Here is a 56,110-nt window from a genome sequence, read left to right on the forward strand (position 1 = left end):
CATTGCGCTGATTCAGGCGCTGATACCCGCCCTGATCAAGTCCCATTTCAGCGACAACGTTTCCGTGTGCATGGGTCTCTACGTGACGTCGATCATGGCCGGCGCGGCAATTGCGGCGTCATTCGCGCCGTTGGTGATGACCCGTACCGGCAGTTGGCGAGTGGGATTGGCGATCTGGGCGGCACTGGCGCTGGCGGCGTTGCTGTTCTGGTGCGTTCAACGCATGGGAATGCCGACATTGGGGGAAAAGTCGTCCCGCAAAGAATCCTTTTTCCGCAATTCCCGAGCCTGGTTACTCGCAATCTTCTTCGGCCTGGGCACGGCGTCCTACACCTGTGTCCTGGCCTGGCTGGCACCGTACTACGTGGAAAAAGGCTGGAGCGAACAACAGGCCGGCTTGTTGCTGGGCTTTTTGACGGCCATGGAAGTGTTGTCGGGGCTGCTGACGCCCGCCATCGCCAATCGCAACCGTGACCGGCGCCTGGTGCTGGTGGTGTTGCTGACGCTGATCATGACCGGTTTCTGCGGGCTGATTCTGAGCCCGCAACACCTGAGCCTGCTGTGGCCGTGCCTGCTGGGACTGGGCATCGGCGGGCTGTTCCCGATGAGCCTGATCGTGTCGCTGGATCATCTGGACAATCCCCAACGCGCGGGCGGGTTGACCGCCTTCGTGCAAGGCATCGGTTACCTGATCGCCGGCCTCTCGCCGCTGATCGCCGGGATGATTCGCGATCAACTGGGCAGTTTCGAATGGGCCTGGTGGTCACTGATGGGCGTCATGGCGCTGATGATCCTGATGGTCCTGCGCTTCGATCCGCGGCATTACGCCAAACACATTCATTAACCCGGAACCCCCATCATGAAACGCACAGGTTTTGCTGCCGCTCACGTCGGCATGTTGCTCTGGGCGCTGTTGATTGCCGTCTCGTTTTCCGCGGCAGCCCAGGTCAGCCAGGCCATCGACCCGATTCTGCTGACCGGGTTGCGCCTGTTGTGTTGCGCCCTGGTGTTTTTGCCCCTGCTGCTGTTCAAGGGCGATACCGCCATGACCGCCCGCGGCCTGCTCGGTCATGCCGTGCTCGGCATGCTGCTGGCGCTGTACTTCGGCTCGTTGTTTGAAGCACTGCGTTACACCTCGGCGGTGAACACCGGGACGATGTTCACTCTGGTGCCGTTGCTGACACTGCTGTTCGAAGCCATCCTGACACCCGACAGCCGCCTGAAACAACGCGTGTTGCCCATGCTGGTTGCCGCGGCCGGCGCCGTGCTGCTGGTATTGAAAGGCGCAGACCCCGGCGAACTGCCGTCGCTGTATGCGGTATTGGTGTATGCGGTCGGTTGCCTGGCAATGGCGCTCTACTCGCCCCTGAGTCAACGGCTCAAGGCCAACAGCCTCAAGGGGCGCGGTCCGGTGGGCATGACCTTCTGGAACATGCTGTTCGGCGCACTGTTTCTATTGGTGTTCTGTGGGTTCAGCGGCGGCTGGCGTTCGGCATTGTTGCTGAGCGCAAGCGATCTCTGGTGGTTGATCTACCTGGCACTGTTCGCCACCCTGGCGACTTTCTGGCTGCTGCATCGAGCCATTGGCGTGATCGCCCCTTCCTCAGTCATTTCCTACATCTACCTGAGCACCCTGTTCATCACACTGTTCCACTGGTTGTGGCTACGCCAGTCGCCACGCGCCCTGGAAATCATCGGTGCGTTGCTGGTGGGCGTCGGCATGTTGGCGCTGTTAATATCCAGCCGCGATGCGATGCCTGCACAGCAATCAGCGCTGAAGGCCTCTGGCCATGTTTCGGGGGATTGAATTCACAGGTCGTGTTCATAACACTATCTGTCCCACAACTGACCATGAAACATCCTACAAGGCATTCTCTTGGTACTATCGTTCCGCTAAGATCATTCGCACACGTTTGCGCACGGTCAGCGCAAGGAGCACAGCGAGACAGAACGGATGCTGAACAGTAACTTGCTTAGAAAGCTCGATATGCAAGACCTCATGGTGTTTGTCGCCGTGTATGAGCAAAGCAGCGTCACCGGTGTGTCGGAGGCACTTTGCGTCAGCCAGTCCACCGTGAGCTACTGCCTGAAAAAACTGCGCACCAGTTTCGAAGACGAGTTATTCATCAATACCCGCACGGGTATGCGCCCCACCTACAAAGCCAGCACCATGTATGCCCATGTGCTGAAGATTCTCGAAAGCATCAACCTGTGTCACGCCGGGACACCGACGTTCGATCCGACCTTGCAACCGGTCACCTTCAATATCTGCGCGCCGGAATACTTCGAGCAACTGGTCCTGCCGCGCCTGTTGAAGAGCTTCGATTTCGCCGACTTGCCAGTGATGGTCAACATGCACAAGTTCGAAACCGACATCCCGGCCGAAGAACTGCGCGACGGCAGCCTCGACCTGGTGATCTGTTTCGGCCCGGACTTTCATCGAAGCCACACCGACTTCAACTCCAGGCGGCTGCTGGAGGACGATCTGGTCTGCGTCTTCGACAAACGCGCCACGCCGCTGGAGCCGCGCTTGAGCCTGCAAGCGTTCACTGAACGTCGGCATGTGTTCCCGACGCCCTGGACGTCCACCACCAACATGGTTGACGGCTGGCTGGCTCAACAGGCCCACAAACGCCAGATTGTCGCGCGCTCCAACAGCTACAGCGCGGCACTGAAGATGATCACCGGCACCGACTTCATCCTGACCTTGCCCCGGCGCATCCAGCAATTGCTGGCCAATGAGGCGATCTTCAATCACTGCGAAGCGCCCAATGGTTTGCCGGGCTTCACCCTGGACATGCAGTGGAGTCAAAGCGTCGACCAGGACAGCGCCAACACCTGGCTGCGTGAGCAAGTGATCAAGGCCTGCGCCGAGCAGGAAATAGCCTGAAATTCAGAGGCCGATAGCAGTCTTGGTGTAGGACTCTCGATCGATGTCGATGATTTCCACACATAGCTGGACCTCAACACCGACCGGCCATTCGCACACATCCTGCACCACCGCCAGCAGGCTGTCTGATAACTGCTTCTTGATCTGCGGCGAGCGACCGCTCAACAACGACAGTTTTACATGCATGAACGCCCGCTCGCCCGGTGCGGTACCCACCCTGAAAGTCTCGACCTTCACCGCACGGGTCTTGATGTCGAACTCTTCAAACTGCCCCGAAGCGACCAGCGCGTTATTGAGTCGCATCAATGCCACATCGGCATTCAGTTCGGGCAGGTTGGCGGTGTATTCCATGTGCAGGTGGGGCATGACGGGGTTCCTGAGGATTGGCAGAAAGGTCGTAGATATAACATAGAGCCGCCCTACTCACTGGACAGCGGAAGGATAGGACGCTCACTCATGAACGCCTCCAGACGCGAGCGCAGCCAGCGTTCGGCCGGATCGCTGTCGACATGGCTGAGCCAGACCATGGACAGGTCCAGGGTCGGCGTCTTGAACGGAAATGGCTCCTTGAACAGTTGGCCTGACGCGGCCATCGCCTCCGCCGTGTAATCCGGCAGGCTGGCGATCAAATCGGTGCCGGCGAGCAACGCTGGCAATGAGCTGTATTGCGGAACGGACAGCACTACGTGGCGCGTACGGCCGATCTCTGCCAGCCATTCATCGGCGTATCCACTGACATTGGCGGTGTGGGACACCAGCACGTGCGGCCGCGCGCAATATTCATCGAGGGTCAACGGAGTGTCCGATGCGTCTGCACGCAAAATACTGGGCTGGATATGTCGCAACAATTTGCGCTTGGCGTTGGCCGGCAAGCCACGGGTCTGGCTGATACCAACGGTGATATCGCCAGACGCCAGCAAGTCGGGAATGCGCCAGTAGTCGACATGCTGGACCACGAACACCACCTTCGGCGCTTCCTGGCGCAAAGAACGCAGCAGTGGCGGTAACAGACCGAACTCGACATCGTCCGACAGACCGATGCGAAACGTCATGGTGCTGCTGAGCGGATCGAAATCGTGGGTCAGGCTCAAGGCCACCGACAGCGAATCCAGTGCCGGCGACAGGTGCTGAATGATCTCCTCGGCCCGCGCTGTTGGCTCCATGCGATGGCCGACCCGAATGAACAGCGGATCGTTGAACATCGTCCGCAAGCGGTTCAGCGCCGCACTGATGGTCGGCTGACCGAGGAACAGCTTCTCCGCCACCCGTGTGACGTTGCGTTCGAGCATCAATGTCTCGAACACCACCATCAGGTTGATGTCGGCCTTGCGTAGTTCGTTGCGATTCATCCGTTGCACCCCGGTCCCCAAGACTGGCTGACAGTTTAGGGAGGTGTCGCGATCGGCGTCTATGCAGGTTGGCAAACGACCCGATCCATAAAAACCGAGGGCGCTCACAACTCAAGAGCGCCCGGCTAAAACGAAGCTGCCCTGGCTGAGCAGCTTCACCGCCTGGAACCTATATCTCCTTGACCGGTGTCTGCTCTTGAGTCCCTTTGATCAAACCGATGGCATGCACGCAATCAGACTTGTTGACGTAAGCCTCCCCACTGGCAATCGTTTCATGATTCCCCGCCCGCAAACGCCAGCGCCATTGGCCCTTGCCGGTCTGTGAGGTGCCACGGGTTTGCCTGTAAATCTCAAAGTACATTGATCGCTCCTTGCGATGGCTGATTACGACAGATCAGAGACCTGCGAAACCAGAGTAGATGAGGAATTTTTGCGGCAACGTCTTTCAATGTCAGGGGATATTTCGAAGGAAAAACCTTGATTGCCGAAACGATCAATGAATACAGGGGACGGTAATTAGAACGACTTGGTGGAGTTACTTTTCCTGTGGACGGACATATCTTTCTTACGCTGTTGTGCTGATTTTTTCGACACCAAAAACCCGGGGGAAAGCGGGACGAATGCCTAAATGGCCCGACGGAAAAAGTGGCGCAAACAAAAAAGCCCCGTAGATTTTCATCTACGGGGCTTTTCTATGTATGGCGGAGAGATAGGGATTCGAACCCTAGGTACCGGTGAAGGTACAACGGATTTCGAATCCGTCCCATTCGGCCACTCTGGCATCTCTCCAACGGCGCGCATCATAACAGCACAATCGCCGGAAGCGAACCCCCTTTAGCGATTTTTTTCCGTGCTATCAGATGCTTGCGTCGATTAAAGCGGTACGCCCAGACGGTTGGCGACTTCTTCGTAGGCTTCGATGACGTCACCGAGGCCCTGACGGAAGCGGTCCTTGTCCATTTTCTTCTTGGTGGCCTTGTCCCACAGACGGCAGCCGTCCGGGCTGAACTCGTCACCCAGAACGATGGAGCCATCGGAGAACACGCCAAATTCGAGTTTGAAGTCGACCAGCAGCAGGCCGGCGTCGTCGAACAGTTTGCTCAGTACTTCGTTGACCTTGAGCGACAGTTCTTTCATGCGAACCAGTTGCTCGGCGGTGCCCCAACCGAATGCCACGACGTGGGATTCGTTGATGAACGGGTCGCCCTTGGCGTCGTCCTTCAGGAACAGTTCGAAGGTGTAAGGGTTGAGCTTCATGCCCTCTTCAACGCCCAGGCGCTTGACCAGGCTGCCGGCGGCGTAGTTACGTACGACGCACTCGACCGGGATCATGTCGAGTTTTTTCACCAGGCATTCGTTGTCGCCCAGCAGTTTGTCGAATTGAGTCGGCACGCCGGCTGCTTCGAGTTTCTGCATGATGAAGGCGTTGAACTTGTTGTTCACCATGCCTTTGCGGTCGAGCTGCTCGATACGCTTGCCGTCGAACGCCGAGGTGTCGTTGCGAAACAGCAGGATCAAGCGGTCAGCGTCGTCGGTCTTGTAAACCGATTTGGCTTTGCCGCGGTAGAGTTCTTCACGTTTTTCCATGATGGGCTCCGCTTGCTAAGTAGGTGGGCTAGGCGATGTGTCGCCAGTCGAGCCCTGAATCTTGATCGGCCAGTTGCAGCCAGTCCGGGTCGCACCCGAGGGTGTCGACAAAACATTGCCGGGCCAGCTGCGGCAGGTTGTTCTTGCTGCTCAGATGGGCCAGGACCAGGTGTTGCAGGCCTTGCCAGCCCAACTCGGCCACCAGGAATGCCGCCTGATGGTTGTTCAAATGTCCCAATTCACCGCCCACCCGCTGCTTGAGAAAGTACGGGTAGTGACCGCGAGCCAGCATGTCACGGCAATGGTTGGCCTCGATCATTAACGCATCGAGGTCCCGATAGCCGTCCAGCACCTTGTTGCAGTATGAGCCCAGGTCGGTCAGCAGGCCGAAACGCCGCTGACCGTCGCTGAAGACATACTGCGTCGGCTCCTGTGCATCATGGGCCACGGCAATGACGCCGATGCTCAGAGGGCCGATTTGCAGTTGCTCGCCGCCAGCCAGAAAGCCCGCGGGTTCAATCGGTTTGCGCATCCCGCGCAGGGTCCCGCGACTGAGGTAGACAGGCAGATTGTATCGCCGAGACAGCAAACCCACGCCATGCACGTGATCGGCATGTTCGTGGGTCACAAGTATCGCGCTCAACTGCGCAGGGTTTACCCCAAGGCGCAGCAGGCGTTTTTCGGTTTCCCGCAAGGAGAAACCACAATCCACCAGCACATACGTGTCATCGCTGGCTACCAGCGTGCCGTTCCCTTGGCTACCGCTGCCGAGAACGGCAAAACGCATGTGATCAGCCCAGGTTGTCCTGAATCACGGTCAACACTTTGCGCGCCACGTCTGCTGGCGCCACGGTGTTGATGTTTTTCTCGACGGTAACTTGTACGTTCTCGCCGACCTTGCTCAGGCGAACCTGATAACGCTCGGCGCGGGCTTCAACTTCTTCCTTGTTCGGCTTGCTGCCGAACAGGCTGCCGAAGAAACCTGGCTGCTCATCCTTCTTCTCGGCCTTTTCGGCGAGGTTGATGTAGTACAGGCCCAGGCTGCGGTTGATGTCTTCAACACGCCATTCGCCCTGTTCCAGCGCACGACCGACGCTCGACCAGGCACGATCCAGGTCGGTACCGACGTTGAGCACCGGGTTGCCACTGCCATCCTCGGTCAGGCTGACACGGCTTGGCGTGTCGAAATCACGCGAGGCCAGCATGGAGACCGAACCGCCCTTCTCCGAAGTGCGGCTCATGCTCGCGAGCATGTCGTCGACCAATGCTGCGTCCAGGCCGGTGTTGACCGAACGATTGGTGAAATCGACGTTGGCGGTGCTGCCGGCAGGACGCTCGGCGCTGACCACGTAGACTTCACTGGTGTTGCGCTGCACACCTGGCTCGATACGCACCCGCACGCGGGTTTCGCTGTCGGCGCCGACACCGGCCGCGCTCAGGCGCTTGGCCATGGCTGCGGACAGTTCGTCGGAATGCTGCCAGGTGGTAGTGAACTCACCGGTTTGCGGGCGCTGTTCGTCCAGACGGAAACCGTTGTCCTGGAAGAACTGCACGGCCACTGGCCAGACTTCGGCCGGTGGGTTCTGAGCCATGATCCAACGCGAATCGCCGCTCTTCTGCAAGGAGTAGGCGCTGATATCAGCCGCCGCCGACAGCGGCTGCGGACGAGGCACGACATATTCGCCCTTGGCTGTATCGTCAGCCACATTGCGCGGGATCGGCAACAGTGGATCCAGACGCTTGGAGGTGCTGACGTTTGGTGGCAGTTGCATCGGTGCAGTCTGTTGCGCTTCCAGGTAATCGCTACCACGGTCACGGAAGTAACCTTCCGGGCCCCAGATCCATCCGCAGCCACTGGTGCTGGAGATAATCAAGGCAAGTGCGGAAAGTCCGGCCATTCGCTTCATGCGTAGTACTTCCTCAATTAAACCAGGACGCCGGACTGGCGCATGGCCTGCCGCAGCGGTTCGTGACAGGCAGCACTGAGCCAGGTGAGCGGCAGACGGATACCGTCCGGCATCAGGCCCATTTCATGCAGCGCCCATTTCACGGGGATAGGGTTGGATTCGATAAACAAGGTTTTATTGAGCGGCATCAGCTTTTCGTGGATCGCCCGGGCTTTGACGGCATCACCGGCCATCGCAGCGGCGCACAGCTCGCTCATGGCGCGCGGCGCAACGTTGGCGGTCACCGAAATGTTGCCCTTGCCACCGAGCAGCATCAGCTCGACCGCGGTCGCATCGTCACCGGAGTAGACCAGGAAGTCGCTGCTCACGCCGGCCAGGATGTCCTTGGCGCGCTGCAGGTCGCCCGTGGCTTCCTTGATGCCGATGATGTTCTTCACGGTCGACAGGCGGATTACCGTCTCGGCCTGCATGTCGCACGCTGTACGACCCGGCACATTGTAAAGAATCTGCGGGATATCGACCGCTTCGGCGATGGCGCGGAAGTGCAGGTACAGGCCTTCTTGCGTCGGCTTGTTGTAATAAGGGGTTACCAGCAGGCACGCGTCGGCGCCAGCGTTCTTCGCGTTGGTCGTTAGTTCGATCGCTTCACGCGTCGAATTGGCGCCCGTACCGGCGATCACCGGAATACGCCCTGCAACCTGGGCAACCACGCGACGAATCACTTCGATGTGCTCGTTCACGTCAAGCGTGGCCGACTCACCCGTAGTGCCGACCGCCACGATGGCGTTGGTGCCCTCTTGCAGGTGGAAGTCCACCAGTTTGCTCAGGCTGTCCCAGTCGAGACGACCCTGTGCATCCATGGGTGTGACCAGTGCCACCATACTGCCCGCAATCATGCAACCGCTCCTGCCGGAAAAAGAGAGCGGTAATGGTACTGGCGCCAAGATGCTTGTACAAGCGAAGTACTGCGCTGCCGCCATTCCCCTTGGCGCTGCTTTTCGCTACCCTTCAGACTTTGATCGGTACTGATAAGCTCGTACGCCGGGTTCCAGCCTCCATTTTCGGCATCACAAGCCCCGATCCAGCGTTGCCACCCCTCGCTCTTGCCATACTGGAGCACGTTGCAACCTTCGGCTGGGGGTTTGTGAATTCGCATCCGCAGGCTCGTCCCCGGTAAAAATGCCCATAAACAGTATCGACCGCTCATCGCTTTAGGAATGCTGCATGTCCACCCCCACAGTTCGCGAACAATTCCTTGTCATCAGTGCCCTCGGCGCCAACCCCATGGAGCTGACTAACGTCCTGTGCCGCGCCAGCCATGAAAACCGCTGCGCCGTGGTCACCTCTCGCCTGACGCGTCATGGCGAATGCAGCGCGCTGATCCTCGAGATCTCCGGCAGCTGGGACGCCCTGGCGCGCCTCGAAGGCAGCCTGCCAGTGCTGGCCAAACGGCACGCCTTCACCGTCAACGTGGTGCGCAGCGCAGCCCTGGAGAACCGTCCCCAGGCCTTGCCGTACGTCGCCTACGTCAGCTCGGCCTACCGCCCGGACATCATCAACGAGCTGTGCCAATTCTTCATGGACCACAACGTCGAGCTGGAGAATCTGACATGCGACACCTATCAGGCTCCGCAGACCGGCGGCACCATGCTCAACGCCACGTTCACCGTGACCTTGCCGGCCGGCACCCAGATCAGCTGGCTGCGTGACCAGTTCCTGGATTTCGCCGACGCCATGAACCTGGACGCACTGATTGAACCGTGGCGCCCACAAAACCCAATGTAAGGAAGCTTTCATGGCCGTAGCCATCGACCAACCGGTTGCCGACTTCGAAGCACCCGCCACCAGCGGGCAGACCGTCAGCCTCGCGGCCCTCAAAGGCAAGCAAGTGGTGATTTACTTCTACCCGAAGGACAGCACGCCGGGTTGCACCACCGAAGGCCAGGGTTTTCGCGACCAGTATGCGGCGTTCAAGGCGGCCAACACCGAGGTGTTCGGCCTATCTCGCGACAGCCTGAAGTCTCACGAAAACTTCAAGTGCAAGCAGGAGTTCCCCTTCGAGCTGATCAGCGACAAGGACGAAGCCATCTGTCAGCTGTTCGACGTGATCAAGCTTAAAAAGCTCTACGGCAAGGAATATATGGGGGTTGATCGCAGCACGTTCCTGATCGACAAGGATGGCGTGCTGCGTCAGGAATGGCGCGGCGTGAAGGTGCCGGGGCACGTGGATGCGGTTTTGTCGGCTGCTCAGGCGCTGAACAAGGCCTGATTTTTTGGGCGTCTATTCGGACGCCTTCGCGGGAAAGCCCGCTTCCACTGGGATGGTATGAACCCTGTGGGAGCGGGGCTTGCCCGCGAAGAGACCCTCAAGTCGACGATCAAAGCAGCGGCGACACCTCCGGCTCCTTGCGAGGCCAGGCATCCAGCACGGCTTTGAACAACGTCGCCAGGGGAATCGCAAAGAACACGCCCCAGAAGCCCCACAACCCGCCAAACAGCAGCACCGCGCAGATGATCGCTACCGGGTGCAGGTTGACCGCTTCCGAGAACAGCAGCGGCACCAGCACGTTACCGTCCAGCGTCTGAATAATCCCGTAGACCGCCATCAAATAGATGAACTGATCGCTCCAGCCCCATTGGAACAGTGCAATCAGCAGCACCGGCACGGTCACCACCACCGCCCCGACATAGGGCACCACTACCGACACACCCACCAACAACGCCAGCAGCGCCGCATAGTTGAGCCCCAGCGCCACGAAAGCGATGTAGGTCACGCCCCCACAAATGAAGATTTCGATGACCTTGCCACGAATGTAATTGGCAATCTGCCGGTTCATTTCCTGGGCGACCCGAGTGATCAGCGCTCGCTCCCGCGGCAGGTAACCGCGCACCCACTGGCCGATCATTTCCCGGTCCTTGAGGAAGAAGAACACCAGGATCGGAACCAGTACCAGGTAGATCATGATGTTCACCAGCAGCGGCAAGCTCGACAACGAGAACGTCAGCGCCCACTGGCCGAATTTACCGATCTCGCCCCGCGCCACTTCGATGGCCTGTAGTACTTGCTCGTCCGACACCAGATGCGGATAACGCTCGGGCAGCAGCAATAGCAGTGATTGCCACTTGGCGAGCATGCCGGGCAATTCGTTGAACAGCGTGATCAACTGATGCCAGAGCAGTGGCACCACGACGATGATGAATACCAGCAGCCCCCCCATGAACAACGCGAAGACCAGCCCCACCGCCGCGGCACCCGGCAGACGCAGGCGCTCGAGGATCACCACCAACCCCTGCATCAGATACGCCAGCACCATCCCGGCCAGCACTGGCGCAAGCATTCCACCCAGGGTGAGTACGGCGGTAAATGCCAGAAACAGCAGCACCGCCAGCACCACAGCCTCTTCATCCGAGAAGTAGCGCTGAATCCAGTCGCGTAACACTTTGAACATCAATAATCCTTAAGAACGAACACAGCAGGTTTCAGGCTTTTTTCAACCAATAGCGGTAAACGCCCGCTTCATCTTCTTCACGAAGCAGCGTATGACCGGCCAATCGGGCAAAGGTGCGAAAATCGCGCTGAGAGCCCGCATCCGTGGCAATCACCTTGAGCACCGCTCCGCTGGCCAGTCGGTTGAGTTCCATCTTGGCCTTGAGCAACGGCAGCGGACAATTCAGACCGCTGGCGTCCAGCTCGGCGTCGTGGGTTACAGCGTCAGTCATCGAATCACTCCGGGGCTGGGGGTTTAGCCGTCTAGAATATCTGGTCCCAAGCGTAGTGTCCGGCTACAGTAACGTCTTTGTCGACTAAGGCTTTGTGCATGACTTTTTTGCGCCCTACCCTGCTGACGCTCGCTTGCCTGCTCGCCTCACCGGGCTTCGCCGACGACTTGCCGTCACTCGGTGACGCCAGTTCTGCCATCGTCTCGCCGCAACAGGAATACCAACTGGGCCGTGCGTGGCTGGCGATGCTGCGCAGCCAGGTGTCGCAACTCAACGATCCGCAACTCAAGGATTACGTCGAGTCCAGCGTCTATCGGCTGGTGGAAACCAGCCAGGTCAATGACCGGCGCCTGGAGTTCATCCTGATCAACAGCCCACAGCTCAACGCTTTCGCCGCGCCGGGCGGGATCGTCGGCGTCAACGGCGGCTTGTTCCTCAACGCCCAGACCGAAGGCGAATATGCCTCGGTCCTGGCCCACGAACTGGCCCACTTGTCGCAGCGTCACTTCGCCCGTGGTGTCGAAGCCTCGCAACGCATGCAAGTGCCTATGATGGCTGCATTGCTGGCCGGGATCGTGATTGCCGCTGCCGGCGCAGGCGATGCCGGGATCGCAACCATTGCCGGCACCCAGGCGGCGGCGATGCAGGAACAACGACGGTTCTCGCGCCAGAACGAACAGGAAGCCGACCGTATCGGCATCATGAATCTGGAGAAGGCCGGTTACGATCCGCGCTCGATGCCGACCATGTTCGAACGGCTGATGCGCCAGTACCGCTACGATGCCAAGCCGCCGGAATTCCTGCTGACTCACCCGGTGACCGAATCGCGTATCGCCGACACCCGCAACCGTGCCGAACAGGCCAAACCGGGCGGTATCGAAGACAGCATGCGTTATCAGCTGATTCGTGCACGCGTGCAGCTGATCTATGAAGAAACCCCAGGCTTGGGTGCCAAGCGCTTCCGCGCCCAACTCGATGAAAACCCGAAAAACGACGTCGCGCGCTATGGCCTGGCAATCGCCCAGATCAAGGGCGGCCAGCTGAATGAAGCTCGCGAGAACCTCAAGCAGCTGCTGACCAAGTCGCCGAACGAGATCATCTACAACCTGGCGCAGGTCGATCTGGACATCACCAATAATCGTCTGCCCGATGCTCAGTCACGGGTTGACCGGATGCTGACTCAGTATCCGGGCAACTACCCACTGAATCAGGTGCGTGTCGATCTGCTGCTCAAGCAGAATCGAGCAGCCGATGCGGAAAAAGCGCTGGAGAACCTGCTCAAGACCCGCCCCGAAGATCCGGACGTCTGGTACCTGGTGGCCGAGACTCGCGGCCTGTCGGGCAACATCATCGGCCTGCATCAGGCTCGTGCAGAGTACTTCGCACTGATCGGCGATTATCGCCAGGCAATCCAGCAACTGGACTTCGCCAAGCGCAAGGCGGGCAGCAACTTCCCGCTGTCATCGCGGATAGACGCACGGCAACGCGAGCTGATGGAGCAGGAACGCATGGTCAAGGACATGATGGGCTGACTGCTTCGAGGTCAAAATTCAGGCACAAAAAAACCGCCTCTTTCGAGGCGGTTTTTTATTCAGCCAACAACCGGTTTATTCAGCCAGTTTGAAGGTAATGAAGCTGGCGCGACCCTGGCGCAGAACCCGCATCGACACCGAGCGGTTCTTCGGCAACGCCTTGGCAATCTCGGTGAACTCCTTCGTGGAGCCGATCGCCTGGTTATTCAGGTGAGTGATCACATCACCAGGCTGCAAGCCGATCAGGGCAGCAGGACCGTCCTGCACGTCCTTGATTACCACACCACCTTTAAGGTCGTAGGCTTTCTTCTGCTCATCAGTCAATTCGGCCACGGAAACACCCAGGCGATTGCTGCTGCGCTCTGCGCCAGATTTAGGCTGGGCGTCCAGCTCTTTGCCTTCTTCAGGGATAGCGCCGACGGTCAGCTCGACATTCTTGCGTTTGCCTTCGCGGATCACCTCAAGATTGGCTTTCGAGCCGGCTTTCAGCGCACCCACCAAGTGCGGCAGATCGGCGGACATGACGATCGGTTGACCGTTCATGCTCAGGATCACGTCGCCCACTTGCAGGCCACCCTTGGCTGCCGGACCATCATCCTGGATCTGAGCCACCAACGCACCGGCCGGTTTCTCAAGACCGAACGACTCGGCCAGATCCTTGCTCACTTCCTGGATCACCACACCCAACCAGCCACGACTGACTTTACCGCCGCTTTTCAATTGATTGGATACGTCCATCGCCACATCGATAGGGATCGCGAACGACACGCCCATGAAGCCGCCGGAGCGGGTGTAGATCTGCGAGTTGATGCCGACCACTTCACCGGCCAGGTTGAACAGCGGACCACCGGAGTTACCCGGGTTGATCGGCACGTCGGTCTGGATGAACGGAACATAGTTTTCGTTCGGCAGGCTGCGACCGATGGCACTGACGATGCCTTGGGTCACAGTGTGATCAAAGCCGAACGGCGAGCCGATGGCCACGACCCACTGACCGGCTTTCAGATCCTGCGATTTGCCGAGCTTCAGAACCGGCAGGTTCTTGCCTTCGATTTTCAGCAAGGCGACGTCGGAACGCGGATCGGTACCGATCAACTTGGCTTTCAACTCACTGCGATCGGCGAGGCGCACGAGAATCTCGTCGGCATCGGCGATCACATGGTTGTTTGTCAGGATGTAGCCGTCAGGCGAAATGATGAAACCTGACCCCAGGGACTGCGCTTCACGCTGGCGATCGCCACGAGGTGAGCGTGGCTGCTGCGGCATACCACGCTCAAAGAACTCGCGCAGCATCGGCGGCAAGCCTTCAAGGTCCGGCATTTGCTCGCTGGACACTTTGCGTTCCGGCAACTTCTGGGTAGTACTGATATTCACCACCGCGGGCGAGGCCTGCTCGACCAGTTGCGTGAAGTCAGGCAAGTCGGCCGCTTGCGCAGTGACCGCCTGACCGAGCACCAGCACGGTGGCAAAAATGGAGAGATAAGACTTCAAGCGTGGTATCGACATACGGCTCCCGTTACGACGAGCATGGTTAAGCGATATGGAGCAAGGAACACCGGAAAAGATACGCCGGTATTTTTGTTCCGGGAACAACAAACAAGGCCAGAGCCGAGGGGCTCTGACCTATAAAAAATTTTCGGGATATTTGCAAATGAAAATGCTCGGCAAAACATTTCGAGGCCTCAACGACGGGGCAGCATTGCGACCTTGCGCACCATCCGGCCCCGATTGATGAGCATGGCTGATCAGCTCACTGCTTGCTGGTAGCCGCGGCATCGTTGCGCATGGACAGCGCAATCCGTTCGGCGGTGCCAATCGGTATTTCACCGACCACGGTCACCATTATTTCGCCTTGCGGAGTGGTCAAGCGACGGGACACAGCGACTGTTGGCCCCAGCTGAGTACGGGTGTCGGTGACTGTTGCCCCATTCAATGGCTCAAGGAACACCGAGAATCGGGCCAGACCGTCGTCGAACATCAGACTGCTGACCTGGACTTTGGTATCCGGATCCTTGTGAGAGGTACTGCTGGTCAGTTCGAAACCTGGCGGCAACCAGTCCGAATGCCAGACCTGCGCAGTCTTGACGGCGGACGCCTTGTCACTGTCCAGGTTAATGGGCTTGCACTCGGAACCTGCCTGCAAATCGCTGTCGGAAGGCACCTCGGCAGTATCCAGCCGGGTGAACTGGAACCGTTCCAGCAGTTGCCCTTTGTCATTGAGCAACAATGACTTCAACGGCAAGCCGGTTTCCTTGTCCAGATGCAGCTCAAAACCATAGCGGTGCTGATCGCGAGGCGTCAACGAGACGATCACCGCCGAACGCCCGGCCACACGCGACTTGCCGATGACGGCAAGGTCGTACCAATTCTTTAGCTTTTGTGGATCGAGTGCACGAGCGGCGGAGTTGGGTGAGTCCCCCAGCCCTGCTATCAGGGTGCCGCTGACGCATTGAGTATGCCCATCAATGCGCACGACTTCCTGCGCCGAACCGTCGAGCTGAAGTAAACGCTCTTGGACTTTGCCATCCTGGACGCGATGCCAGATGTTATGGGTAGAAAAACTACCGTTACGCTCGTAGACGAAAGTACCGTGAAAGCTCTGCGTTTGCTCCGCCTGTCCCAGACGCTTCAGCCAGTCCTGGGCTTCATCGGCGTGGGCTGGAACAATAAACCAGCCACTGAGCAGAAGCGTAAGTAGAGGTATGGCGCGCATGATCCTCCTTAACGGTTTTCCAAGCTTGCTGCACGAGCGTAAGGCAGAGCGCTCTCAGTACCTTTCAGTGCAGCCTGTTGAGCATGTTGGCGCAAGTAACCTGGCAGACGCTGATCGTGCCAGCCTGGCTGACCTTGCAATACGCCGTTGGCCATTGGGCCAGTGGCGTCCGAACTCTCATTGTAGCCTGCCAATACAGCGGGGCCCTTGACCTGAGGAGTGGTCAGACCTGGCTGATTCGAATGCTGAGCCAGTTCGACACCTGCGATCTCGTCCTGGTTGTACAGACGTACACCTGCCAGCACGGCAATGGTCACCGAAGCAGCGACTGCCAGACGACCCAGGCTGCGCCATGGACCACGAGAGGCTTTTGCCGGTACGGCTTCGTCAGCCAGCGCAGCAGAGACTGCCGCGGCGATGTCCAGACGAGGAAGCAGCAGGTCCTTGTGCATGACCGCTCGAGCGATCTGGTAACGAGCCCAGGTATCGCGGGTTTCAACATCGTCAAAGGCATTCAATACCCGACGTAATTCCAGTTCGTCCGCTTCGTTATCCATCACTGCGGACAGCGATTCCTGCAGGGCTTCACGACTCATGGCGTTCCTCTCTTGGCTGTCGCCGCTGTCTCAGTTTTCCTGCAACAACGGCTGCAGGGCTTTATCGATGGCCTCCCGGGCGCGGAAAATCCGGGAGCGCACGGTACCCACCGGACACTGCATGACACTGGCAATGTCCTCGTAACTCAGACCATCGAATTCACGTAAAGTTAAAGCCGTACGCAAATCTTCTGGCAGTTGCTGAATGGTTCGATGGACGGTGCCTTCGATCTCATCCCGCAGCAATGCACGTTCTGGCGACTCGAGATCCTTGAGGCCATGATCGCCATCGTAGAACTCTGCATCCTCGGAACTGACATCGCTATCCGGCGGCCGACGGCCGCGTGAAACCAGATAGTTTTTCGCCGTGTTGATGGCGATACGGTAAAGCCACGTATAAAACGCGCTGTCTCCGCGAAAATTACCAAGTGCACGGTATGCCTTGATAAAGGCTTCCTGTGCGACATCCTGGGCTTCATGGGTGTCGTGCACGAAACGCACGATCAACCCGAGAATTTTGTGCTGGTATTTCAGCACTAGCAGATCGAAAGCTCGCTTGTCGCCGCGTTGAACGCGCTCGACCAGCTGCTGATCCTCTTCCTGGGTTAGCATGAACACTCCTCGATAAGCTCGAAGGAGGCTTGCATTACTGAACGACCAGACTTGCAAACATAGACTCGGGCTTTTCGCAAAAGTTCTCCCCCTTCAAGCAAGTTTCCTGCGGGCTCTGATTTGGCACGCACGAAAAACGCAGCGCGGGAAACCCAGGCTGCGCGAATAATCTTGTCATCGGATTCGTCAGCAAGGACCTAACCGCAAGTCCCGCACCGAAACCGACACTGTTCCTTGTTTCAGGCAACCTTCTATTGATCTTGAGCCTTTGGCAAAAGTTCCATATTTATAGCCGCCTGACACCGACATTGTGCAACCGTGAAGCGAAAAAGACTGTTAAATCCACGATACAGTCGCCTTGTCGCCAAAGCATGCAAAAAAACTTCCGACGAAGCGTCCAGTCTTTTCCGTCACAGTAGTTTCACAATGCCATGTGGGCTCGACTATTGTGCCGCTCCCCCCCTCTATATACTAGAGGGCTGTGCGGTTGTCTGACCTCGCCTGTCCAGATGTCCAGCGCCACCCCGACCCGGGTCGCTTTGAGCGGAATCCTGAAATGAGCCAACAGTTTCAACACGATGTTCTGGTAATTGGCAGCGGCGCTGCCGGCTTGAGTCTTGCGCTGACCTTGCCCGGTCATTTGCGTATCGCCGTATTGAGCAAAGGCGACCTCGCCAATGGCTCGACCTTCTGGGCCCAGGGCGGTGTCGCCGCCGTTCTGGATGACACCGATACTGTCGAGTCCCACGTCGACGATACCCTCAACGCCGGGGGTGGCCTGTGCCATAAAGACGCCGTGCGCTTTACCGTCGAGCACAGCAGAGAAGCGATTCAATGGCTGATCGACCAAGGCGTACCCTTTACCCGCGACGAACAGTCCGGCACCGAAGACGGCGGTTTCGAGTTTCACCTGACCCGCGAAGGCGGTCACAGCCATCGACGCATCATCCACGCCGCCGATGCGACGGGCGCGGCGATCTTCAGAACCCTGCTCGACCAAGCCATACAGCGACCCAACATCGAACTGCTGGAGCAGCGGGTCGCGATCGATCTGATCACCGAAAAGCGCCTGGGCCTTGAAGGCGACCGCTGCCTTGGCGCCTATGTCCTCAACCGCAGCACTGGTGAAGTCGACACTTACGGCGCGCGCTTCGTGATCCTTGCATCGGGCGGCGCGGCGAAGGTCTACCTCTATACCAGCAACCCTGATGGCGCCTGCGGTGATGGCATCGCCATGGCCTGGCGTTCCGGCTGCCGGGTGGCGAACCTGGAGTTCAACCAGTTCCACCCGACCTGCCTTTATCACCCGCAAGCCAAGAGCTTCCTGATCACCGAAGCCCTGCGCGGCGAAGGCGGACACCTGAAGCTGCCCAACGGCGAACGCTTCATGCAGCGCTTCGATCCACGGGCCGAACTGGCACCACGGGACATCGTCGCCCGCGCCATCGACCATGAGATGAAGCGCCTGGGTATCGACTGCGTTTACCTGGACATCAGCCACAAGCCCGAAGACTTCATCAAGACGCACTTCCCGACGGTCTATGAACGCTGCCTGGAATTCTCCATCGACATCACTAAACAACCGATTCCGGTGGTGCCGGCGGCGCACTACACCTGCGGCGGCGTGATGGTCGATCAGCGGGGCCGCACCGACGTGCCGGGCCTGTATGCGATTGGTGAAACCAGCTTCACCGGCCTGCATGGCGCCAACCGCATGGCCAGCAACTCGCTGCTGGAATGTTTCGTTTATGCCCGTTCGGCGGCGGCGGACATTCTTGAGCAGTTGCCAGAAGTGTCGGTTCCGACCGCCCTGCCCGTCTGGGATGCCAGCCAGGTCACCGACTCCGACGAAGACGTGATCATCGCGCACAACTGGGACGAACTGCGGCGATTCATGTGGGACTACGTGGGCATCGTACGCACCAACAAGCGCCTGCAACGAGCCCAGCACCGAGTGCAGTTGTTGCTGGATGAAATCGACGAGTTCTATAGCAACTATAAAGTGAGCCGAGACCTGATCGAGCTGAGGAACCTGGCTCAGGTAGCCGACCTGATGATCCGGTCGGCCATGGAGCGCAAGGAAAGCCGCGGCCTGCATTACACCCTCGACTACCCGAATCTGCTGCCGGTCGCCCTGGACACTATTCTGGTGCCGCCCACCTACGCCGACTGAACTTGAGCCGAACCCGCAGGCGTCGGTGCACATCCGCCGCCTGCGAATCCCGCGGCACGCATATCGCCCTGATACGTCGCTCGCCCCGCAGACGAAAGCGCAGCACCACAACCAACGGCAGCGCCAGGCTGTCCGGCCGTAGCTGTACGGGTTGCCAACCTTGCGCCTGGCTCCACAACTGCCAGCCATCGGCATCGCGACGCAAGCCGCGAAAGGCCTGTGGGTGTGTCAGCAGAATCTGTCGCGGCAATGCCCACATGCTGTGAGCCACGCACAACGCTACGCCGAACAGGTTGGCCCAGAGCGGTATCGAGAGAAGAAACAGCGAACCCAACGCGAACAGCTGGGCGAGAAGATAAGCCGCCAGCAACTGCCGTGAGGCATGCCAGCGGCATTCGAACGCGTTACTTGGGCTGGACACGATCCAGGATCATGCGAACCATGCGCTGCAGCTCCGGATCTTCCGATTCGGCGCGTTCCATGAACCAGCCGAACATGTCCTGATCCTCACACTCCAGCAGGCGGACATACAGCGCGCGATCTACCTCGTTCAGATTCGCGTAAACCTCTTTCACGAACGGCACCAGAAGCACGTCAAGTTCCAGCATGCCGCGACGGCTGTGCCAAAAGAGGCGGTTCAGTTCAACGTTATCGACCATGGAGCGCTCCTCAAATAGGCCGCAAGTATACAGCCCCGAGGCGAGCCGAACAGTCGGCTTTGGTCGGCACTGACGATCCTTTGTGAACTACCCATTTCAAGGGCGTCCCCTTATGATGTCCCTCAGACTCTTTACCCTGCGATGACCCATGGCCGATTCTGCTTTTTTCTGCACACTGTCTCACGAAGGCGTTCTCGCGGTACGCGGCTCGGATGCCAGCAAATTCCTGCAAGGCCAATTGACTTGCAACCTCAATTACCTGAGCGACACACAGGCCAGCCTTGGTGCGCGCTGCACGCAGAAAGGCCGGATGCAATCGAGCTTCCGCATTCTGCTGGAAGGCGACGGTGTGCTCATGGCGATGGCCAGCGAACTGCTGGAGCCGCAACTGGCGGACCTGAAAAAGTACGCAGTGTTCTCCAAATCGAAACTGACCGACGAAAGTGCCGGCTGGGTTCGTTTTGGCCTTGAGCATGGCGATGCGGCACTGGCCAGCCTGGGCCTGGCGCTACCGGTCGACACCGACAGCGTTGTGCGTAATGACGGCCTGATCGCCCTTCGCGTCTCGCCTGAGCGCGCTGAACTCTGGGTGAACGCCGATCAAGCCGACACCATCAAGGGCAAGCTGTCCGCCCTGCTGGCCGAAGGCGAACTGAATCAATGGCTGCTGGGCCAGATCCGCGCAGGGATCGGCCAGGTCATGCCGAGCACCCGCGAGCTGTTCATCCCGCAGATGCTCAATCTGCAAGCCGTCGGCGGCGTGAGCTTCAAAAAGGGTTGCTACACCGGTCAGGAAATCGTTGCGCGCATGCAATACCTGGGCAAACTCAAGCGTCGCCTGTATCGCTTGCAACTGGAAGGTAGTGAACTGCCTGAACCCGGCACACCACTGTTCTCCCCGACTCACGGCAGTTCGATTGGTGAAGTGGTGATCGCGGCTCGCACCGAGCAAAACATTGAACTCCTGGCCGTGCTGCAAGCCGAAGCTGCAGAAGATGGCAACCTGCACCTTGGCGCACTCGAAGGTCCGGGCCTGCATCTGCTCGACCTGCCTTACCAACTGGATCGTGATCGCGAAATCCAGCGTTAACAGCAGCACTTGTCGCAATACCCTAGAGAAAAGAAATGAGTGAGCTGGCGGATAAGGTCCAACAGGATTTGGTTGAGGCCATCGATAATGATGACCTGGTTCTGCCAACATTACCGGAAGTGGCCCTGCAGATTCGCAAGGCCGCCGAAGACCCGGAAATCAGTGTCAGCACCCTGAGCAAAGTGATCGGCCGCGATACCGCGCTGTCGGCGCGCCTGATCAAAGTGGTCAATAGCCCGTTGCTGCGCGCGACCCAGGAAGTGACTGACTTGCACACGGCCATCACCCGGCTGGGCGTCAATTACAGCAGCAACCTGGCCATCGGCCTGGTGATGGAACAGATTTTCAATGCCCGTTCCGAAGTGGTGGAACAGAAAATGCGCGAGGTCTGGCGCAAAAGCCTGGAAATCGCCGGCGTCAGCTATGCGTTGTGCCGCAGCTACACACAACTCAAGCCTGATCAAGCGGCGCTCGGCGGGCTGGTGCATCAGATTGGCGTGCTGCCGATCCTGACCTACGCCGAAGATCACTATGAATTGCTGTCAGACCCGGTCAGCCTCAACCATGTGATCGAACGCATCCATCCGCTGCTCGGCGATAAATTGCTCAGGGTCTGGGATTTTCCGGAAATGCTGGTGCAATTGCCGGGGCTGTATCTGGATTTCAAGCGGCAATCGGCGCGGGTCGACTATGTCGATCTGGTGCAAGTGGCCAGCCTGTATTGCCACAAGGACACCGATCATCCCCTGGCCCGTATCGACCCGTTCAGTGTGCCAGCCTTCAAGAAGCTGGGAATCGATCCGGAGAACGAGGCGATGTGCAAGGATCTGGAAGAGTCGCGGTCGATGTTTTACTGATTTCTGTGGCGAGGGGGCTTGCCCCCGTTGGACTGCGCAGCAGTCCCTTCTTGGGGCCGCTTCGCAGCCCAACGGGAGCAAGCTCCCTCGCCACAACAAGCCTCTCTCCACAGGTGTGAGTGTGTTCACTCCCCCGCAATAAAACTCACCCGCACTTTCAGTCCCGCCAACTCGCCATCGTGCAGGCTGATCTGCGCCAGGTGGGCGCGGCAGATCTCGCCGACAATCGCCAGCCCCAATCCCGATCCCGCCACCTGCTGGTTACGCCGGTAAAAACGCTCGAACACCCGCTCCCGCTCCTCAAGGGGAATTCCCGGACCATCGTCCTCGACCTCCAGCACCGCCGGCGCCGTGACCCGCAGAATCACATTGCCGCCCGGTGGCGTGTGGGCCAGTGCGTTGTCCACCAGATTGCTCAACAGCTCGTTCAGCAGCGTCGGCTCACCACGCATCCACACCGGCTCGTCAGCCTCCAACGCCAGTGCCACGCCACGTGCATGGGCCAGCGGCGCCATGGCCATGCCCAGTTCACGGGCCAACTGACTGAGGTCGAGCAACTGCGCACCGCCCTCGGCGATGGCCCGGGCGCCGTTCTCGACCCGTGCCAGCGAGAGCAATTGATTGGCCAGATGAGTCAGGCGATCCGTACCCTGGGCGGCGGTTTCCAGGGTGCTGCGCCAGGTTTCGGGCTCATTTGAGCGCAAGCCCAGTTCGAGTCGTGCCTTGAGCGCCGCCAACGGTGTGCGCAGTTCATGGGCGGCATCGGCGATGAATTGCGCCTGGCGCTCGAACTGCCCACGCAACCGCTCGGTAAAGTGATTAAGCGCGCGCACCAGCGGCCCCAGTTCGTGCTGCACTTCCACCAGCGGCAAGGGCCGCAAGTCGTCGGGCTGACGCTCTTCCACCGCGTTGCGCAAGCGCTCCAGCGGACGCAGCGCCGCACTGACCGCAAACCACACCAGCAACAACGCACCGATCGCCAGCATGCCCAACCGCAACAACGTGTCGGCCATCAGGCTGCGCGCCATGCGGACCCGCGCCTCATCGGTTTCCGCCACGCGGATCTCCGCCATGCCGTTCATGTTCGGTTCGCTGACCGCTTTGAGCAGGCTGACCACCCGCACGTTCTGCCCTTGGTAAGTGGCGTTGTAGAACCGCGCCAGCGCCGGATAATCATCGGTGCGCGGCGTTCCCGGCGGCGGTGCCGGCAGGTTTTCGTAGCCCGAAATCAGCTTCTGATTGATGTCGTTGACCAGGTAAAAAATCCGCCCGGCGCTGTCGTAGGCGAATGTGTCGAGGGCCACGTAGGGCACGTTGGCGCTGAGGCTGCCGTCGCGCTGGGACAGGCCGGCGGCGATGGTCCGCGCCGAGGCCAGCAAGGTCCGGTCATACGCGGTGTCGGCGGCTTCGCGACCGTTCCAGTACGCACTCAAACCACTGGCGATCATCAACACCACCAGCAGCAGCGCGAGGTTCCACAGCAACCGCCAACGCAGGCTGCTGAGCTTATGCATCGCGGCTTTCCAGCAAATAGCCAAGGCCACGGAAGGTCACGATGGCCACCGGTTGGCCGTCGAGTTTTTTGCGCAAGCGGTGGACGTAGATCTCGATGGCATCGGGACTGGCCTCCTCGTCCAGGCCGAAGACCTGAGCCGCCAATTGCTCCTTGCTCATCACCCGGCCGGGACGGGCGATCAGTGCTTCGAGCACTGCCTGCTCGCGGGAGGTCAGGGTCAGCAATTCTTCGCCGAGGGTGAAGCGCCGGGTGTCCAGATCATAGGCCAGCACGCCACAGCGCTGCTGGCGTTCACCGCCGAGCACACTGCGGCGCAGCAAGGCTTTGACCCGGGCTTCGAGTTCGGTCAGTTCGAAAGGTTTGGCCAGGTAATCGTCAGCCCCCAGGTTCAGGCCATGGACCCGGTCCTTGACGTCGCTGCGGGCGGTCAGCATCAGCACCGGCAGGTTCTTGCCCCGGGCCCGCAAGCGCGCCAGCACTTCGAAACCGTCCATGCGCGGCAGGCCGACATCGAGGATCGCCATGGCGTATTCCTCGCTGCTCAAGGCCAGGTCGGCCGCCACGCCGTCATGCAGCACATCCACGGTCAGCCCGGTGCTTTTGAGCGCCTGGGCGACACTTTCGGCAAGCTGCAGATGGTCTTCGACGAGCAGAACACGCATGGATCTTTACCTCATTCAGGGATGGTCGACGCCATTCTTTGGCGCGGAGTTTACAGCCGCATCCGTCGCTGTGAAGCCCGAAAACCGTGAAAGTCAGCTGAAAGGTTAGCGAAAGGTAAGCCGGTTAGAGTCCAGCCACGGACAGTTTCGACTGCCGTCGCTACCGCACATAGCGTACGAAAAACGCCTCGAAGCGTTTTCGCCAAATAAGAACAATAAACGGAGTATGTCACCATGCTGTCCATGCAGCTTCAGGCTCGCCCGCCTGTTCGTTTTTCCCGCCTCAGCCAGACCGCCCTTGTCAGTGCCGCCGCCCTCGCCGGCTTTTCGCCGTTGAGCCAGGCTGCCTTCTTCGAAGACAGTAAGGCAACCTTCGAAACCCGCAACATGTATTTCAATCGCGACTTTCGCGACGGCACCAGCGCCCAGCAATCCAAGCGGGACGAATGGGCCCAGGGGTTCATGCTCAATCTGCAATCGGGTTACACCGACGGCACCGTGGGGTTCGGTGTCGATGCGCTGGGCATGCTGGGGGTAAAACTCGATTCGAGTCCGGACCGCACCGGTACCGGCCTGCTGCCAACCCATGACGACGGGCGCGCGGCGAACGAGTATTCCAAGCTCGGCCTGACCGGCAAAGTGAAGATCTCCGCCACGGAACTGAAAATCGGCAGCCTGATTCCGGAACTGCCGATCCTCAAGCCCAACGACGGCCGCATTCTGCCGCAGACCTTTGAAGGCGGGATGCTGACCTCCAAAGAGATCAAGAACCTGACCTTCACCGGCGGGCGTCTGGAGAAAGCCAAGGACCGCGACAGCACCGACTTCGAGGACATCGCCCTCAACAACAAGAACAGCCGCTTCGCCGGCACCGTGGCAGGCAAGCATTTTGATTTTGGCGGCGTGGACTACAAGTTCACCGACAAGATCACCGGCAGCTACCACTTCGCTCAACTCGATGAAGTCTACAACCAGCACTTCCTCGGTGTTGTCGCTTCGCAACCGTTCGGCCCCGGTACTTTCGGTACCGATCTGCGATTTGCCATCAGCGACGACGAGGGCGCGGCCCGTGGCGGCAAAATCGACAACAAATCCCTGAACGGGCTGGTGAGCTACGCCTTGAACGGGCATAAACTCAGCGCCGGCTATCAGCACATGTCCGGCGACAGTGCCTTCCCCTACGTCGATGGCAGCGATCCGTACCTGGTCAACTTCGTGCAGATCAACGACTTTGCCGGCGCCGAAGAACACTCCTGGCAGGCACGTTACGATTACGACTTCGCCAAACTTGGCATTCCCGGCCTGAGCTTCATGAGCCGTTACGTGAGCGGCGACAACATCAAGCTCAAAAACGGTGACGAAGGCAAAGAGTGGGAACGCAACACCGAAATCAAATACGTCGTACAAAGCGGCGCCCTCAAGGACGTTGCCGTACGCCTGCGTAATGCCACCTACCGTTCCAACTACTCCGCTCGCGATGCCGATGAAGTGCGTCTGCTGGTGAGCTATAGCGTTGCACTTTGGTAATTCAGTACGTCCATAACAAAAACTTAAGGAGACTTGAATGAACCTGTCACTGCGTAAAGTTGCTCTGGCCACCGGCATCATGCTGTTCGCCGGCCAATTGCTGGCCGAACCCAAACGCCCGGAATGCATCGCCCCGGCCTCGCCGGGCGGCGGTTTCGACCTCACCTGCAAACTGGCGCAAAGCGCGCTGGTCAACGAAAAACTGCTGACCAAACCGATGCGCGTGACCTACATGCCCGGCGGTGTCGGCGCGGTGGCGTACAACGCGGTGGTCGCACAGCGCCCGGCCGATGCCGGCACGCTGGTGGCCTGGTCCAGCGGTTCGCTGCTGAACCTGGCGCAAGGTAAATTCGGACGTTTTGATGAAAGCGCGGTGCGCTGGCTGGCGGCCGTTGGCACCAGCTATGGCGCGATCGCGGTGAAAAGCGATTCGCCTTACAAGACCCTGGACGATCTGGTCAAAGCCCTGAAGAAAGACCCTAGCTCCGTAGTGATCGGCTCCGGCGGCACCGTCGGCAGCCAGGACTGGATGCAAACAGCCCTGATCGCCAAGGCAGCAGGGATCAACCCGCGCGACCTGCGTTACGTCGCCCTCGAAGGCGGCGGTGAAATCGCCACCGCCCTGCTCGGCGGCCACATCCAGGTCGGCAGCACCGACATCTCCGACTCCATGCCACACATCCTGAGCGGTGACATGCGTCTGCTGGCGGTGTTCTCCGAGAAGCGTCTGGACGAGCCGGAAATGAAAGACATTCCGACCGCTAAAGAGCAAGGCTACAACATCGTCTGGCCGGTGGTTCGCGGTTTCTACCTCGGGCCAAAAGTCAGCGACGAGGACTACGCCTGGTGGAAAAACGCCTTCGACAAACTGCTGGCCTCCGAGGATTTCGCCAAGTTGCGCGATCAGCGTGAACTGTTCCCGTTCGCCATGACCGGCCCGGAGCTGGACACCTACGTGAAGAAGCAGGTCGCGGACTACAAAGTGCTGGCCAAAGAGTTCGGCCTGATCCAGTGATCGCCTCTGTCTAGCGGCTGCGGCCCCGGTTCTCGGGGTCGTGGCCCAGGAGTTCCCCATGCTCATACAACGCATTTTTGCTTCGGTGCTGTTGCTGGCCTGTGTCGGCCTGGCGCTGATGGCGTGGCCGTATCAAGCGGCTTTTTCCTACGAACCGGTCGGGCCTCGCGCCTTCCCCCTGCTGATGCTCGGCCTGATGGGCCTGGCTTTGCTGTACATGGTGTTTCGGCCGGCGCCGATCGTGCACAGCGATGACGACCCGAAACTGGACCGCGAAACCCTGATCAAGATCGGCATCTGCGTGCTGCTGTTGCTGGTGTTCGCCGGGGCCTTCGAACCCCTTGGTTTCATCGTCGCCAGCATTCTGATCGGGGTCCCGATGGCACGCCTGTATGGCGGCCGCTGGCTGCCCAGCGCGGTGATCATCAGCCTGATGGCTATCGGTCTTTATCTGCTGTTCGACAAGTTGATGGACGTGCCACTGCCGTTGGGCGTGCTCGACGTTCTGGAGAACTGATATGGATACTCTTGGCTATTTGGGTCAGGGCTTCGGCGTTGCGCTGAGCCCGTACAACCTGGTGACCGCACTGTGCGGCACCTTGATCGGCACCGTCGTCGGCCTGCTGCCGGGGCTGGGTCCGATCAACGGCGTGGCGTTGCTGATTCCGATTGCGTTCGCCCTCGGCCTGCCACCGGAGTCGGCGTTGATCCTGCTGGCGGCGGTGTACCTGGGTTGCGAATACGGCGGCCGGATCAGCTCGATCCTGCTGAACATTCCGGGTGAAGCCTCCACCGTCATGACCACCCTCGACGGTTACCCGATGGCCCGCAAGGGTCTGGCCGGTGTAGCGCTGTCGCTGTCGGCGTGGAGTTCGTTCATCGGTGCCTTCATCGCGACTTGCGGCATGGTGCTGTTCGCCCCGCTGCTGGCGAAATGGGCGATTGCCTTCGGACCGGCGGAATATTTCGTACTGATGGTGTTTGCGATTGTCTGTCTCGGCGGCATGGCCGGCGACCGACCGCTCAAGACCTTCATTGCAGCGCTGATCGGTCTGTTTCTGTCGAGCGTCGGGATCGATGCCAACAGCGGCGTATACCGTTTCACCGGGGACAACATTCATCTGACGGACGGCATTCAGTTCGTCGTGCTGGTATTGGGCCTGTTCTCCATCAGCGAAATCCTGTTGCTGCTGGAAAAAACCCACCGTGGCCAGGAAGCGGTGAAAGCCACCGGGCGCATGATGTTCAACTTCAAGGAAGCCTCGGCGGTGTTCGTGGTGAACATCCGTTGCGGTTTGCTGGGCTTCATCATGGGCGTGTTGCCGGGTGCCGGCGCGACGCTGGCCAGCGCGGTGGCCTACATGACCGAGAAACGTATCGCCGGTGCCAAGGGCACTTTCGGCCAAGGCGACATGCGTGGCCTCGCGGCTCCGGAAACCGCCATCGGTGGCGCGGCCTGCGGTGCCCTGGTGCCGATGCTGACCCTCGGTGTTCCGGGCTCGGGTACCACGGCAGTGATGATCGGCGCACTGTCGCTGTACAACATCACCCCGGGTCCACTGTTGTTCCAGCAGCAGCCAGACATCGTCTGGGGCCTGATTGCGTCGTTGTTCATCGCCAACGTGATGTTGGTGATCCTCAACATCCCGATGATCCGCGTCTTCACCCGCATCCTCGCCGTGCCGAACTGGGCACTGGTGCCGGTGATCGCGATCATCACCGGGATCGGCGTCTACGCCGTACACGCCACCACCTTCGACCTGTTTCTGATGATCGGCATCGGCATCTTCGGCTACATCCTGCGCAAGCTGGACTTCCCGTTGTCGCCAATATTGCTGGGCTTCATCCTCGGTGGTCTGATGGAGCAGAACCTGCGTCGCGCGCTGTCGATTTCCAACGGAGCACTGGAAATCCTCTGGTCGAGCCCGATCACGTTCGGTTGCTGGGTGCTGACTGCAATCATGTTGCTGATGCCACTGCTGCGCATCTGGCGCAAACGTTCGGTCGCCCGGCGCGCTATCGCCGATGTCTGATCGAACACCTTTCAAAGCCTGGTGGGGAACACCGCTGGTCGGTCTGCTGGGCGGTTATCTCGCCAGCCAGATCGGCTGGCCTCTACCGTGGATGGTCGGCTCGTTACTGGCGATTATCCTCGTGCGCTGCCTGACCCCCTGGCAATTGGCGGAAATCCCTGGCGGGCGCAAGTGCGGCCAGTGGGTTGTCGGCATCGGCATCGGCCTGCACTTCACCCCGGTGGTGATGGAGCAGGTGCTGAGCCACTTTGGTCTGATCTTCTTCGGTGCGTTAGTCACCAGCCTGTCCGCGGTGGTCGGGGTCTGGTTGATGCGGCGTACCGGCGAAGATCGCGCCACAGCGTTCTTTTCCAGCATGCCCGGTGGCTCCGGGGAGATGGTCAACCTCGGCGCCCGCAACGGCGCGGTGCTCAGCCGTGTTGCCGCGGGGCAAAGCTTGCGGGTGCTGGTGGTGGTGCTGTGTGTGCCGGCGGCGTTCAAGTATCTGTTGGGCGACGGTGCGCCGGTCTTGCATGCTGCGACCGTCAACTGGTGGTGGCTGGCCATTCTGTTCCCGGCGGGCGCCCTGGCCGCCTGGATCTGGGAGCGCATGCGGCAACCCAACCCCTGGCTGTTCGGGCCGTTGCTGGTGAGTGCGGCAGTGAGCATTGGTTGGGACCTGCACATCGGCCTGCCCAACGGCGGCAGTCAGATCGGCCAGTGGCTGATCGGCAGCGGGTTGGGCTGCCACTTCAATCGACAGTTCTTCCGACGGGCGCCGTCCTTCATGGGCCGGACCCTGATCGGCACGGTCTTGACCATGTTGATCGCCACGCTGGCGGCGCTGGGTTTGAGTGCATTGACCCATCTGGATCTGCGTTCGCTGACGCTGGGCATGATGCCCGGCGGGATTGCCGAGATGAGTTTGACGGCTGAGACCCTGCAATTGTCGGTGCCGCTGGTGACGGCGATGCAGGTGATGCGGCTGTTGTTCGTGTTGTTTTTGGCGGAGCCGTTGTTCAGGTATTGGAATCGGGAGCCAGATTCCGTTTGATGATCGTTCCCACGCTCTGCGTGGGAACGATCATTCAGCGCATCAAACCGGCGGCAACCGCCACTCGATCGGCGTCTCGCCATTCTGTTCCAGAAACTTGTTCGCCCGACTGAAATGCCCGCAGCCGAGGAAGCCGCGATAAGCGGACAGCGGCGACGGGTGTACCGAGGTCAGCACCAGGTGTTTGGTGGCATCGATGAGTTTCTGCTTGCTCTGGGCATGCGCGCCCCACAGCAGGAACACCAGATGTGGCTGGTGTTCGCTGACCACTTCGATAATCCGGTCGGTAAAATACTGCCAGCCCTTGCCCGCATGGGCGTTGGCATTCGCTCGTTCCACGGTCATGGTGGTGTTGAGCATCAACACGCCCTGCTCCGCCCAACTCTGCAGGTAGCCGTGGTTGGGGATGTCGATGTTCAGGTCGCGTTTCAACTCTTTATAGATGTTCACCAGCGACGGCGGCGCCGGTACGCCCGGTTGCACCGAGAAGCACAACCCATGGGCCTGACCGGGGCCGTGGTATGGATCCTGCCCGAGGATGACCACCTTGACCTTGTCCAGCGGCGTGGAATTGAGCGCGTTGAAAATCAACGGTCCCGGCGGATAGATCTCCTTGCCCGCCGCGCGCTCCTGTTGCAGGAATGTGCGCAACTCTGCCATGTAAGGCTGGTCGAATTCGGCACGCAGGGCCTCCTTCCAGCTCGGTTCGAGTTTGATACGGTCGTCAGCAGTCATGGTTACATCCGGCAAAAACAATGGGGCGAACCCTAGGAAAGCCCATCACGCTTGTCAATTGATCTGACACAGATCCGGCATTTTCCTATAGAGCGATCATACTGAACGCTCAAATTCCCGATCGAGGTCACGATGAATCTGCACTTCGAAGAACTCACCGGCACCGACGGCGCACGCATCGGTATCGCCAGCCTGGATGCCGAAAAGTCCCTCAACGCCCTCTCCTTGCCGATGATCAACGCCTTGCGCGATCAACTGGACGTCTGGGCCAAGGAACCACAGATCGTTTGCGTGCTGCTGCGCGGCAATGGCGCCAAGGCCTTCTGCGCCGGCGGTGAAGTACGCAGTCTGGTGGAGGCGTGTCGCGCCCATCCCGGAGAAGTGCCGCCTTTGGCTGCACACTTCTTTGCGGCAGAATATCGCCTCGACTTCAATCTGCACACCTACCCGAAACCGTTAATCTGCTGGGGGCATGGTTACGTGCTGGGCGGCGGCATGGGGCTGCTGCAAGGGGCAAGCATCCGGATTGTTACACCGAGCAGCCGGTTGGCGATGCCGGAGATTGGCATCGGCTTGTACCCGGACGTCGGCGCCAGCTGGTTTCTGTCGCGGCTGCCCGGCAAGCTCGGGTTGTTTCTCGGCCTGACCGGCGCCCGGATGAACGGTCGCGATGCAATCGATCTGGACCTCGCAGACCGCTTTTTGCTCGATCAACAACAGCAAGAGCTGATCGAAGGTTTGCTGCAATTGAACTGGCAGGAACAGACCGCCATGCAGCTCAACAGCCTGCTCAAGGCCTTGCAACAAGAAGCACTCGTAAAAATGCCGGAAGCGCAGTGGCTGCCACGACGCCAGCAGATCGACGAGTTGCTGGATGTCAGCGACGTTCGTTGTGCCTGGAAGGCCATCAGTGCGCTACGCGTTCATAAAGACCCGCTGCTCAGTCGTGCGGCCTGCACCATGATTGAAGGCTCGCCCCTGACCGCTCATCTGGTGTGGGAACAGATCGCCCGAGCCCGGCACCTGTCGCTGGCTCAAGTCTTTCAGATGGAATACACCATGAGCCTCAATTGCTGCCGTCATCCGGAATTCAGCGAGGGCGTGCGTGCGCGGTTGATCGACAAGGACCAGAAACCTCACTGGCACTGGCCGGATATCAATACGGTGCCGGAAGCTGCGGTGGAAGCGCATTTTCACAAGGTCTGGGAAGGTCGGCATCCGTTGGCGGATCTGTCGGAATACTGATATCCAGGCACAAAAAAGCGGCGCTTCATGCGCCGCTTTCTATTGAGGAGTTAGCGACGGCCGCCTCGGCCATCGTTATCGCCATGATCGCCTCTTCCGCCATGGTGATCCCGTCCACTGTGGCCCCGAGAATCGTCGTTCCAGTTGCCGCGATTACGGCCGTCCCAACCGTCGCGACGACCATCCCAACCACCGCGGTCATGACGGTCCCATCCGCGATTCTGGTTGCCGCGGTAGTCGTAATAGCGCGGTGCCGGTTGATAAACCCGCGGCTGGTAGTAATAACGTGGCGATGGCTGGTAATACCGTGCAGGCGGCGAGTAGTACCTGCGCGGAGCTGTGTAGTAACCACCATCGGAGTAATACGGCGCCGGGGACGTGTAGACATCCGAGCGGTAGTAGCTGTCGCCATCGGAATAGGGCACGCACGCACCAAGAAACAATCCCGATAGAACGATCAGCAGAATATGGCGGAGCTGTTTTCGACAGAGCATGGCGGCCTCCTGGACCGCGAGTGAGCCATACCAGCGACGCTGGCAGGCGACAGTCAATTGTTCGGCGACTGTCGAAAGATCAGACAGTGAAATCGGGATCTGGTGCGTTTCTGCAACACGTAGAAACAAGTAGCCGATGAAAGGTTTTTCATCCTGCGCAAAAGAAAACGGCGCCTGCATAAGCCGGAGGCGCCGATGTATTCATGAGTTGATTAGTGGTGCCAGCGATTGTATCCACCGCCGTAATGACCAGGTCCGTGTCCACCGTAGTAATAATAGCGATAGCCACCGTAAACACGCGGCCCGTAATAGCCGCCGTAATAGTAAGGCGAGTAATAGCCGGGGTAGTAATAAGGTGCCGGATAAGAATCGGCAGGACCTACGTAGTAGTAACACCCGGACAGACCCAAACCAAAAAACACACTGAGCAGTATTTGGCGGAGCTTTTTCTGACAGAACATGGAGGCCTCCTGAAAGACCTGCAACGGCAGTCGAGTCACACCTGTTTTGACTTTAAAACAGGCTCCGAGTGCCTGATCGCATCGACCTTCAGATCAGCGGCTAGCCGTCCTTCTACGGTGCATGCCCATGCGCAGCGCACCATGACAAGGCAAAGCGCCCTGTCCCTTTGATCTCCCCCCACCCTTCCATGCCCCAGCCAGAGCGCTCAAGCCAACTTGGCACGGCTCTCGCTTAACCAAAGGCGTGCAGGAGTCATCACAGGTTCGCGGCACCACAATTTGCAATGGCTGACTAGGGTTCCGGCTCGCAATCGCGAGTGGCTGGTCCGAGAGTTGGCGACCTCCAGTTGAGGTTACACGGCGGGACAAAAGCCCGGGAGACAAGCCACCGTTCGCGGTGCCGCTGCCTTCCTGTCCGCCCTTGATCAACTGGAGAACCATCCCATGTCCCGACTTCGTTTACCCGCCCTGTTCGCCGCTGCTTTTGCAGCTCTTGTAAGTGTCTCGTCCCAGGCCGCACAGAAAGACCATTTCAGCGTCTGCTGGACTATCTACGCCGGCTGGATGCCCTGGGAATATGCCGGCAGCCAGGGCATCGTCGACAAATGGGCGAAAAAGTACGGCATCAAGATTGATGTGGTGCAGCTCAACGACTACGTCGAATCCATCAACCAATACACCGCCGGCCAGTTCGACGGCTGCACCATGACCAACATGGACGCGCTGACCATTCCGGCGGCCGGTGGCGTCGACAGCACGGCGCTGATCGTCAGCGACTTCTCCAACGGCAACGACGGCATCGTGCTTAAAGGCGAAGGCAAGAAAGTCGCTGACCTCAAAGGCATGGACGTCAATCTGGTGGAGCTGTCTGTTTCCCATTACCTGTTGGCCCGTGCTCTGGATTCGGTAGACCTCACCGAGAAAGACCTGAAAGTGGTCAACACCTCCGACGCCGACATCTCCGCCGCCTTCAACACCGAGCAGGTCAACGCTGTCACCACCTGGAACCCGATGCTCTCGGACATCAAGGCCAAGCCTGCGGTGACCGAAGTGTTCAATTCCAGCCAGATCCCCGGCGAAATCATGGACATGATGGTGGTCAACAGCGCCACCCTCAAAGACAACCCGGCTCTGGGCAAAGCCCTGACCGGTGCCTGGTTCGAAGTGGTCGCGTTGATGAACGCGAAAAACGCCACCAGCCAGGCCGCCCTCGAACATATGGCCAAAGCTTCGGGCACCGACCTGGCCGGTTTCCAGGCGCAACTCGACACCACCAAACTGTTCGCCACGCCCAAAGAAGCCCTGGCGTTCTCCACCAGCAAGCAACTGCCCGACACCATGCGCAAGGTCGCCGAGTTCTCGTTCCAGCACGGCTTGCTGGGTGAAGGCGCCAAGGATACCAGCGCCATCGGCATGGCCTTCGCCAATGGCGTGACCAGCGGCGATAAAGGCAACCTCAAGCTGCGCTTCGACCCGACTTACGTGCAGATGGCCGCCGACGCCAAGCTGTAAGACAGGAGGAGCTGGCCATGCGCCTGATCAATCGCCACCCGGATCGCCCGAGTCGCCTGCTGTTGGTGATCCTGCCGTTCGCCCTGGTGCTGTTCGCCTACTTCATGGGCTCGGCCGAACGGCTGATGGACAACCCCAACGACAAACTGCTGCCCAGTGCCGTGCAGATGACCGACGCGGTGAAACGCCTGGCCTTCACCGCCGACACCCGCACCGGTGAATACCTGCTCTGGCAAGACACCGCCTCCAGCCTGCGGCGGTTGGCCATCGGCCTCGGCATCAGTGCGCTGGCCGGGCTTTGCCTGGGCATCGCCGCCGGTACGCTGCCGCTGTTTGGTGCGCCGTTGTCGCCCGTGCTGACGGTGCTGTCGATGGTGCCGCCACTGGCAATTCTGCCGATTCTGTTCATCGTGTTCGGGTTGGGGGAGTTGTCGAAAGTGATGCTGATCGTGATCGGCATCACCCCATGCCTGGCCCGTGATCTGGAACAGCGCGCCCGGGAAATTCCGCTGGAATTGCTGATCAAGGCACAGACCCTCGGTGCTTCAACCTGGACTCTGATGCTGCGTGTGGTGCTGCCGCAATTGCTGCCGCGCCTGCTGATCTCGTTGCGACTGATGCTCGGCTCGGCGTGGTTGTTTTTGATCGCCGCCGAAGCCATCGCCTCCACGGACGGTTTGGGTTACCGGATATTCCTGGTGCGCCGCTACCTGGCGATGGACGTGATTCTGCCCTACGTGGTGTGGATCACCCTACTCGCCTGGCTGATGGACTGGGGCCTCAAGCGCCTGACCCAACGGGCCTTTCCCTGGCACCAAGGTGCCTCCAAATGAGTTATGAAGGGGCGCGGGCATGAGCTTCATCACAGTGAAAAATGTCTGGCAGCAATACGCCGATCAGGTGGTGCTTGAAGGGCTGAACCTGAGCGTCAACGAAGGTGAGTTCTGCACCTTGGTCGGCGCGTCGGGTTGCGGCAAATCGACCTTCCTGCGGCTATTGCTCGGCCAGGAACGCGCCAGTCGCGGCGAGATTCTGTTGGACGGTCAGGCATTGGCTGGCGAACCGGATTCGAGCCGTGGCGTGGTGTTCCAGCGCTACTCGGTGTTCCCGCACCTGACCGTGCTGGACAACGTCGCCCTCGGCCTCGAACTCCCGCGCTCACCATTACTGGGGCGGTTGTTCGGCGGTGCTAAAAAAGATGCACGCGAACATGCCTCAGTGTTGCTGCACAAAGTCGGTCTCGGCCATTCACTGGACAAGTACCCGGCGCAGCTCTCAGGTGGTATGCAGCAACGACTGGCGATTGCCCAGGCGCTGATCATGAAACCCCGCGTGTTGCTCCTCGACGAACCGTTCGGCGCCCTCGATCCGGGCATCCGCAAAGACATGCACAGCCTGCTGCTGGAGCTGTGGCGCGAGACGCAACTGACGGTGTTCATGGTCACCCACGACCTGTCCGAAGGTTTCAGTCTCGGCACCCGTTTGCTGGTGTTCGACAAGGTCCGTGTCGACCCGCACGCCCCCGGCGCCTATGGCGCACGCATCACCTACGACATCCCTTTGAACAGCGACCGCCGCGCCAACCGCGCCGCCGTCGACGCCCTGCCAGCTCAGTTGGCAGGCACGCTTCGTATCGCTTAGAGGAATCTGCATATGACTGATTCGACCCAACTGTTCCCGCCGTTCGCCGAAGAAATGCTCCCCGGCGGCGGCCATCGTTCATTCGTCCTGAAACGCGGCCAATTGCTGCGCCTGACCGACCTGCGCGGCGGTGCCAACGTCAGCCTGACGTTGCTCAACGCCAACGAAAAAACCGAACGCCTGAATCTGCCCGACAGCCTCAAATGCCAACACACCGCCAAGCTCACCAGCGGCCATTGCCTGTACTCGGACATGGGCCGCGTGCTGGCGGCCATCACCGCCGACACCTGTGGCTGGAGCGACAGCCTCGGCGGCGTGCTCTGCGCTGAAGAAGTCGCACAAAAATATGGCCAGGGCCGCTATCAGGAACTGCGCAACGGCTTCTTCCGCAACGGCACCGACAATTTGCTGGTGGAGCTGGGCAAGTGGGGACTGGGCCTGTCCGACCTGCTGATGACGCTCAACCTGTTCAGCCGGGTGAACGTCGATGAGGCTGGCCGCTTCCACTTCGTCGAAGGCAACTCCAAGGCCGGTGATTACATCGAGTTATACGCGCCGATGGACACCCTGGTGGTACTCACCGCGTTACAACACCCGATGGATCCGTCGCCGGAATACTCACCGAAACCGCTGAAGCTTAGCTGGATGAACGCCAACGCCAGTGTCGCCGAACATTGCCGCACCTCGCGCCCGGAAAACGAGCGCGGCTTCATCAACACCGACCGTCTGTTCGCCTGAGGATCGCTGCCATGTCACTCGCTATCTCTACTGCTGCTATTACCACAAGCAGGCAACCAGAAGCTGCGGTCTACCGCGCCACCATCCCGGCCGGCGAACCCTGGCTGATGGAGGTCAAGGCCGGCCAGACCCTGCGTATCCTCGACCTGGAAGGCAATCAGGCGGTCGACACTCTGTTTTACAGCCTTGCCAATCCCAAGGAACGCTATGACGTGCAGCGCACGTTGCGTCGGCAGAACAGCGTCTACCTGAGCACCGGCAGCGTGCTCTATTCCAACCTCGGCAAGCCAATGCTGACCATCGTCGAAGACACCTGCGGGCGTCACGACACCCTGGGCGGTGCCTGCGCGCAAGAGAGCAACACCGTGCGTTACGCCCTGGAAAAACGCTACATGCACAGCTGCCGCGACAACTACCTGCGCGCCTGCGCTCACGACGGGCGCCTGGGCAAGGGCGACATCGGGCCGAACATCAATTTCTTCATGAATGTGCCGGTGACGGCCGATGGCGGGCTGACGTTTGAAGACGGGATTTCAGCGCCCGGCAAATACGTCGACCTGCGCGCCGAGATGGACGTGATCGTGCTGATCTCCAACTGCCCGCAACTGAACAACCCGTGCAACGCCTACAACCCCACGCCTGCGGAGCTTTTGGTATGGAACTGAAACTTGCGCGTTTGCGGCGGTGGTTGTTTGCCCTGTGTCAGGCCCGCTCCGGCCAGTGCCTCAAACAACGCTGATCCCTGTGGCGAGGGAGCTTGCTCCCGCTGGGTCGCGAAGCGGCCCCAAACCCTGCTATCGCGCTATGTCTGACGGACCACAGCAGCAGGTTTTGCGACTGCTGCGCAGCCGAGCGGGACGGTGCGGCGATCCGACAAGCTCCCTCGCCACAAAAAAGCGTGAATTTTGTTCATCCGGGACGGCCCGGGTGCATCTCGAAAAACTGCGGGACGGCCCGCATCCCAGGTCGAGGCTGATGCGCTATCGCCTCCAGGGGTTATGCCATGTTCGAAAAAGTCCTCATCGCCAACCGTGGCGCCATTGCCTGCCGCATTCTGCGGACCCTGCGAAAGTTGCAGGTCAAGGGAGTCGCCGTTTACTCCGAAGCCGACGCCGCCAGCCTGCATATCCTGCACGCCGATGAAGCCCACAGCCTGGGCGAAGGCGCAGCGGCCGGCACTTACCTTGCCGTGGACAAAATCCTCGCCATCGCCAAATCCACCGGCGCTACGGCGATCCATCCCGGCTACGGATTCCTCTCGGAAAACGCCGCGTTCGCCGAGGCCTGCGAAGCAGCCGATATCGCCTTCATCGGCCCCACGCCTGAGCAACTGCGCGTGTTTGGCCTCAAACACACCGCCCGCGCCCTGGCCAAACAACACGGCGTGCCGATGCTCGAAGGCACCGAACTGCTCGACAGCCTTGACGCAGCATTGATCGCTGGCGAACAGGTCGGCTACCCGGTGATGCTCAAAAGCACCGCCGGTGGTGGCGGCATCGGTATGCGCGTGTGCCGCAGCGCCGCCGAATTGGGCGAATCCTTCGAAGCGGTCAAACGCCTCGGGCAGAACAACTTCAGCGACGCCGGTGTGTTCATCGAAAAGTACATCCAGCGCGCGCGACATCTGGAAGTGCAGGTGTTCGGCGACGGCCAGGGCGAGGTGATTGCCCTCGGCGTGCGCGACTGCTCGGTACAACGGCGCAACCAGAAAGTCCTTGAAGAAACCCCGGCACCCAACCTGCCCGACGGCATGGCCGAAGCGCTCTGCCTTGCCGCGATCAAACTCGCCAAGGCAGTGAATTACCGCAGCGCCGGCACCGTGGAGTTCGTCTTCGACAGTGACGCCCAGCGTTTCTATTTTCTTGAAGTGAACACCCGTTTGCAGGTGGAGCACGGTGTCACCGAGCAAGTGTGGGGCGTGGATCTGGTGCGCTGGATGGTGGAACTGGCGGCCGGAGATTTACCGCCATTGAACGCATTGGGCCAAGGCTTGAAAGCCGACGGCCACGCGATCCAGGCAAGGCTCTACGCCGAAGATCCGGGGCGGGATTTTCAACCGAGCCCCGGCCTGCTGACGGCGGTAAGTTTCCCCGTCGCCGATGGCAAACACCTGCGCATCGACACGTGGGTCGAGGCCGGTTGCGAGATCCCGCCGTACTTCGACCCGATGATTGCCAAGGTCATCCGCTGGGCGCCGACTCGCGAAGAGGCCCGCGCTGATCTGCTCCAAACCTTGGGCGACAGCCTGCTGTACGGTGTGGAAACCAACCGCGATTACCTGCGACAGATTCTGCTCGATGTGCCCTTTGCCAGCGGCCAGCCATGGACCCGTTGCCTGGAAGCGCTGGTCTACCAGGCCAACACCTTCGAGGTGATCAGCGCTGGCACCCAGACCAGCGTTCAGGACTATCCGGGGCGTCTCGGTTACTGGGCGGTGGGCGTGCCGCCGTCGGGGCCGATGGACAGTCGTGCATTGCGTTTGGGTAATCTTTTACTGGGTAACGATGAAGGCGCAGCGGCCCTGGAAATCACCATGAGCGGGCCGATGCTGCGCTTCAATTGTGATGCGGTTGTGGCGGTGACCGGTGCGCAGATTCCATTGACGCTGAACGGCGAAGCGGCACCGATGAACACCGCGCTGCTGATTCCGGCCGGGGCCACAGTGCATCTCGGAACAATCGCCGGTGCAGGCGCTCGCAGCTATCTGTGCCTGCGCGGCGGCCTGCAAGTGCCGGATTACCTGGGCAGCAAAAGTACCTTCACCCTCGGTCAATTCGGTGGCCATGGCGGTCGTGCGTTGCGTGCCGGGGACGTGTTGCATGTGCCAGCCTTGATCGACCGTAGCGCGGGTGTTCAATTGCCTGATGAACAGGTCACCGAGTTGCCGGCCGTGCGGCAAATCAGGGTGATCTACGGCCCCCATGGCGCACCGGAATACTTCACCGAACACTACATCGGCACGTTCTTCGCCACTCAATGGGAAGTGCATTTCAACTCCAGCCGCACCGGTGTGCGGCTGATCGGGCCGAAGCCGGAATGGGTACGGGCCGACGGTGGCGAAGCCGGGTTGCATCCGTCGAATATTCACGACAATCCGTACGCCATTGGCGCGGTGGATTTCACCGGTGATATGCCGGTAATCCTCGGTCCCGATGGTCCGAGCCTCGGTGGGTTCGTCTGCCCGGTGACGGTGATCGAAGCGGATCTTTGGCAGCTCGGGCAACTGAAGGCTGGAGACAAGGTGCAGTTTTTGCCGGTCGATCTGAAAACCGCTCGCTCTCTGGCAATGCAGAACCATTGTGGCGAGGGGGCTTGTCGGAACGCCGCATCGCCCCGTTCGACTGCGAAGCAGTCGCCAATCAGTCAACTCGATACATCTGATGCTGCGCGATTGCAGGTATTGGGGGCGCTTCGCGACCCAACGGGGCGATGCGGCGTTCCGACAAGCCCCCTCGCCACAGGTAATGTGTTCCTACAGGGGGTTGTGTCGCCTGTGGTGCTGGATATCGGGCAGGACGATACGCGGCTGGTTGCACGCCTTTCGGGCGACACGCATTTGCTGCTGGAAATCGGCGCACCGGAACTGGACCTGGTCCTGCGCTTCCGCGCCCACGCGCTGATGCAGGCATTGGAAGGCAAACGCCTGCACGGGGTAATCGACCTGACGCCGGGCATCCGTTCGCTGCAAGTGCACTACCAACCGGAGCAACTGCCGCTCGCCGATCTGCTGGGCATCGTCGCCGGTGAGTGGGACGCCGTGTGCGCCGCCAAAGACTTGCAGGTTCCCTCGCGCATCGTGCACCTGCCGCTGTCCTGGGATGACCCGGCTTGCCAGTTGGCCATCGAGAAATACATGACCACCGTGCGCAAGGACGCCCCATGGTGCCCGAGCAATCTGGAGTTCATCCGGCGCATCAACGACCTGCCGAACCTCGACGAAGTGCAGCGCACGGTGTTCGACGCCAGCTATCTGGTGATGGGGCTGGGCGATGTCTACCTCGGCGCTCCGGTCGCCACCCCGCTCGACCCACGGCATCGTCTGGTCACCACCAAATACAACCCGGCCCGCACCTGGACCGCCGAAAACTCGGTAGGCATCGGTGGCGCCTATATGTGCGTGTACGGCATGGAAGGCCCCGGTGGTTATCAATTCGTCGGCCGGACCTTGCAGATGTGGAATCGCTACCGCGAGGTCGCCGCGTTCGATGGCAAACCGTGGCTGCTGCGGTTCTTCGATCAAATCCGCTTCTACCCGGTAAGCGCCGACGAACTGCTGCGCATTCGACGGGATTTCCCGCTCGGGCGCTTCGCCCTGAACATCGAGCACAGTCAGTTGAACCTGGCGGATTACCAGGCGTTTCTGGCGAAGGAAGCCAACAGCATTGCGGCGTTTCGAGATCAGCAAAAAGGTGCGTTCAACGCCGAGCGCGAGCGCTGGATCGCCAGCGGTCAGGCGCATTTCGACAGTGAAGAACCGACGCCGCAAGTGACCGAAGAGGCGCTGTTGGCCGACGGTCAGCAGAGCATCGACAGCCACATCGCCGGCAACCTCTGGCAGGTTCAGGTGGAGGTCGGCAGCCAAGTGGTCGCCGGAGATGTGCTAGTGATTCTGGAGTCGATGAAGATGGAAATCCCGCTGCTCGCGCCCATGGCCGGTGTGGTACGGGAGATTCGTGTGCAACCAGGCTCGCCAGTGCGCGCCGGACAACGCGTCGTGGTGCTGGAACTCGACTGAAGCCATTTCAACAAGGATCTGAACCATGAACATCAATCTGCAACTCGACGCCCTGCGCAACGCTTACCGTGATGGCCACATCACGCCTCGGCAACTGCTGCCGAGCCTGCGGGAAAAAGCCGCGGCGCTGAACCCGGACTATCACTTGTTCATCCATTTACTCAGCGCCGAGGAACTGGAACCGTACCTCGCCGCCCTCGATGGTCGTGACCCAGGCAGCCTGCCGCTGTACGGCGTGCCGTTCGCGATCAAGGACAATATCGATCTGGCGGGCATTCCGACCACGGCGGCGTGCCCGGCGTTTGCCTACGTGCCGGAGCATTCGGCGACCATCGTCGAGCAACTGCTGGCGCTGGGTGCAATCCCGCTGGGCAAGACCAATCTCGACCAGTTCGCCACCGGCCTCAACGGCAGCCGCTCGCCGTATGGCGCTTGCCCGAACAGCGTGTTGCCGGAATATCCGTCGGGCGGTTCCAGCGCCGGCTCTTCACTGGCGGTGGCGCTCGGCGTGGCGAGTTTTGCCCTGGGCACCGACACCGCAGGTTCCGGGCGCGTACCGGCGGCGCTGAACAATCTGGTCGGTTTGAAAGCCACCAAAGGGCTGATCTCAACGGCCGGGGTGGTTCCGGCCTGTCGCACGCTCGATTGCGTCACGACCTTTACGACCACAGCCCGGGAAGCCAGTCAGTTGTTGGCACTGACCGCTCATCTCGACCCACGGGATGAATACAGTCGCAGCAATCCGCTGTGGAATGACGGCTCGGCCTTCGGCACGCCGCGCGCGTTTCGTTTCGGTGTGCCCCGTGCGCAGGACCTGGCGTTCTTCGGCTGCCCTGAAGGCCCGTTGTTGTTTGGCGACGCCATCGACCAACTCAAAGCCCTGGGCGGTGAAGCGGTCGAACTGGATTTGTCGCCCTTCCTGGAAGCGGCGCGGTTGCTCTACGAAGGGCCATGGGTGGCCGAGCGTTACAGCGTGGCCGGCAAATTGATGGAGCAAAATCCTCAAGCCGTGTTGCCAGTGATTCGTGCCGTGCTGGCCAAGGCCCCGGCGGTGACCGGCGTGCAAACCTTCCGCGCCCACTACCGGCTGCAAGCCTTGAAGGCGCTGTGCGACAGAGTATTGGAGGGCCTCGACTGCGTGCTGACGCCAACCATTGGCCGTCCGGTGACATTGGCGGAACTTGCCGCCGAACCGGTACTGCGCAACTCGGAACTGGGCTACTACACCAACTTCATGAACCTGCTCGATTACGCTGCCGTCGCCGTGCCCAGCGGATTGATGGGCAATGGTTTGCCATGGGGCGTGACCTTGTTTGGTCGCGCGTTTACCGATCAGTATCTGTTGAGCGTGGCAGATGCCCTGCAACGTCAGCAGGGCCTGGCGTCACCCGCACCGGCCGCCATCGCGCACAATGACCGGGCACGACTGGTGGTCTGCGGCGCGCATCTGGAGGGGCTGGCGCTGAACTGGCAACTCAAACAGCGTGGAGCGCGGCTGGTAGAAACAACTCAGAGTTCTCCCGACTATCAGCTGTATGCCTTGGCCGGCGGCCCACCGTATCGCCCCGGCATGGTCCGCGTTAAAGAGGGCGGCGTGGCGATTGCGGTGGAAGTCTGGGAATTGCCGAGCAGTGAGCTGGGGTCGTTCCTCACCGGGATTCCTGCTCCACTGGGACTGGGCAAGGTGCAACTGGCGGATGGGCGTTGGGAGAGCGGGTTTATCTGTGAGCCGTATGGGCTGGACGGGGCGGTGGAAATCAGTCATTTGGGCGGGTGGCGGGCGTATTTGAAAAGCCTGGGTTGATCGCCTGATCACCGGCAAGACTCCTTCAGGAATGTGCGAGCGTTAGCTTGCACATGGCGGCTTGCGGGACGATCATGCGCAGCTCGGGCCAAGCAAACCGGCCATTACCGAATGCCCCTTTCATGAATAAGCCTGATCTCTGCCCGGCCTGCGGCGCCTCCAACGACTGCAGCCTGGCCGACCCACGAACCGTCGATCGTGCCTGCTGGTGCTACGGCGTCAGCATCGACCCGGCGGTGTTCGAAACGCTGCCGGCCGAGCTGCGCGACAAGTCCTGCCTGTGCCCGGCCTGCGCCCGGGTCGAGGCGCAGTTGCAAGCAGCCGCCTGGCCGATCACGTAACATACGCAGCCCTTTTCCCACCGATCCCTGGCCATGCGCGTTGACCGTTTCCTCAGCAACCTGCCCCGCTTCAACCGCAAGCAGGTACGCCTGTTGCTGGTGGAAAAGCGCGTCAGGGTCGACGGAACTATCGTCAGCGACCCTCACACCGAGGTGCTTGAGTTCAGCCGCGTGGAAGTCGACGAAGAAGTGCTGCAGGTCGGTAAACCGGCCCGCTACTTCATGCTGCACAAACCGCCCGGCTGCGTCAGTGCCACCCGCGACCCGCAACACCCGACGGTGCTCGACCTGATCCATGAAGCGGACAAGGATGACCTGCACATCGCCGGTCGCCTGGACTTCAACACCACTGGCCTGATGCTGATCACCAACGACGGCACCTGGTCGCGACGCCTGACCCAGCCGCAGACCAAACTGCCCAAGGTCTACTACGTCGAGACAGAGCAGGAGATCACTGCCGACTACGCGATCACGTTCGCCAAAGGCCTGTACTTCGCCTTCGAAGACCTCACCACCCAACCTGCCGAACTGGTCGTGATCGGGGCAAAATCAGCGCGTCTGAGCATCGTCGAGGGCCGTTATCATCAGGTAAAACGGATGTTCGGCCACTTCGACAACAAGGTATTGCGCCTGCACCGCGAACGCATGGGGCCGCTGCTGCTCGACGACGCGCTGAAGCCCGGCGAATACCGGCCGTTGAGCGTCGAAGAGATCCGATTGATCTAAGCCGACGACCGCTCAGCAGAAGTTGTCGAACATTTTTCGAAAGATACTTGCGCGATGACGTGACCCCTGCTTGAATCAGGACGTCGGCGCGAAATGTGACCGACGAGTCACCAAAACTACTCTAAGAAACTTTTTGCCGGCAGAGAACCCTCAGGTTCCGCCTTCCCCCGGCAAACTGCCCGCTTATAACAATACCCGTCGACCGGCCTGCAATGGATCGACATGGGCCTTCAAAAATTCCAGGCGTATGCCTACCTGTCACAAAGCTCGTGCAATCTGATTTGCGCGCATACCCGCTTGCCAGGAGTCTTATGTCATGAGGCCAGAAATCGCTGTGCTGGATATACAGGGTCAGTATCGGGTTTACACGGAGTTCTATCGCGCAGACGCCGCAGAAAAGACCATCATTCTGGTCAACGGCTCGATGTCCACGACTGCGTCGTTTGCCCAAACCGTGAAAAACCTTTATCCGCAGTTCAATGTGGTGTGCTACGACCAGCCCTACGCGGGCAAGTCCAAGGCTCACAACCTGCATGAGAAAATGCTGACCAAGGAAATCGAAGGGCAGATCCTCCTGGAGCTGATCGACCACTTCGCCGCCGAACACGTACTGTCGTTTTCCTTTGGTGGCGCCGCCACGCTCGTCGCCCTCGCCCACCGGCCACGGCGCATCGAAAAGGCTGTGATCAGTTCGTTCTCGCCGGTGGTCAACGAGCACATGCTCGACTACCTTCAGCGCGGTGTCGATTACCTCGGCAACCGGGACGGTGACCGCGTCGGCCATCTGGTGAACAGCACCATCGGCAAACACCTGCCTTCGCTGTTCAAGCGCTTCAACCACCGTCACGTCAGTTCGTTGGCCGAACATGAATACGGGCAGATGCACTTTCACATCAGCGACGTGCTCAACAGCGACCGCAACTGCTATCTGAACACGGCAAAGAAAATCAACGTGCCGGTGCTGTTCATGAACGGCGAGTGGGACGAGTACACCGCCGCTGACGATGCCAGGTTGTTCGCCGGCCATGTGCAGCACAGCACCTTCACCACCCTTCAGGCCACCGGCCACTTTCTCGACATGGAACATAAAACTGCCTGCCAAGACAGCCGCAACGCACTGCTGGGCTTCCTGAAACCGGCGCAACACGAAAGCCGGCCGCGTTACCACTACGTCCAGGACCACCATGCATTGGCAATCTGAAACAGAGTCATCGCGAGCAAGCCCCACCCTACTGTGTTGAACGCACTCCCGTAGGCGCGAGGCTTGCCCGCGAATGACCGCCAAGCGGTCCCTGTTCGTGCTTCACCCGGCGCTAAAGCCATCGCGCATAAAGAAAAACTTCAAATCCGCGCTCACATCTGGTACAAAGTCAGCCGCTCTGAGCGGGTGTCGTATAATGGCATTACTCCAGCTTCCCAAGCTGATAACGAGGGTTCGATTCCCTTCACCCGCTCCAATCAGATTTCAGTCTCACGTCGTTTTTTGACGGGGGATGCAGGTAAAGAAAAAACCGGCCTTGATGGCCGGTTTTTTTGTGCCTGGGGTTTGGTGGAATCGGGCTATGAGGCATCTCCCCTTTTTCGTCCGTTGTTCGCTGATCGATGAGTAAGTGCTCTCGGGGCGTTAGCGACTATCCTGAAATCCGTTAGCGTTTTTTTCGAAAAATACGGATTTATTATCGAATTTCATCAAGCGTTAATATTTTCATATCTACGGAAATTAGCGTTTTCGCATATGATCGACGTTCTGTTAGCGTTTTTCTTGCCCCAGTAAAGGATTTCGTCAATGCAAGTCGGTTTCAAGACCCTCGCAAACCGTTACGACATCGCACTGGCACAGCCTCTACGAGTCGACTCGATGATCGGCACTGTACGTGTCAGTCGCGAAAGTGACGGCAATGTGGAGAACCGGTATCCGGTAAGCTATCGGCCCGCAGACGATTTCGCAGGACATTTCGAATTCGGCCTCAAGTACGAAGAGATCCATCTCGAGTTCTTCGCCCGCCTGTTTGCGACCATAGGTCCGCAGCCTGTCGAAGACTGGTGTCGACGGGAGCCATTCGGTCAGTATGCCCGTCGCACGGGATTCCTCTACGAATGGCTGACAGGGCAACGTCTGGATGTGCCAGACGTAACCAATGGCGGCTATGTTGATGTACTTTCGCCAAAAGATTACCTGACTCGTCGCGAGTCACTGCGAACTCGGCGTTGGCGAGTCAATAACAACCTGCCGGGGACGGCTGAGTTCTGCCCCTTGGTTCGTCGTACGGTGCCAGTGCAGGAGGCCCTGCAATTCGATCTACGCGAGGCATTGGATGAATTGGATCAGGCCTTTGGCCCCGACATCCTGATGCGTACCGCCAGTTGGCTGACGTTCAAGGAATCGCGCGCGAGCTTTCTCATCGAAAAGGAAGCCGACCAGGCCGATCGTATCCAGCGGTTTGCCCATGTCATCGCCCAGTACTGCGGACATATCAAAGACCCGTTGAGCAACGACAGCCTGCACTCCCTGCAAGCCGGCATTCTGGGGCGTGATGCCATTGGACTGGGCCTGCGGCGCTCTCCGGTGTTTGTGGGACAAGCCACGATGCGCGAGGACATCGTGCATTACATTGCCCCACATTTCGCGGATCTCGCTCAGCTATTGGCAGGACTCAACGAGTTTGAAGTTGCAACGCGTGGCGCGGAATCATTGGCACGTGCCGCTGTGTTGGCCTTTGGCTTCGTGTACATCCATCCCATGCGCGATGGCAATGGCCGGATTCATCGTTTCCTGATCAACGACACCCTGATTCGGGATAAGGCAGTGCCCGACGGCGTGATACTGCCGGTGTCAGCCACAATCACGAGCTCGATCGACTTCAGGGCCGGCTACGACCGTACGCTCGAAGTGTTCTCGCGACCGTTCATGCGACGTTACGCAGCGGCCTATCGGTTCGGCGAACTCGTGACCTACGAGGACGGGACTCGCAGCAACTTCATCTTCGATGAATACGAGGACGCGTGTTTCGCCTGGCGCTATCCCGATCTGACCGAACACGTCCTGTACACCGCACGTGTCGTCGAGCACACGATTCGAAAGGAAATGGCGGATGAAGCCAGAGTACTGGTGATCTTTCAGCGAGCTCAGGAACAGCTGAAAGAGGTACTGGAAATGCCAGACCTGGATGCGAACCGCATCATCCGCTCCATCAAGGAGAACGGCTGGGTGGTGTCCGGCAAGCTAAAGAAAGGGTACCCGCAGCTTGAAGATGAGCGCATGGCGGAACGCGTTGTGGAGGCTGTGCGTTCTGCGTTTGAGGATCGAGAGATGGGTGCAGGCGAAGAAGGTTTTTTCGGCGAATCCGGGTAAGGCGCTGGGATGGATTAGAAAAAACGGCCTTGATAGCCGTTTTTTTGTACCCGGGGGAACAGTACCTTGGGTAGCGCCAACTGTCCATTTAACGAATGGTTAGCGGGATCCTAAACGCAGCATGTGAGCCTTACGCAGATTGCGACCAATGACCACCGCCTGACGAGTAATAACCATCACTAATGAGCAGGCCACGGCATAGGGCAATGATTGCCAGAAGCCCATTGTTTGAACCAGATCAACGGTGGCTTGGAAAACCTCATGCGATTTTTCCACGACCTTATGCAGTACATAGGGCAAAACCAGGAACGCGACGATGCGTTTGGCCAAGGATGTTTGGGTGTAGCTGTACAGCTTCTCAAGCTTGATTCTCAGTGCACTCAAGACAAATTTCCTCTTCGATGGGGAACGCCAATATGTTCCGCTTAGGAATGCTCTCCTAGTCCGGAACTTCGTGCATCCCAAAAAGGGTGTCAGAATTTCCCACACATTTGCCATTGCTGCGTCCGCTGCTTGCACAAAGCTCAAGCCGTCGCCCCTCACTCGCCCTGCGACCTGAGAGAAGGATTCAAACGATGAAACCCTCTGTGGTTTAGCGGCCCTCCAGACCTTGACGCCTCCCGCCCCGCAAACTAGCGAATGCTATACTTCCTACGGATTGCATGAAGTGTGCAACGTTCCCCACGGGCGCAGATACCGACTGCAAATCTCAGTTAACGGCTGCAAGACAGAGGAGGCCTGCAGCCAGCACGAGATGGGAGGTGTGGCATGAACCGACACTATTACATCAGTGACAATCTCGACGATCTCGAAGCCCTTGAAACCGAACTGGAAGCCAACGGCATCAATACCGAACAAATTCATGTGCTCAGCGAACAAGTGGCTGATGTTGAAGAACATCATCTCCACGAGGTCAACTCGTTGATGAAACAGGATGTTGTTCACTCTGGCGAGATTGGTGCAGCGGTTGGAGTGCCACTCGCAGCGCTGATCCTTGGCGGTGCCTATTGGCTGGGCTGGACCGAAACCGCCGCAGGCTGGGTACCTTTTATCTTCCTTGCCATTGTTATATTTGGCTTCTGCATCTGGGAAGGCGGCTTTTTTGGTATTCAGGTACCTAACGCGCACTTCCGCAACTTTAAACAGATGGTGGAAGACGGCAAACATATCTTCTTCGTGGATGTTGATCCTAATCAGGAGCCGGTATTGGATCGGGTCATTGAACATCATCCAAAACTGAAGATCGCCGGCACGGGTACGGCATCCCCTCACTGGACAGTCGCCTGGCTGCACAAATGGCATCAGTTCAAGCGAACGATATAACGCCATTTATTGCTATTGCGGGTTAGCGCCGGAGGCTCAAGGCCATCCGTAAGCTGCTTATTGACCGAAGAATATGACCCTGCTGAGGAAAACATAATCCGCCTCGGTGGCCATCAGCCCGACGAGCACCAGCAAACACAACGGTGGCACCAGTATGGCGTAGACCATGGCCAACCGCTCCCAGGCCATGTGCATGAAGATGGAGACAATCAAACCTGCCTTCAACAACATGAAAGTGATAATCAGGGCCCACCGAAGGTAGCCATGGAAGTGAAAATAGTCGACCAGATACGACATTGTGCTGAGGACGAATAACAGCCCCCAGATTTTGAGGTACAAACTAATCGGATGTTGTTGACCCTGAGCATGCGCCATCACCCGTGCTCCTCTACCATAAATAGAAGAAAGCAAAAATAAACACCCACACCAAATCCACGAAGTGCCAGTAAAGCCCGGCTATCTCAACGTTCTGATAGTTTCCGGAGCGCTCATAATCTCCTCGCATGACTTTCATCGCCACAATGCTGAGATAGATGGCGCCGATGGACACATGCAGCCCGTGGAAACCGGTAATCATGAAGAAGCTGGCCCCGAATTGCGCCGCCCCCATGGGATTCCCCCAGGGACGCACGCCTTCGGCGATGAGCTTGCTCCATTCAAATGCCTGCATGCTGACGAAGGTCACGCCCAAGGCCGCGGTCGCCAGCATCAGGGCCGTGGTTTTCGCACGATCACGGCGATAGGCGAAGTTAACGGCCATGGCCATGGTGCCGCTGCTGCTGATCAGTACAAAGGTCATGATGGCAATCAGAATAAGCGGGATTTCTCTACCGCCGATCGTCAATGCGAACACTTCACTGGGGTTTGGCCAAGGGGTGGTGATGGTCATGCGGACCGACATGTAGCCGGTTAAAAAACAGGTGAATATAAACGTATCGCTGAGCAGGAATATCCACATCATCGCCTTGCCCCAGGGGACCTGCCTGAAAGCCTCCCTATCCGAGGCCCAGTCACTGGCGATGCCCTGCCATCCGGGTGCAGGTGGCAAGCCTGGTGGGTTGGATGAACTTGACTCGCTTGGGGCTTCTTGTGGGTGCGATGCCATGGCTTTTCACCTCAGGCCGCAGAATCTGGCGATGGCTTCATAGGTTTGCGGCGTGCTGGTCAGCAGCGCGAAGAGCACGAACCAAAGACCCAATAAGTAGTGCCAATAGGTGGTACAGAGCTCTACGCTGACGCGCAGTTGCGGCAACGGCACGTGACGCAGGAATTTAGCGACGGTTATGCCCCAGGCAATCAGCCCGCCCAGCAGGTGAAGGCCATGCACACCGGTCAACAGGTAGAAGAAACTGTTGGCCGGATTACTGGCGACAAAGTAGCCCCAGGCGACAAACTGCTGCCAGACCCAGACTTGTCCCGTCAGAAAGGCGATTGCAAATACACCCCCCAATACAAAACCCATGACCGTTGCGTCCAGTCGAGCCTGTCGGGCGGCCATGCGCGACCACTGCAGTGCGATGCAACTCAGTACCAGAAAAGCCGAATTCACCCACAACGGCCATGGGTTGGCTAACGGCGCCAAGGGGTCTGTCAGGGGTAGCCAGTCGGCCATTTGTGAGCGGGCAATGAAGGCGAGCAGGAAGAGAAAGAATAACGAGCTCACCACAGCCAGAAACAAGCGCAGGCCTACCTTTGCGGTTTGGCTTCTATCGGCGGCGGTCTGAACACCTTCAGGATCGCGATTCCAGCTGCCGCCGGGGTCAGCGTCGTCGGCATTTCTCAATAGCAGTCTGTTCATGTTTTAACGTCCGCTATCTTGGTTCCGGCACTGAGTTGCCGCATTTGCTCCAGCTCCTCGGCAGAGACCGTTTGCGGCACGAAATCCTGCTCTATCCCCGGCACGCTGTAGTCATAGGCCCAGCGATGCACCACCGGCAGTTTCGCTCCCCAGTTACCATGTACCGGTGGGGTGTTCGGCGTTTGCCATTCCAGACTGGCCGCGCCCCAGGGATTACTGCCTGCGGGCTTACCTTTAAATACACTCCAGGCCAGGTTGAACACGAACAGCAACTGGGAAACGCCGACAATCAATGCGACCACCGTAATGAAGGCATTCAACTCTTGCGCCGACTGCGGGATGAACGCGTAGTTTTCATAGGCGTAGTAACGGCGCGGCATGCCCTGGAAACCCAGGTAGTGCATGGGGAAGAAGATGGCGTAGGTACCCAGAAAGGTAATCCAGAAATGCAACTTGCCCAGGGTGTCGTTAAACATGCGCCCGGTGACTTTCGGAAACCAATGATAGATGCCGCCGAATACCACCAGTACCGGTGCGACTCCCATGACCATATGGAAATGGGCGACGACGAAATAGGTGTCCGAGAGCGGAATGTCCACAATCACATTGCCGAGAAACAACCCGGTCAGACCACCCACCAGGAAGGTGACGATAAAGGCCAGGGCAAACAGCATCGGCACGGTCAGATGAATGTCGCCCCGCCACAGGGTCAGCACCCAGTTATAGACTTTCAGTGCGGTCGGCACCGCGATGATCAAGGTGGTGACAGCGAAGAAAAAGCCAAAGTACGGGTTCATTCCGCTGACATACATATGGTGCGCCCAGACCACAAAGCTGAGCACGCCAATCGCAATAATCGCCCACACCATCATTCGGTAGCCGAAGATATTTTTACGCGCATGGGTGCTGATCAAGTCGGAGACCAGGCCAAACGCAGGGAGAGCAACGATGTAAACCTCCGGGTGGCCGAAGAACCAGAACAGGTGCTGGAACAAGATCGGGCTACCGCCCTGATGATTGAGCTGCTGCCCCAGCGAGATCATCGCCGGCATAAAGAAGCTGGTGCCCAACAGCTTGTCGAACAGCATCATGACCGCACTGACAAACAGCGCCGGGAAGGCCAGCAAGGCCATGATCGAGGCCATGAAGATTCCCCATACGGAGAGCGGCATGCGAAACAAGGTCATGCCGTGCGTGCGCGCCTGCAACACCGTGGTGACGTAGTTCAAACCGCCCATGGTGGCGGCGACAATAAAAATCGCCAGTGAGATGAGCATCAGGACAATGCCCCACTCGACCCCCGGTGTCCCCTGAGAAATGGACTGTGGCGGATAGAGCGTCCAGCCTGAACCCGTGGGGCCGCCAGGAACAAAGAAACCGGCGAGCAATACCAGTACCGCCACCAGGTAGAACCAGTAGCTCAGCATATTGACGTAGGGGAAGACCATGTCGCGGGCGCCCACCATCAGCGGGATCAGATAGTTACCGAAGCCGCCCAGAAACAGAGCCGTCAGCAAATAAATGACCATGATCATGCCGTGCATGGTCATCGCCTGATAGTAAGTATTGGCGTCCATGAACGCCAAACTGCCGGGGAAGCCTATCTGTAAGCGCATCAAGTCGGACAACACCACGGCGATAAGCCCCACGAACAGAGCCGTCAACGAATATTGAATGGCTATGACCTTGTGGTCCTGACTCCAGATATATTTGGTCAGGAAACTTTTAGGCTCGTGCAGTGCTTCTGTTTCGGCTTGCTCCGCATAGGCCATCACGTCATCCTCCTGTCGAAGTTTCGGTGTACTGCTGGCTGCGTACGGCTATTTCCCTGGCTGCGCCTTGCTCGTATCAGCGTCGGCATTCGCTTTGGATTTGATAAAAGCGATCAGTGCATTCAACTCCTTATCGCTGGGAGCAAAGACCGGCATGACGGGTGCATAACCCTTGACGATTTTGGCAGCGGGATTAAGAACCGAATCTTTTATATAGCCCTCATCGACCTTGATGCTCGTACCGTCGGCAAGGGTTTCGGTCTTGCCGTACAGACCCTGCCAGCTGGGACCGATGCCCTTGCTGCCATCGACACTGTGGCAGGCCAGACAGCCGAGCGACTCGGCCAGCCGCTGTCCCTGCGCCGCCAAGTCGTCACCTGGGGCCGACGCTTCGCCGGCAGAACGTTCCTCGTCCTGGGGCGCGACACCCAGCGATTTGATCAGGGCGACGAGCGCACCCAGTTCATCGTCATTGAGAGTATAGGTCACCATGACCGGCGGGTAGCCTTGTACCAGGCGGGCCTTCGGATCGAGGATCGACTCTTTCAGGTAAGCCTCATCGACCTGCACACTGCTGCCATCGGCAAGCTGTTCAGTGCGGCCATACAAGCCCTTCCATCCCGGGCCGAGACTGGCACTGCCATCCTGGCTATGGCAGGCCCCGCAACCGTATTTTTCGACCAACTGGCGGCCTTTTTCCAGCACGCTGTCCTGACCGGGCCTGGCAGCTGTCGCTAATGTCTGCGCAAACGTCGGCTGGCTGGCCAACCATTGATCGAAGACGTCCTGTTCTTCCACGATCATATGGCCGCGCATGTTGTAATGACCTACGCCACAATATTCAGCGCACAGGATTTCATAGTTCCCGGTTTTAGTCGGCGTAAACCAAAAGTACGACACCATCCCTGGCACCATGTCCATCTTGCTACGCATTTGCGGCACATAGAAATCGTGCAATACATCTTTGGATCGCAGTAAAACTTTCACTGGCTTATCGAGTGGAAGACGAACTTCATTGCTTTTTATCAGTACATCGTCCTGCCCGGCAGGATCATTGGGATCAAGGCCGAGGGGGTTGGTGGAATCAACAAACTTGATATCCGACTTACCCAACTTCCCGTCTTGGCCAGGGAAGCGAAAGGCCCACTGCCACTGCTGGGCGATCACTTCAAGTTCGTAGGCATTTTTCGGTACCCGGATAAAATCATCGTAAACAACCAGGCCTGGCGCCAGCATGGCGACAATACCTACCGAAGTAACGATAATTAACCATAGTTCCAGTTTTTTACTTTCTGGTTGGTAGTGCGCCCTGGATCCCTCCTTGTGACGATAACGCATCACCGCCACCGCCATAAAAACCGTAATGGCGATGAAAAATATTCCGCTAATGATCAGGGTGATAAACAGGGTGGTGTCTATGGATCCCCAGTTGGAAGCTGCCGGTGTTGCATGCCAAGGCGCGAGTATATGGAAGAGTACTGATGCAATAACGATTAGTATCAAGATAATTGCTATTGCCATGTTCTCTTCATCCTGTTCCTGTTGCTCATTGGTTATGCCAAAGCATCGCCACTGACGTCCAAGCAGGGCAGACAACTGCCACCCATCCCGGTGGCAAAGTCAGTAAGAAGTATAGAGCCATCGGGCTGTACCGTGAGGCGGGCAAGCGAGGCCCGGTTGCCAGCTATACTCAATTTCAGATTACGGACGGCAGAGATCGGCCAGAAGCGGTCCCAGAAGACCAACCTTGCCTATGCCTAGTAGTCAGACAACTGGTGGCATTGAAAGGAGACAAGCGCCACCGAGTCCAGCAGTCCGCGACGGAGGTTTCGTCATGAGTGCCCTGACGATCGAAGGCTGGTGCAAGCCCAGACCCGACCAGAAGTCCATCCCGATCGGTGAGATCCATTTTGACGTCGACGGCCCCCTCCACCTGCGTCTGGAGGAAGCTGAAGAACGCCTGCAGAAGACCCATGAGCGTGAAGCCATGGTCGACGTCGACATGAGCTCAATGGAGTTGATCCTGCCGGAGGGATATGGCCCCTTGTCCGACTGCCAAATGCGCGTCTATTTGCATGACGAGCGCGGTCAGTTCCATTTGGTCGGGCATCGAGCGAGCGACGGCAGCTTGATCTATAGCAACGCGGTTTTGATTGATCAGTTGCTTTAGCAGCACCCCGTAGTATCCGCCTGGAAATAAAAATGCCAGTCAGCCTGACTGGCATTCCGCTTGAAGGGGAGTGTGTATTGCTCGCAAGGATGCCTTGAAGATCGGCTAGAGCGTGTAAGAAATACCGACCTGAACGGTTCTCGGCTCACCAGGATAGGCATAGACATTGCCAAAGGCGCCTTCTTCATAGTCACGGTCGAACAGGTTCTTCACATCGAGATTGAGTCTGACCTTGTCATTGACCTTGTAGAAACCGAGCAGATCGACAACGGTGTAACTGCCCATAGAAAACGCCGTGTTAGCAGTCTGGCCCGCACGCTCATCGACGTACTTACCACCCACGCCCAAGCCTAGCCCTTTGAACGTGCCATCCTGGAATTCATAGACGTTGAGCAGGCTGAAGCTGTTCCGCGGAATGTTCATCAGCCGGGTTCCCGACTGGATCACATTGTCCTTGGTGACCTCGGCATCGACATAGGCATAGCCGCCAATCACTCGCCATTCCGGAGTCAGATTGCCGGCCACGTTCAGATCAAAGCCACGGCTGCGCACCTCGCCGGCCGCTACGCTGAATGTAGAGTCCACAGGATCGGTGGTGAGGACGTTGCGTTTTTCAATCTGGTAGATCGCCGCATCAACACTCAACTGGCGATCCAGGGCTTCCCATTTGATACCCATCTCATAAGACTTGCCCTTTTCCGGGTCAAAACCTCCGCCCTGACGGCTGGCCCCCGTATTGGGCTTGAAGGAGCGCGCTGCATCGGCATACACCGCTACAGTATCGGTAAGATCGTAAATCACCCCAAGACGCGGCGTCACCGCATTGTCGCTCGCCGCCCAGCTCCTGCCACCCGGCACAAAAGTTTCGTAGTCGTGCTCAAAGCGCTCGAAGCGGGCGCCCGCCAAGACTTTTAAACGCTCGGTCAACGCCACCTGATCCTGAACGAAGGCTGCGTATGTCTTGAGGTTTTCCTTGTCGTTGGTCGGGGTACGGGTCAAGGCTGGACGCGGCTGGCCGTACACCGGATTGAAGAGGTCGATCGAATAGGCGCCGACCGCTCCGCTGGAGCGCTGGATGATGGACTTGTAGTCGTAATCCTCGTACTCGACACCGGTCAACAGCGTGTGCTCGAAGCCGCCGGTGGAGAAATGCCCGGTGAGGTTCAGTTGAGTGTCTTTATCCGTCCACTCCAACTTGCGGTAACTGAAGTTACGACCCAGCGTGCGCCCATCAGCGGCAACACCATTGGCTTCAATTGCGTTGCCCTGCAAGGTGCCATCGAGCCATTGAAAACCGCCACCCAATGTCCAGTTATCGCTTAGCAGGTGCTCGAACCGCAGCTGCGCCATGTTGTTGTCATTGTGTAATTTGCCCGCGTCTTTTTCACCGAAGAAGGTGTCACGAGACGCTGTGCCAATTTGATTCGGATAGCGCGTCAGGCCGCGATCCAGCGGGTGATTGTTGCGCATGAAATCGCCCTCGAAAATCACCTTGGTGTCGTCGTTGGCCTGCCAGGAAAGAACCGGCGTCACACCATAACGTTCGGTTTCGACATGATCACGGAAGGTTTCCCCGCCCTCGCCCACCACATTCAGGCGATACGCCAGGCGACCTTCTTCATCGAGCGGGCCTGAGGCATCCAGCGTACCGCGCTGCATACCCTGGTCGTCGATCTGACTCCCCAGAGTGACGGAGCGCTCAGCCAACGGCTGTTTGGAGACCACGTTAAACGTGCCACCCGGGTCGCCTCGACCGTAGAGCATGGTCGCTGGGCCGCGCAGCACCTCCAGT

The 56,110-nt window shown here is 59.1% G+C and carries 55 protein-coding genes, 2 tRNA genes and 1 riboswitch (2 of these 58 cut by a window edge); of the genes, 29 read left to right on the forward strand and 28 right to left on the reverse strand.

Annotated elements, in window-relative coordinates; translation table 11 throughout:
• The 3 genes from ACCC96_RS17110 to ACCC96_RS17120 all read left to right on the forward strand — a co-directional run.
• Positions 1–844, forward strand: the 3' portion of a protein-coding gene (locus tag ACCC96_RS17110) for a cyanate transporter (RefSeq protein ID WP_413696386.1). It extends 341 nt beyond the left edge of the window; only the last 844 of its 1,185 coding nucleotides appear in the window; its start codon lies off the left edge, out of view; the stop codon is at positions 842–844.
• A gap of 15 nt (positions 845–859) precedes the next feature.
• The gene (locus ACCC96_RS17115) at positions 860–1,807 is read left to right on the forward strand and encodes a DMT family transporter (RefSeq protein ID WP_019647994.1); all 948 of its coding nucleotides are present in this window, start codon (positions 860–862) and stop codon (positions 1,805–1,807) included.
• A 147-nt stretch (positions 1,808–1,954) separates the two neighbouring features.
• Complete coding sequence (locus tag ACCC96_RS17120; RefSeq protein WP_413696387.1) at positions 1,955–2,890, forward strand: LysR substrate-binding domain-containing protein; 936 nt, start codon at positions 1,955–1,957, stop codon at positions 2,888–2,890.
• Positions 2,891–2,893: 3 nt separating this feature from the next.
• Here the strand turns inward: ACCC96_RS17120 and ACCC96_RS17125 are convergent, their stop codons facing one another.
• The 8 genes from ACCC96_RS17125 to dapA all read right to left on the reverse strand — a co-directional run bounded on the left by ACCC96_RS17125 (position 2,894) and on the right by dapA (position 8,629).
• Entirely contained in the window at positions 2,894–3,256 is a 363-nt protein-coding gene (locus ACCC96_RS17125) for a 5-carboxymethyl-2-hydroxymuconate Delta-isomerase (protein ID WP_413696388.1), read from the reverse strand.
• Positions 3,257–3,309: 53 nt separating this feature from the next.
• The gene (locus ACCC96_RS17130) at positions 3,310–4,239 is read right to left on the reverse strand and encodes a LysR substrate-binding domain-containing protein (protein ID WP_019647991.1); all 930 of its coding nucleotides are present in this window, start codon (positions 4,237–4,239) and stop codon (positions 3,310–3,312) included.
• A 169-nt stretch (positions 4,240–4,408) separates the two neighbouring features.
• On the reverse strand, positions 4,409–4,600 hold the full coding sequence (locus ACCC96_RS17135; RefSeq protein WP_007941456.1) for a YegP family protein: 192 nt from the start codon (positions 4,598–4,600) through the stop codon (positions 4,409–4,411).
• Positions 4,601–4,938: 338 nt separating this feature from the next.
• Positions 4,939–5,028: transfer RNA gene (locus ACCC96_RS17140), tRNA-Ser, on the reverse strand.
• Between the two features lie 84 nt (positions 5,029–5,112).
• Positions 5,113–5,826, reverse strand: coding sequence for a phosphoribosylaminoimidazolesuccinocarboxamide synthase (gene purC / locus ACCC96_RS17145; RefSeq protein WP_018926775.1), 714 nt, complete (start codon positions 5,824–5,826; stop codon positions 5,113–5,115).
• A gap of 28 nt (positions 5,827–5,854) precedes the next feature.
• Positions 5,855–6,613 carry an MBL fold metallo-hydrolase gene (locus tag ACCC96_RS17150; RefSeq protein WP_019580834.1) on the reverse strand — a complete coding sequence of 253 codons (759 nt, stop codon included), beginning with the start codon at positions 6,611–6,613 and terminating at the stop codon, positions 5,855–5,857.
• 4 nt (positions 6,614–6,617) lie between these two features.
• Entirely contained in the window at positions 6,618–7,733 is a 1,116-nt protein-coding gene (bamC, locus tag ACCC96_RS17155) for an outer membrane protein assembly factor BamC (RefSeq protein ID WP_018926776.1), read from the reverse strand.
• 17 nt (positions 7,734–7,750) lie between these two features.
• Positions 7,751–8,629 carry a 4-hydroxy-tetrahydrodipicolinate synthase gene (gene dapA, locus ACCC96_RS17160; protein WP_007941448.1) on the reverse strand — a complete coding sequence of 293 codons (879 nt, stop codon included), beginning with the start codon at positions 8,627–8,629 and terminating at the stop codon, positions 7,751–7,753.
• A gap of 328 nt (positions 8,630–8,957) precedes the next feature.
• On the opposite strand from dapA, the gene ACCC96_RS17165 reads away from it, so the two are divergent.
• Both ACCC96_RS17165 and ACCC96_RS17170 read left to right on the forward strand, forming a co-directional pair.
• Positions 8,958–9,518 carry a glycine cleavage system protein R gene (locus ACCC96_RS17165; protein ID WP_007898662.1) on the forward strand — a complete coding sequence of 187 codons (561 nt, stop codon included), beginning with the start codon at positions 8,958–8,960 and terminating at the stop codon, positions 9,516–9,518.
• Positions 9,519–9,528: 10 nt separating this feature from the next.
• The gene (locus ACCC96_RS17170) at positions 9,529–10,002 is read left to right on the forward strand and encodes a peroxiredoxin (protein WP_019647987.1); all 474 of its coding nucleotides are present in this window, start codon (positions 9,529–9,531) and stop codon (positions 10,000–10,002) included.
• Between the two features lie 109 nt (positions 10,003–10,111).
• On the opposite strand, the gene ACCC96_RS17175 is transcribed toward ACCC96_RS17170, so the two are convergent.
• Together ACCC96_RS17175 and ACCC96_RS17180 are read right to left on the reverse strand one after the other, a co-directional pair.
• Positions 10,112–11,182: an AI-2E family transporter gene (locus tag ACCC96_RS17175; RefSeq protein ID WP_019647986.1), complete on the reverse strand. Its 1,071-nt coding sequence runs from the start codon at positions 11,180–11,182 to the stop codon at positions 10,112–10,114.
• A 31-nt stretch (positions 11,183–11,213) separates the two neighbouring features.
• Positions 11,214–11,453, reverse strand: coding sequence for a sulfurtransferase TusA family protein (locus ACCC96_RS17180; protein WP_007941445.1), 240 nt, complete (start codon positions 11,451–11,453; stop codon positions 11,214–11,216).
• Between the two features lie 98 nt (positions 11,454–11,551).
• Here ACCC96_RS17180 and ACCC96_RS17185 point away from each other — a divergent pair, with 98 nt between their 5' ends.
• Positions 11,552–12,985: a M48 family metalloprotease gene (locus tag ACCC96_RS17185; protein WP_018926780.1), complete on the forward strand. Its 1,434-nt coding sequence runs from the start codon at positions 11,552–11,554 to the stop codon at positions 12,983–12,985.
• Positions 12,986–13,060: 75 nt separating this feature from the next.
• Here ACCC96_RS17185 and ACCC96_RS17190 read toward each other — a convergent pair whose 3' ends face one another.
• From ACCC96_RS17190 to rpoE, 4 genes are all read right to left on the reverse strand, one after another.
• Entirely contained in the window at positions 13,061–14,491 is a 1,431-nt protein-coding gene (locus ACCC96_RS17190) for a DegQ family serine endoprotease (protein ID WP_019647985.1), read from the reverse strand.
• Positions 14,492–14,735: 244 nt separating this feature from the next.
• On the reverse strand, positions 14,736–15,698 hold the full coding sequence (locus ACCC96_RS17195) for a MucB/RseB C-terminal domain-containing protein (RefSeq protein WP_007941442.1): 963 nt from the start codon (positions 15,696–15,698) through the stop codon (positions 14,736–14,738).
• A gap of 8 nt (positions 15,699–15,706) precedes the next feature.
• Positions 15,707–16,294: a sigma-E factor negative regulatory protein gene (locus ACCC96_RS17200; protein ID WP_019580842.1), complete on the reverse strand. Its 588-nt coding sequence runs from the start codon at positions 16,292–16,294 to the stop codon at positions 15,707–15,709.
• A gap of 30 nt (positions 16,295–16,324) precedes the next feature.
• Positions 16,325–16,906 (reverse strand): RNA polymerase sigma factor RpoE, encoded by a 582-nt coding sequence (gene rpoE / locus ACCC96_RS17205; protein ID WP_003172477.1) that lies wholly within the window; start codon positions 16,904–16,906, stop codon positions 16,325–16,327.
• A gap of 556 nt (positions 16,907–17,462) precedes the next feature.
• Between rpoE and nadB the strand changes: the two genes are divergently transcribed.
• Entirely contained in the window at positions 17,463–19,079 is a 1,617-nt protein-coding gene (gene nadB, locus ACCC96_RS17210; protein WP_258670800.1) for an L-aspartate oxidase, read from the forward strand.
• On the opposite strand, the gene ACCC96_RS17215 is transcribed toward nadB, so the two are convergent.
• Together ACCC96_RS17215 and ACCC96_RS17220 are read right to left on the reverse strand one after the other, a co-directional pair.
• Positions 19,048–19,500 (reverse strand): protein YgfX, encoded by a 453-nt coding sequence (locus tag ACCC96_RS17215; protein WP_258670802.1) that lies wholly within the window; start codon positions 19,498–19,500, stop codon positions 19,048–19,050. The genes nadB and ACCC96_RS17215 overlap by 32 nt on opposite strands.
• Positions 19,484–19,738 (reverse strand): succinate dehydrogenase assembly factor 2, encoded by a 255-nt coding sequence (locus tag ACCC96_RS17220; protein WP_007941436.1) that lies wholly within the window; start codon positions 19,736–19,738, stop codon positions 19,484–19,486. The genes ACCC96_RS17215 and ACCC96_RS17220 overlap by 17 nt, the downstream gene beginning before the upstream one ends.
• A 148-nt stretch (positions 19,739–19,886) precedes the next feature.
• Here ACCC96_RS17220 and ACCC96_RS17225 point away from each other — a divergent pair, with 148 nt between their 5' ends.
• Both ACCC96_RS17225 and ACCC96_RS17230 read left to right on the forward strand, forming a co-directional pair.
• Complete coding sequence (locus ACCC96_RS17225) at positions 19,887–20,828, forward strand: YgfZ/GcvT domain-containing protein (RefSeq protein WP_018926786.1); 942 nt, start codon at positions 19,887–19,889, stop codon at positions 20,826–20,828.
• Positions 20,829–20,863: 35 nt separating this feature from the next.
• Positions 20,864–21,685 (forward strand): HDOD domain-containing protein, encoded by an 822-nt coding sequence (locus ACCC96_RS17230; protein WP_018926787.1) that lies wholly within the window; start codon positions 20,864–20,866, stop codon positions 21,683–21,685.
• A gap of 125 nt (positions 21,686–21,810) precedes the next feature.
• Here ACCC96_RS17230 and ACCC96_RS17235 read toward each other — a convergent pair whose 3' ends face one another.
• Both ACCC96_RS17235 and ACCC96_RS17240 read right to left on the reverse strand, forming a co-directional pair.
• Positions 21,811–23,199, reverse strand: a complete 1,389-nt coding sequence (locus tag ACCC96_RS17235) for a sensor histidine kinase (protein ID WP_413696389.1) — start codon at positions 23,197–23,199, stop codon at positions 21,811–21,813.
• Positions 23,192–23,863, reverse strand: a complete 672-nt coding sequence (locus ACCC96_RS17240; protein ID WP_007941432.1) for a response regulator — start codon at positions 23,861–23,863, stop codon at positions 23,192–23,194. Before ACCC96_RS17240 ends, ACCC96_RS17235 begins: the two co-directional genes overlap by 8 nt.
• Before the next feature lie 234 nt (positions 23,864–24,097).
• On the opposite strand from ACCC96_RS17240, the gene ACCC96_RS17245 reads away from it, so the two are divergent.
• Genes ACCC96_RS17245 through ACCC96_RS17265 form a run of 5 tightly spaced genes read left to right on the forward strand, consistent with a single transcriptional unit; the run spans position 24,098 to position 29,471 of the window.
• On the forward strand, positions 24,098–25,390 hold the full coding sequence (locus ACCC96_RS17245; RefSeq protein WP_413385998.1) for an OprD family porin: 1,293 nt from the start codon (positions 24,098–24,100) through the stop codon (positions 25,388–25,390).
• Positions 25,391–25,427: 37 nt separating this feature from the next.
• On the forward strand, positions 25,428–26,405 hold the full coding sequence (locus ACCC96_RS17250; RefSeq protein ID WP_018926791.1) for a Bug family tripartite tricarboxylate transporter substrate binding protein: 978 nt from the start codon (positions 25,428–25,430) through the stop codon (positions 26,403–26,405).
• A 58-nt stretch (positions 26,406–26,463) separates the two neighbouring features.
• Positions 26,464–26,922, forward strand: a complete 459-nt coding sequence (locus ACCC96_RS17255; RefSeq protein ID WP_305422985.1) for a tripartite tricarboxylate transporter TctB family protein — start codon at positions 26,464–26,466, stop codon at positions 26,920–26,922.
• Position 26,923: 1 nt separating this feature from the next.
• Positions 26,924–28,438, forward strand: coding sequence for a tripartite tricarboxylate transporter permease (locus ACCC96_RS17260; RefSeq protein WP_019647976.1), 1,515 nt, complete (start codon positions 26,924–26,926; stop codon positions 28,436–28,438).
• Complete coding sequence (locus ACCC96_RS17265) at positions 28,431–29,471, forward strand: AbrB family transcriptional regulator (RefSeq protein ID WP_413696390.1); 1,041 nt, start codon at positions 28,431–28,433, stop codon at positions 29,469–29,471. Before ACCC96_RS17260 ends, ACCC96_RS17265 begins: the two co-directional genes overlap by 8 nt.
• 42 nt (positions 29,472–29,513) lie before the next feature.
• On the opposite strand, the gene ung is transcribed toward ACCC96_RS17265, so the two are convergent.
• Positions 29,514–30,206, reverse strand: a complete 693-nt coding sequence (gene ung / locus ACCC96_RS17270) for a uracil-DNA glycosylase (protein WP_007941426.1) — start codon at positions 30,204–30,206, stop codon at positions 29,514–29,516.
• Between the two features lie 132 nt (positions 30,207–30,338).
• Between ung and ACCC96_RS17275 the strand changes: the two genes are divergently transcribed.
• The gene (locus ACCC96_RS17275) at positions 30,339–31,451 is read left to right on the forward strand and encodes an enoyl-CoA hydratase/isomerase family protein (protein ID WP_413696391.1); all 1,113 of its coding nucleotides are present in this window, start codon (positions 30,339–30,341) and stop codon (positions 31,449–31,451) included.
• A gap of 50 nt (positions 31,452–31,501) precedes the next feature.
• On the opposite strand, the gene ACCC96_RS17280 is transcribed toward ACCC96_RS17275, so the two are convergent.
• Positions 31,502–31,945 carry a hypothetical protein gene (locus tag ACCC96_RS17280; RefSeq protein ID WP_413696392.1) on the reverse strand — a complete coding sequence of 148 codons (444 nt, stop codon included), beginning with the start codon at positions 31,943–31,945 and terminating at the stop codon, positions 31,502–31,504.
• Between the two features lie 212 nt (positions 31,946–32,157).
• The gene (locus ACCC96_RS17285; RefSeq protein ID WP_413696393.1) at positions 32,158–32,406 is read right to left on the reverse strand and encodes a hypothetical protein; all 249 of its coding nucleotides are present in this window, start codon (positions 32,404–32,406) and stop codon (positions 32,158–32,160) included.
• 281 nt (positions 32,407–32,687) lie between these two features.
• Positions 32,688–32,788, forward strand: a riboswitch (guanidine-I (ykkC/yxkD leader).
• 62 nt (positions 32,789–32,850) lie between these two features.
• Here ACCC96_RS17285 and ACCC96_RS17290 point away from each other — a divergent pair.
• From ACCC96_RS17290 to ACCC96_RS17345, 12 genes are all read left to right on the forward strand, one after another.
• A complete protein-coding gene (locus ACCC96_RS17290; protein WP_413696394.1) occupies positions 32,851–33,918 on the forward strand; it encodes a putative urea ABC transporter substrate-binding protein in 1,068 nt (355 codons plus the stop codon).
• Between the two features lie 17 nt (positions 33,919–33,935).
• Positions 33,936–34,751: an ABC transporter permease gene (locus tag ACCC96_RS17295; protein ID WP_413696395.1), complete on the forward strand. Its 816-nt coding sequence runs from the start codon at positions 33,936–33,938 to the stop codon at positions 34,749–34,751.
• Between the two features lie 19 nt (positions 34,752–34,770).
• Positions 34,771–35,559: an ABC transporter ATP-binding protein gene (locus ACCC96_RS17300; protein ID WP_413696396.1), complete on the forward strand. Its 789-nt coding sequence runs from the start codon at positions 34,771–34,773 to the stop codon at positions 35,557–35,559.
• A 12-nt stretch (positions 35,560–35,571) separates the two neighbouring features.
• On the forward strand, positions 35,572–36,297 hold the full coding sequence (locus ACCC96_RS17305; protein WP_413696397.1) for an urea amidolyase associated protein UAAP1: 726 nt from the start codon (positions 35,572–35,574) through the stop codon (positions 36,295–36,297).
• An 11-nt stretch (positions 36,298–36,308) separates the two neighbouring features.
• Positions 36,309–36,962, forward strand: coding sequence for an urea amidolyase associated protein UAAP2 (locus ACCC96_RS17310; protein WP_413696398.1), 654 nt, complete (start codon positions 36,309–36,311; stop codon positions 36,960–36,962).
• A 338-nt stretch (positions 36,963–37,300) separates the two neighbouring features.
• On the forward strand, positions 37,301–41,032 hold the full coding sequence (locus tag ACCC96_RS17315; RefSeq protein WP_413696399.1) for an urea carboxylase: 3,732 nt from the start codon (positions 37,301–37,303) through the stop codon (positions 41,030–41,032).
• A gap of 25 nt (positions 41,033–41,057) precedes the next feature.
• Positions 41,058–42,836 (forward strand): allophanate hydrolase, encoded by a 1,779-nt coding sequence (atzF, locus tag ACCC96_RS17320; protein ID WP_413696400.1) that lies wholly within the window; start codon positions 41,058–41,060, stop codon positions 42,834–42,836.
• Positions 42,837–42,958: 122 nt separating this feature from the next.
• A complete protein-coding gene (locus ACCC96_RS17325; RefSeq protein ID WP_019580865.1) occupies positions 42,959–43,177 on the forward strand; it encodes a cysteine-rich CWC family protein in 219 nt (72 codons plus the stop codon).
• Positions 43,178–43,210: 33 nt separating this feature from the next.
• Positions 43,211–43,903 carry a pseudouridine synthase gene (locus ACCC96_RS17330; protein ID WP_413696401.1) on the forward strand — a complete coding sequence of 231 codons (693 nt, stop codon included), beginning with the start codon at positions 43,211–43,213 and terminating at the stop codon, positions 43,901–43,903.
• Positions 43,904–44,219: 316 nt separating this feature from the next.
• Positions 44,220–45,104, forward strand: a complete 885-nt coding sequence (locus ACCC96_RS17335; protein ID WP_413696402.1) for an alpha/beta fold hydrolase — start codon at positions 44,220–44,222, stop codon at positions 45,102–45,104.
• 182 nt (positions 45,105–45,286) lie between these two features.
• A tRNA-Gly gene (locus ACCC96_RS17340) sits at positions 45,287–45,360 on the forward strand.
• Positions 45,361–45,689: 329 nt separating this feature from the next.
• Positions 45,690–47,255 carry a Fic family protein gene (locus tag ACCC96_RS17345; protein ID WP_413696403.1) on the forward strand — a complete coding sequence of 522 codons (1,566 nt, stop codon included), beginning with the start codon at positions 45,690–45,692 and terminating at the stop codon, positions 47,253–47,255.
• 99 nt (positions 47,256–47,354) lie between these two features.
• Here ACCC96_RS17345 and ACCC96_RS17350 read toward each other — a convergent pair whose 3' ends face one another.
• Positions 47,355–47,639 (reverse strand): hypothetical protein, encoded by a 285-nt coding sequence (locus ACCC96_RS17350; RefSeq protein ID WP_019647960.1) that lies wholly within the window; start codon positions 47,637–47,639, stop codon positions 47,355–47,357.
• Between the two features lie 384 nt (positions 47,640–48,023).
• Here ACCC96_RS17350 and ACCC96_RS17355 point away from each other — a divergent pair, with 384 nt between their 5' ends.
• Entirely contained in the window at positions 48,024–48,578 is a 555-nt protein-coding gene (locus ACCC96_RS17355; protein ID WP_019647959.1) for a hypothetical protein, read from the forward strand.
• Positions 48,579–48,635: 57 nt separating this feature from the next.
• Here ACCC96_RS17355 and ACCC96_RS17360 read toward each other — a convergent pair whose 3' ends face one another.
• Genes ACCC96_RS17360 through ACCC96_RS17380 form a run of 5 tightly spaced genes read right to left on the reverse strand, consistent with a single transcriptional unit; the run spans position 48,636 to position 53,669 of the window.
• Entirely contained in the window at positions 48,636–48,953 is a 318-nt protein-coding gene (locus ACCC96_RS17360; protein WP_007935708.1) for a cytochrome C oxidase subunit IV family protein, read from the reverse strand.
• Between the two features lie 13 nt (positions 48,954–48,966).
• Positions 48,967–49,683 carry a heme-copper oxidase subunit III family protein gene (locus ACCC96_RS17365; RefSeq protein ID WP_413696404.1) on the reverse strand — a complete coding sequence of 239 codons (717 nt, stop codon included), beginning with the start codon at positions 49,681–49,683 and terminating at the stop codon, positions 48,967–48,969.
• A gap of 6 nt (positions 49,684–49,689) precedes the next feature.
• Positions 49,690–50,376, reverse strand: a complete 687-nt coding sequence (locus ACCC96_RS17370; RefSeq protein WP_413696405.1) for a cytochrome c oxidase subunit 3 — start codon at positions 50,374–50,376, stop codon at positions 49,690–49,692.
• The gene (ctaD, locus tag ACCC96_RS17375; RefSeq protein WP_413696418.1) at positions 50,373–52,148 is read right to left on the reverse strand and encodes a cytochrome c oxidase subunit I; all 1,776 of its coding nucleotides are present in this window, start codon (positions 52,146–52,148) and stop codon (positions 50,373–50,375) included. The genes ACCC96_RS17370 and ctaD overlap by 4 nt, the downstream gene beginning before the upstream one ends.
• A 48-nt stretch (positions 52,149–52,196) precedes the next feature.
• A complete protein-coding gene (locus ACCC96_RS17380) occupies positions 52,197–53,669 on the reverse strand; it encodes a c-type cytochrome (protein WP_413696419.1) in 1,473 nt (490 codons plus the stop codon).
• 313 nt (positions 53,670–53,982) lie between these two features.
• Here ACCC96_RS17380 and ACCC96_RS17385 point away from each other — a divergent pair, with 313 nt between their 5' ends.
• The gene (locus tag ACCC96_RS17385) at positions 53,983–54,318 is read left to right on the forward strand and encodes a hypothetical protein (protein WP_413696406.1); all 336 of its coding nucleotides are present in this window, start codon (positions 53,983–53,985) and stop codon (positions 54,316–54,318) included.
• Positions 54,319–54,423: 105 nt separating this feature from the next.
• Here ACCC96_RS17385 and ACCC96_RS17390 read toward each other — a convergent pair whose 3' ends face one another.
• A protein-coding gene (locus ACCC96_RS17390; protein WP_413696407.1) for a TonB-dependent siderophore receptor crosses the window boundary here: on the reverse strand, positions 54,424–56,110 show its 3' portion. It continues 440 nt past the right edge of the window; only the last 1,687 of its 2,127 coding nucleotides appear in the window; its start codon lies off the right edge, out of view; it ends in the stop codon at positions 54,424–54,426.

It is taken from the genome of Pseudomonas sp. Pseusp11, assembly GCF_047304405.1.
In the GTDB taxonomy this organism is placed as follows: Bacteria; Pseudomonadota; Gammaproteobacteria; order Pseudomonadales; family Pseudomonadaceae; genus Aquipseudomonas.

Coding starts and splice junctions, on each gene's coding strand:
- ACCC96_RS17115 (WP_019647994.1), top strand. CDS start 860: ATGAAACGCACAGGTTTTGCTGCCGCTCACGTCGGCATGTTGCTCTGG.
- ACCC96_RS17120 (WP_413696387.1), top strand. CDS start 1,955: ATGCTGAACAGTAACTTGCTTAGAAAGCTCGATATGCAAGACCTCATG.
- ACCC96_RS17125 (WP_413696388.1), bottom strand. CDS start 3,256: ATGCCCCACCTGCACATGGAATACACCGCCAACCTGCCCGAACTGAAT.
- ACCC96_RS17130 (WP_019647991.1), bottom strand. CDS start 4,239: ATGAATCGCAACGAACTACGCAAGGCCGACATCAACCTGATGGTGGTG.
- ACCC96_RS17135 (WP_007941456.1), bottom strand. CDS start 4,600: ATGTACTTTGAGATTTACAGGCAAACCCGTGGCACCTCACAGACCGGC.
- purC (WP_018926775.1), bottom strand. CDS start 5,826: ATGGAAAAACGTGAAGAACTCTACCGCGGCAAAGCCAAATCGGTTTAC.
- ACCC96_RS17150 (WP_019580834.1), bottom strand. CDS start 6,613: ATGCGTTTTGCCGTTCTCGGCAGCGGTAGCCAAGGGAACGGCACGCTG.
- bamC (WP_018926776.1), bottom strand. CDS start 7,733: ATGAAGCGAATGGCCGGACTTTCCGCACTTGCCTTGATTATCTCCAGC.
- dapA (WP_007941448.1), bottom strand. CDS start 8,629: ATGATTGCGGGCAGTATGGTGGCACTGGTCACACCCATGGATGCACAG.
- ACCC96_RS17165 (WP_007898662.1), top strand. CDS start 8,958: ATGTCCACCCCCACAGTTCGCGAACAATTCCTTGTCATCAGTGCCCTC.
- ACCC96_RS17170 (WP_019647987.1), top strand. CDS start 9,529: ATGGCCGTAGCCATCGACCAACCGGTTGCCGACTTCGAAGCACCCGCC.
- ACCC96_RS17175 (WP_019647986.1), bottom strand. CDS start 11,182: ATGTTCAAAGTGTTACGCGACTGGATTCAGCGCTACTTCTCGGATGAA.
- ACCC96_RS17180 (WP_007941445.1), bottom strand. CDS start 11,453: ATGACTGACGCTGTAACCCACGACGCCGAGCTGGACGCCAGCGGTCTG.
- ACCC96_RS17185 (WP_018926780.1), top strand. CDS start 11,552: ATGACTTTTTTGCGCCCTACCCTGCTGACGCTCGCTTGCCTGCTCGCC.
- ACCC96_RS17190 (WP_019647985.1), bottom strand. CDS start 14,491: ATGTCGATACCACGCTTGAAGTCTTATCTCTCCATTTTTGCCACCGTG.
- ACCC96_RS17195 (WP_007941442.1), bottom strand. CDS start 15,698: ATGCGCGCCATACCTCTACTTACGCTTCTGCTCAGTGGCTGGTTTATT.
- ACCC96_RS17200 (WP_019580842.1), bottom strand. CDS start 16,294: ATGAGTCGTGAAGCCCTGCAGGAATCGCTGTCCGCAGTGATGGATAAC.
- rpoE (WP_003172477.1), bottom strand. CDS start 16,906: ATGCTAACCCAGGAAGAGGATCAGCAGCTGGTCGAGCGCGTTCAACGC.
- nadB (WP_258670800.1), top strand. CDS start 17,463: ATGAGCCAACAGTTTCAACACGATGTTCTGGTAATTGGCAGCGGCGCT.
- ACCC96_RS17220 (WP_007941436.1), bottom strand. CDS start 19,738: ATGGTCGATAACGTTGAACTGAACCGCCTCTTTTGGCACAGCCGTCGC.
- ACCC96_RS17225 (WP_018926786.1), top strand. CDS start 19,887: ATGGCCGATTCTGCTTTTTTCTGCACACTGTCTCACGAAGGCGTTCTC.
- ACCC96_RS17230 (WP_018926787.1), top strand. CDS start 20,864: ATGAGTGAGCTGGCGGATAAGGTCCAACAGGATTTGGTTGAGGCCATC.
- ACCC96_RS17235 (WP_413696389.1), bottom strand. CDS start 23,199: ATGCATAAGCTCAGCAGCCTGCGTTGGCGGTTGCTGTGGAACCTCGCG.
- ACCC96_RS17240 (WP_007941432.1), bottom strand. CDS start 23,863: ATGCGTGTTCTGCTCGTCGAAGACCATCTGCAGCTTGCCGAAAGTGTC.
- ACCC96_RS17245 (WP_413385998.1), top strand. CDS start 24,098: ATGCTGTCCATGCAGCTTCAGGCTCGCCCGCCTGTTCGTTTTTCCCGC.
- ACCC96_RS17250 (WP_018926791.1), top strand. CDS start 25,428: ATGAACCTGTCACTGCGTAAAGTTGCTCTGGCCACCGGCATCATGCTG.
- ACCC96_RS17255 (WP_305422985.1), top strand. CDS start 26,464: ATGCTCATACAACGCATTTTTGCTTCGGTGCTGTTGCTGGCCTGTGTC.
- ACCC96_RS17260 (WP_019647976.1), top strand. CDS start 26,924: ATGGATACTCTTGGCTATTTGGGTCAGGGCTTCGGCGTTGCGCTGAGC.
- ACCC96_RS17265 (WP_413696390.1), top strand. CDS start 28,431: ATGTCTGATCGAACACCTTTCAAAGCCTGGTGGGGAACACCGCTGGTC.
- ung (WP_007941426.1), bottom strand. CDS start 30,206: ATGACTGCTGACGACCGTATCAAACTCGAACCGAGCTGGAAGGAGGCC.
- ACCC96_RS17275 (WP_413696391.1), top strand. CDS start 30,339: ATGAATCTGCACTTCGAAGAACTCACCGGCACCGACGGCGCACGCATC.
- ACCC96_RS17280 (WP_413696392.1), bottom strand. CDS start 31,945: ATGCTCTGTCGAAAACAGCTCCGCCATATTCTGCTGATCGTTCTATCG.
- ACCC96_RS17285 (WP_413696393.1), bottom strand. CDS start 32,406: ATGTTCTGTCAGAAAAAGCTCCGCCAAATACTGCTCAGTGTGTTTTTT.
- ACCC96_RS17290 (WP_413696394.1), top strand. CDS start 32,851: ATGTCCCGACTTCGTTTACCCGCCCTGTTCGCCGCTGCTTTTGCAGCT.
- ACCC96_RS17295 (WP_413696395.1), top strand. CDS start 33,936: ATGCGCCTGATCAATCGCCACCCGGATCGCCCGAGTCGCCTGCTGTTG.
- ACCC96_RS17300 (WP_413696396.1), top strand. CDS start 34,771: ATGAGCTTCATCACAGTGAAAAATGTCTGGCAGCAATACGCCGATCAG.
- ACCC96_RS17305 (WP_413696397.1), top strand. CDS start 35,572: ATGACTGATTCGACCCAACTGTTCCCGCCGTTCGCCGAAGAAATGCTC.
- ACCC96_RS17310 (WP_413696398.1), top strand. CDS start 36,309: ATGTCACTCGCTATCTCTACTGCTGCTATTACCACAAGCAGGCAACCA.
- ACCC96_RS17315 (WP_413696399.1), top strand. CDS start 37,301: ATGTTCGAAAAAGTCCTCATCGCCAACCGTGGCGCCATTGCCTGCCGC.
- atzF (WP_413696400.1), top strand. CDS start 41,058: ATGAACATCAATCTGCAACTCGACGCCCTGCGCAACGCTTACCGTGAT.
- ACCC96_RS17325 (WP_019580865.1), top strand. CDS start 42,959: ATGAATAAGCCTGATCTCTGCCCGGCCTGCGGCGCCTCCAACGACTGC.
- ACCC96_RS17330 (WP_413696401.1), top strand. CDS start 43,211: ATGCGCGTTGACCGTTTCCTCAGCAACCTGCCCCGCTTCAACCGCAAG.
- ACCC96_RS17335 (WP_413696402.1), top strand. CDS start 44,220: ATGAGGCCAGAAATCGCTGTGCTGGATATACAGGGTCAGTATCGGGTT.
- ACCC96_RS17345 (WP_413696403.1), top strand. CDS start 45,690: ATGCAAGTCGGTTTCAAGACCCTCGCAAACCGTTACGACATCGCACTG.
- ACCC96_RS17355 (WP_019647959.1), top strand. CDS start 48,024: ATGAACCGACACTATTACATCAGTGACAATCTCGACGATCTCGAAGCC.
- ACCC96_RS17360 (WP_007935708.1), bottom strand. CDS start 48,953: ATGGCGCATGCTCAGGGTCAACAACATCCGATTAGTTTGTACCTCAAA.
- ACCC96_RS17365 (WP_413696404.1), bottom strand. CDS start 49,683: ATGGCATCGCACCCACAAGAAGCCCCAAGCGAGTCAAGTTCATCCAAC.
- ACCC96_RS17370 (WP_413696405.1), bottom strand. CDS start 50,376: ATGAACAGACTGCTATTGAGAAATGCCGACGACGCTGACCCCGGCGGC.
- ctaD (WP_413696418.1), bottom strand. CDS start 52,148: ATGGCCTATGCGGAGCAAGCCGAAACAGAAGCACTGCACGAGCCTAAA.
- ACCC96_RS17380 (WP_413696419.1), bottom strand. CDS start 53,669: ATGGCAATAGCAATTATCTTGATACTAATCGTTATTGCATCAGTACTC.
- ACCC96_RS17385 (WP_413696406.1), top strand. CDS start 53,983: ATGAGTGCCCTGACGATCGAAGGCTGGTGCAAGCCCAGACCCGACCAG.